The 55,481-nt window shown below is 60.7% G+C and carries 57 protein-coding genes and 1 pseudogene (1 of these 58 running past the window's edge); 18 read left to right on the top strand and 40 right to left on the bottom strand.

Annotated features, from left to right (window positions below):
• The 3 genes from AC3WJU_RS04225 to AC3WJU_RS04215 all read left to right on the top strand — a co-directional run.
• Positions 1-768, top strand: partial view of a DUF2182 domain-containing protein gene (locus AC3WJU_RS04225; RefSeq protein WP_441438248.1) — the 3' portion only. Its footprint begins 63 nt before the window's first position; only the last 768 of its 831 coding nucleotides appear in the window; its start codon lies beyond the left edge, outside the window; it ends in the stop codon at positions 766-768.
• 46 nt (positions 769-814) lie between these two features.
• Complete coding sequence (locus AC3WJU_RS04220; RefSeq protein ID WP_059388081.1) at positions 815-1,231, top strand: ester cyclase; 417 nt, start codon at positions 815-817, stop codon at positions 1,229-1,231.
• A 117-nt stretch (positions 1,232-1,348) separates the two neighbouring features.
• On the top strand, positions 1,349-2,740 hold the full coding sequence (locus AC3WJU_RS04215) for an APC family permease (protein ID WP_492259217.1): 1,392 nt from the start codon (positions 1,349-1,351) through the stop codon (positions 2,738-2,740).
• A gap of 13 nt (positions 2,741-2,753) precedes the next feature.
• Here AC3WJU_RS04215 and AC3WJU_RS04210 read toward each other — a convergent pair whose 3' ends face one another.
• Positions 2,754-4,097, bottom strand: a complete 1,344-nt coding sequence (locus AC3WJU_RS04210; protein ID WP_492259216.1) for a DUF2254 domain-containing protein — start codon at positions 4,095-4,097, stop codon at positions 2,754-2,756.
• A 108-nt stretch (positions 4,098-4,205) separates the two neighbouring features.
• Between AC3WJU_RS04210 and AC3WJU_RS04205 the strand changes: the two genes are divergently transcribed.
• Positions 4,206-4,745, top strand: a complete 540-nt coding sequence (locus tag AC3WJU_RS04205; protein ID WP_492259215.1) for a flavodoxin domain-containing protein — start codon at positions 4,206-4,208, stop codon at positions 4,743-4,745.
• A 103-nt stretch (positions 4,746-4,848) separates the two neighbouring features.
• A complete protein-coding gene (locus AC3WJU_RS04200) occupies positions 4,849-5,412 on the top strand; it encodes a YceI family protein (protein ID WP_492259214.1) in 564 nt (187 codons plus the stop codon).
• A gap of 37 nt (positions 5,413-5,449) precedes the next feature.
• Here AC3WJU_RS04200 and AC3WJU_RS04195 read toward each other — a convergent pair whose 3' ends face one another.
• Positions 5,450-6,115, bottom strand: coding sequence for a response regulator (locus AC3WJU_RS04195; protein WP_492259213.1), 666 nt, complete (start codon positions 6,113-6,115; stop codon positions 5,450-5,452).
• 215 nt (positions 6,116-6,330) lie between these two features.
• Between AC3WJU_RS04195 and AC3WJU_RS04190 the strand changes: the two genes are divergently transcribed.
• From AC3WJU_RS04190 to AC3WJU_RS04180, 3 genes are all read left to right on the top strand, one after another.
• On the top strand, positions 6,331-7,188 hold the full coding sequence (locus AC3WJU_RS04190) for an ABC transporter ATP-binding protein (protein ID WP_306962292.1): 858 nt from the start codon (positions 6,331-6,333) through the stop codon (positions 7,186-7,188).
• A gap of 83 nt (positions 7,189-7,271) precedes the next feature.
• Complete coding sequence (locus tag AC3WJU_RS04185; RefSeq protein WP_492259212.1) at positions 7,272-8,069, top strand: ABC transporter permease; 798 nt, start codon at positions 7,272-7,274, stop codon at positions 8,067-8,069.
• A gap of 66 nt (positions 8,070-8,135) precedes the next feature.
• Positions 8,136-9,242, top strand: a complete 1,107-nt coding sequence (locus AC3WJU_RS04180) for an ABC transporter substrate-binding protein (RefSeq protein ID WP_345447790.1) — start codon at positions 8,136-8,138, stop codon at positions 9,240-9,242.
• Positions 9,243-9,329: 87 nt separating this feature from the next.
• Here the strand turns inward: AC3WJU_RS04180 and AC3WJU_RS04175 are convergent, their stop codons facing one another.
• Positions 9,330-10,304 (bottom strand): aldo/keto reductase, encoded by a 975-nt coding sequence (locus tag AC3WJU_RS04175; protein ID WP_492259211.1) that lies wholly within the window; start codon positions 10,302-10,304, stop codon positions 9,330-9,332.
• Positions 10,305-10,432: 128 nt separating this feature from the next.
• Positions 10,433-10,981, bottom strand: coding sequence for a hypothetical protein (locus AC3WJU_RS04170; protein WP_492259210.1), 549 nt, complete (start codon positions 10,979-10,981; stop codon positions 10,433-10,435).
• Positions 10,982-11,199: 218 nt separating this feature from the next.
• Here AC3WJU_RS04170 and AC3WJU_RS04165 point away from each other — a divergent pair, with 218 nt between their 5' ends.
• The 3 genes from AC3WJU_RS04165 to AC3WJU_RS04155 all read left to right on the top strand — a co-directional run bounded on the left by AC3WJU_RS04165 (position 11,200) and on the right by AC3WJU_RS04155 (position 14,259).
• The gene (locus tag AC3WJU_RS04165) at positions 11,200-12,135 is read left to right on the top strand and encodes a 2-hydroxyacid dehydrogenase (protein WP_492259209.1); all 936 of its coding nucleotides are present in this window, start codon (positions 11,200-11,202) and stop codon (positions 12,133-12,135) included.
• A 250-nt stretch (positions 12,136-12,385) separates the two neighbouring features.
• The gene (locus AC3WJU_RS04160) at positions 12,386-13,624 is read left to right on the top strand and encodes a DNA cytosine methyltransferase (RefSeq protein WP_492259208.1); all 1,239 of its coding nucleotides are present in this window, start codon (positions 12,386-12,388) and stop codon (positions 13,622-13,624) included.
• Positions 13,621-14,259, top strand: coding sequence for an Eco29kI family restriction endonuclease (locus AC3WJU_RS04155; protein WP_492259207.1), 639 nt, complete (start codon positions 13,621-13,623; stop codon positions 14,257-14,259). The genes AC3WJU_RS04160 and AC3WJU_RS04155 overlap by 4 nt, the downstream gene beginning before the upstream one ends.
• Positions 14,260-14,301: 42 nt before the next feature.
• Here AC3WJU_RS04155 and AC3WJU_RS04150 read toward each other — a convergent pair whose 3' ends face one another.
• The gene (locus tag AC3WJU_RS04150) at positions 14,302-14,706 is read right to left on the bottom strand and encodes a very short patch repair endonuclease (protein WP_492259206.1); all 405 of its coding nucleotides are present in this window, start codon (positions 14,704-14,706) and stop codon (positions 14,302-14,304) included.
• A gap of 371 nt (positions 14,707-15,077) precedes the next feature.
• On the opposite strand from AC3WJU_RS04150, the gene AC3WJU_RS04145 reads away from it, so the two are divergent.
• A complete protein-coding gene (locus AC3WJU_RS04145; protein WP_492259205.1) occupies positions 15,078-15,731 on the top strand; it encodes a helicase associated domain-containing protein in 654 nt (217 codons plus the stop codon).
• 267 nt (positions 15,732-15,998) lie between these two features.
• Here AC3WJU_RS04145 and AC3WJU_RS04140 read toward each other — a convergent pair whose 3' ends face one another.
• The 10 genes from AC3WJU_RS04140 to AC3WJU_RS04095 all read right to left on the bottom strand — a co-directional run bounded on the left by AC3WJU_RS04140 (position 15,999) and on the right by AC3WJU_RS04095 (position 28,569).
• Positions 15,999-17,318, bottom strand: coding sequence for a sigma factor-like helix-turn-helix DNA-binding protein (locus AC3WJU_RS04140; protein ID WP_492259204.1), 1,320 nt, complete (start codon positions 17,316-17,318; stop codon positions 15,999-16,001).
• Entirely contained in the window at positions 17,318-17,908 is a 591-nt protein-coding gene (locus tag AC3WJU_RS04135; RefSeq protein WP_492259203.1) for a hypothetical protein, read from the bottom strand. The genes AC3WJU_RS04140 and AC3WJU_RS04135 overlap by 1 nt, the downstream gene beginning before the upstream one ends.
• 3 nt (positions 17,909-17,911) lie before the next feature.
• Positions 17,912-19,573 (bottom strand): DEAD/DEAH box helicase family protein, encoded by a 1,662-nt coding sequence (locus AC3WJU_RS04130; RefSeq protein WP_492259202.1) that lies wholly within the window; start codon positions 19,571-19,573, stop codon positions 17,912-17,914.
• A complete protein-coding gene (locus AC3WJU_RS04125; protein ID WP_492259201.1) occupies positions 19,573-21,882 on the bottom strand; it encodes an ATP-binding protein in 2,310 nt (769 codons plus the stop codon). The genes AC3WJU_RS04130 and AC3WJU_RS04125 overlap by 1 nt, the downstream gene beginning before the upstream one ends.
• Before the next feature lie 343 nt (positions 21,883-22,225).
• The gene (locus tag AC3WJU_RS04120; protein ID WP_492259200.1) at positions 22,226-22,987 is read right to left on the bottom strand and encodes an AlbA family DNA-binding domain-containing protein; all 762 of its coding nucleotides are present in this window, start codon (positions 22,985-22,987) and stop codon (positions 22,226-22,228) included.
• 4 nt (positions 22,988-22,991) lie between these two features.
• The gene (locus AC3WJU_RS04115) at positions 22,992-24,986 is read right to left on the bottom strand and encodes a DUF262 domain-containing protein (RefSeq protein ID WP_492259199.1); all 1,995 of its coding nucleotides are present in this window, start codon (positions 24,984-24,986) and stop codon (positions 22,992-22,994) included.
• Positions 24,987-25,834: 848 nt separating this feature from the next.
• On the bottom strand, positions 25,835-26,788 hold the full coding sequence (locus AC3WJU_RS04110; protein WP_492259198.1) for a sporulation-delaying protein SdpB family protein: 954 nt from the start codon (positions 26,786-26,788) through the stop codon (positions 25,835-25,837).
• A complete protein-coding gene (locus AC3WJU_RS04105; protein WP_492259197.1) occupies positions 26,779-27,207 on the bottom strand; it encodes an SdpA family antimicrobial peptide system protein in 429 nt (142 codons plus the stop codon). The genes AC3WJU_RS04110 and AC3WJU_RS04105 overlap by 10 nt, the downstream gene beginning before the upstream one ends.
• A gap of 175 nt (positions 27,208-27,382) precedes the next feature.
• Positions 27,383-28,081, bottom strand: coding sequence for a sporulation delaying protein family toxin (locus AC3WJU_RS04100; RefSeq protein WP_492259196.1), 699 nt, complete (start codon positions 28,079-28,081; stop codon positions 27,383-27,385).
• Positions 28,082-28,119: 38 nt separating this feature from the next.
• Complete coding sequence (locus AC3WJU_RS04095; RefSeq protein ID WP_492259195.1) at positions 28,120-28,569, bottom strand: hypothetical protein; 450 nt, start codon at positions 28,567-28,569, stop codon at positions 28,120-28,122.
• 674 nt (positions 28,570-29,243) lie between these two features.
• Between AC3WJU_RS04095 and AC3WJU_RS04090 the strand changes: the two genes are divergently transcribed.
• Positions 29,244-29,951, top strand: a complete 708-nt coding sequence (locus tag AC3WJU_RS04090; protein WP_492259194.1) for an ABC transporter ATP-binding protein — start codon at positions 29,244-29,246, stop codon at positions 29,949-29,951.
• Between the two features lie 6 nt (positions 29,952-29,957).
• Positions 29,958-30,701 carry an ABC transporter permease gene (locus AC3WJU_RS04085; protein WP_492259193.1) on the top strand — a complete coding sequence of 248 codons (744 nt, stop codon included), beginning with the start codon at positions 29,958-29,960 and terminating at the stop codon, positions 30,699-30,701.
• 209 nt (positions 30,702-30,910) lie between these two features.
• On the opposite strand, the gene AC3WJU_RS04080 is transcribed toward AC3WJU_RS04085, so the two are convergent.
• The 8 genes from AC3WJU_RS04080 to AC3WJU_RS04045 form a co-directional block, all read right to left on the bottom strand.
• A complete protein-coding gene (locus AC3WJU_RS04080; RefSeq protein WP_492259192.1) occupies positions 30,911-31,036 on the bottom strand; it encodes a hypothetical protein in 126 nt (41 codons plus the stop codon).
• Positions 31,037-32,016: 980 nt separating this feature from the next.
• Complete coding sequence (locus AC3WJU_RS04075; protein ID WP_492259191.1) at positions 32,017-33,216, bottom strand: hypothetical protein; 1,200 nt, start codon at positions 33,214-33,216, stop codon at positions 32,017-32,019.
• A gap of 331 nt (positions 33,217-33,547) precedes the next feature.
• On the bottom strand, positions 33,548-33,880 hold the full coding sequence (locus AC3WJU_RS04070) for a hypothetical protein (RefSeq protein ID WP_492259190.1): 333 nt from the start codon (positions 33,878-33,880) through the stop codon (positions 33,548-33,550).
• Between the two features lie 9 nt (positions 33,881-33,889).
• Positions 33,890-34,609, bottom strand: a complete 720-nt coding sequence (locus AC3WJU_RS04065) for a GAF domain-containing protein (RefSeq protein WP_492259189.1) — start codon at positions 34,607-34,609, stop codon at positions 33,890-33,892.
• 116 nt (positions 34,610-34,725) lie between these two features.
• Positions 34,726-35,505 carry a GAF and ANTAR domain-containing protein gene (locus tag AC3WJU_RS04060; RefSeq protein ID WP_492259188.1) on the bottom strand — a complete coding sequence of 260 codons (780 nt, stop codon included), beginning with the start codon at positions 35,503-35,505 and terminating at the stop codon, positions 34,726-34,728.
• Positions 35,502-35,759 carry a hypothetical protein gene (locus tag AC3WJU_RS04055; RefSeq protein ID WP_492259187.1) on the bottom strand — a complete coding sequence of 86 codons (258 nt, stop codon included), beginning with the start codon at positions 35,757-35,759 and terminating at the stop codon, positions 35,502-35,504. The genes AC3WJU_RS04060 and AC3WJU_RS04055 overlap by 4 nt, the downstream gene beginning before the upstream one ends.
• 16 nt (positions 35,760-35,775) lie before the next feature.
• Positions 35,776-36,510 (bottom strand): GAF and ANTAR domain-containing protein, encoded by a 735-nt coding sequence (locus tag AC3WJU_RS04050; RefSeq protein ID WP_059388067.1) that lies wholly within the window; start codon positions 36,508-36,510, stop codon positions 35,776-35,778.
• Positions 36,511-36,696: 186 nt separating this feature from the next.
• On the bottom strand, positions 36,697-37,602 hold the full coding sequence (locus tag AC3WJU_RS04045; protein ID WP_492259186.1) for a helix-turn-helix transcriptional regulator: 906 nt from the start codon (positions 37,600-37,602) through the stop codon (positions 36,697-36,699).
• 94 nt (positions 37,603-37,696) lie between these two features.
• Here AC3WJU_RS04045 and AC3WJU_RS04040 point away from each other — a divergent pair, with 94 nt between their 5' ends.
• Positions 37,697-39,016, top strand: a complete 1,320-nt coding sequence (locus tag AC3WJU_RS04040) for a multidrug effflux MFS transporter (protein WP_492259185.1) — start codon at positions 37,697-37,699, stop codon at positions 39,014-39,016.
• Between the two features lie 669 nt (positions 39,017-39,685).
• Here the strand turns inward: AC3WJU_RS04040 and AC3WJU_RS04035 are convergent.
• Positions 39,686-40,051, bottom strand: coding sequence for a TfoX/Sxy family protein (locus tag AC3WJU_RS04035; protein WP_284991767.1), 366 nt, complete (start codon positions 40,049-40,051; stop codon positions 39,686-39,688).
• Positions 40,052-40,173: 122 nt separating this feature from the next.
• Between AC3WJU_RS04035 and AC3WJU_RS04030 the strand changes: the two genes are divergently transcribed.
• Positions 40,174-40,923 carry a GAF and ANTAR domain-containing protein gene (locus tag AC3WJU_RS04030; protein ID WP_059388063.1) on the top strand — a complete coding sequence of 250 codons (750 nt, stop codon included), beginning with the start codon at positions 40,174-40,176 and terminating at the stop codon, positions 40,921-40,923.
• 62 nt (positions 40,924-40,985) lie between these two features.
• Here the strand turns inward: AC3WJU_RS04030 and AC3WJU_RS04025 are convergent, their stop codons facing one another.
• Both AC3WJU_RS04025 and AC3WJU_RS04020 read right to left on the bottom strand, forming a co-directional pair.
• Positions 40,986-42,173: a LysM peptidoglycan-binding domain-containing protein gene (locus AC3WJU_RS04025; RefSeq protein WP_307054084.1), complete on the bottom strand. Its 1,188-nt coding sequence runs from the start codon at positions 42,171-42,173 to the stop codon at positions 40,986-40,988.
• Positions 42,170-42,691: an RNA polymerase sigma factor gene (locus tag AC3WJU_RS04020; RefSeq protein WP_492259184.1), complete on the bottom strand. Its 522-nt coding sequence runs from the start codon at positions 42,689-42,691 to the stop codon at positions 42,170-42,172. Before AC3WJU_RS04020 ends, AC3WJU_RS04025 begins: the two co-directional genes overlap by 4 nt.
• Before the next feature lie 143 nt (positions 42,692-42,834).
• Between AC3WJU_RS04020 and AC3WJU_RS04015 the strand changes: the two genes are divergently transcribed.
• On the top strand, positions 42,835-43,107 hold the full coding sequence (locus AC3WJU_RS04015; RefSeq protein WP_307054086.1) for a DNA gyrase subunit A: 273 nt from the start codon (positions 42,835-42,837) through the stop codon (positions 43,105-43,107).
• A gap of 38 nt (positions 43,108-43,145) precedes the next feature.
• On the opposite strand, the gene AC3WJU_RS04010 is transcribed toward AC3WJU_RS04015, so the two are convergent.
• The 8 genes from AC3WJU_RS04010 to AC3WJU_RS03975 form a co-directional block, all read right to left on the bottom strand.
• The gene (locus AC3WJU_RS04010; protein ID WP_307054087.1) at positions 43,146-43,811 is read right to left on the bottom strand and encodes a hypothetical protein; all 666 of its coding nucleotides are present in this window, start codon (positions 43,809-43,811) and stop codon (positions 43,146-43,148) included.
• A gap of 272 nt (positions 43,812-44,083) precedes the next feature.
• Positions 44,084-44,560, bottom strand: a complete 477-nt coding sequence (locus AC3WJU_RS04005) for a MepB family protein (protein ID WP_492259183.1) — start codon at positions 44,558-44,560, stop codon at positions 44,084-44,086.
• Between the two features lie 36 nt (positions 44,561-44,596).
• On the bottom strand, positions 44,597-44,887 hold the full coding sequence (locus AC3WJU_RS04000; protein WP_492259182.1) for an antibiotic biosynthesis monooxygenase family protein: 291 nt from the start codon (positions 44,885-44,887) through the stop codon (positions 44,597-44,599).
• Between the two features lie 83 nt (positions 44,888-44,970).
• Entirely contained in the window at positions 44,971-46,113 is a 1,143-nt protein-coding gene (locus AC3WJU_RS03995) for an FAD-dependent oxidoreductase (protein WP_492259181.1), read from the bottom strand.
• A 67-nt stretch (positions 46,114-46,180) separates the two neighbouring features.
• Complete coding sequence (locus AC3WJU_RS03990; protein WP_492259180.1) at positions 46,181-47,434, bottom strand: RNA polymerase sigma factor; 1,254 nt, start codon at positions 47,432-47,434, stop codon at positions 46,181-46,183.
• A 7-nt stretch (positions 47,435-47,441) separates the two neighbouring features.
• Complete coding sequence (locus AC3WJU_RS03985) at positions 47,442-47,861, bottom strand: YciI family protein (protein WP_492259179.1); 420 nt, start codon at positions 47,859-47,861, stop codon at positions 47,442-47,444.
• A 232-nt stretch (positions 47,862-48,093) separates the two neighbouring features.
• Positions 48,094-49,503, bottom strand: a complete 1,410-nt coding sequence (locus AC3WJU_RS03980) for an MFS transporter (protein WP_307054093.1) — start codon at positions 49,501-49,503, stop codon at positions 48,094-48,096.
• 1,710 nt (positions 49,504-51,213) lie between these two features.
• The gene (locus AC3WJU_RS03975) at positions 51,214-51,777 is read right to left on the bottom strand and encodes a hypothetical protein (RefSeq protein ID WP_059388055.1); all 564 of its coding nucleotides are present in this window, start codon (positions 51,775-51,777) and stop codon (positions 51,214-51,216) included.
• 295 nt (positions 51,778-52,072) lie between these two features.
• On the opposite strand from AC3WJU_RS03975, the gene AC3WJU_RS03970 reads away from it, so the two are divergent.
• The gene (locus AC3WJU_RS03970) at positions 52,073-52,432 is read left to right on the top strand and encodes a hypothetical protein (RefSeq protein ID WP_332601595.1); all 360 of its coding nucleotides are present in this window, start codon (positions 52,073-52,075) and stop codon (positions 52,430-52,432) included.
• 137 nt (positions 52,433-52,569) lie between these two features.
• On the opposite strand, the gene AC3WJU_RS03965 is transcribed toward AC3WJU_RS03970, so the two are convergent.
• The 6 genes and pseudogenes from AC3WJU_RS03965 to AC3WJU_RS03940 all read right to left on the bottom strand — a co-directional run.
• On the bottom strand, positions 52,570-52,980 hold the full coding sequence (locus AC3WJU_RS03965; protein WP_492259178.1) for a tRNA (adenosine(37)-N6)-threonylcarbamoyltransferase complex ATPase subunit type 1 TsaE: 411 nt from the start codon (positions 52,978-52,980) through the stop codon (positions 52,570-52,572).
• Positions 52,981-53,050: 70 nt separating this feature from the next.
• The gene (locus AC3WJU_RS03960; RefSeq protein ID WP_492259177.1) at positions 53,051-53,317 is read right to left on the bottom strand and encodes a hypothetical protein; all 267 of its coding nucleotides are present in this window, start codon (positions 53,315-53,317) and stop codon (positions 53,051-53,053) included.
• A gap of 99 nt (positions 53,318-53,416) precedes the next feature.
• Complete coding sequence (locus tag AC3WJU_RS03955) at positions 53,417-53,782, bottom strand: GNAT family N-acetyltransferase (RefSeq protein WP_332601592.1); 366 nt, start codon at positions 53,780-53,782, stop codon at positions 53,417-53,419.
• Positions 53,783-53,909: 127 nt separating this feature from the next.
• On the bottom strand, positions 53,910-54,434 hold the full coding sequence (locus tag AC3WJU_RS03950) for an adenylyl-sulfate kinase (RefSeq protein WP_332601591.1): 525 nt from the start codon (positions 54,432-54,434) through the stop codon (positions 53,910-53,912).
• A gap of 314 nt (positions 54,435-54,748) precedes the next feature.
• A complete protein-coding gene (locus AC3WJU_RS03945; RefSeq protein WP_492259176.1) occupies positions 54,749-55,072 on the bottom strand; it encodes a hypothetical protein in 324 nt (107 codons plus the stop codon).
• 122 nt (positions 55,073-55,194) lie between these two features.
• Positions 55,195-55,407: pseudogene (locus AC3WJU_RS03940) on the bottom strand (IS3 family transposase); the annotation flags it as partial.
• Positions 55,408-55,481 lie beyond the last annotated feature (74 nt).

The raw sequence follows: 55,481 nt of genomic DNA, 5'->3' as shown, positions 1-55,481 counted from the left end.
CGTGCCACAGCCTTCAACTTGGATCCTCGCGAGGCCGGCCTGGTTGCTGTTTTGCTGATTCTTGCGGCCGTGAGCTGGATCGTTTCTGCGGTGCAAACATCCGGGATGGACATGGGGCGCTGGACAGATCCGGGACCGCTCGGCTTCTTCCTCACCACCTGGGTGGTCATGTTGGCGGCCATGATGTTTCCGTCGGTGGCGCCCATGGTGGTTGCTTACGCCCGGATCACCCACCACCGTCGGGAGACCGGACGCTATGCCCCGGCAGGCTCCACGGCAGTCTTCGTGGCCGGCTACCTGATCTCCTGGACGATCTTCGGCCTCGCCGCGTACGCGCTCTACGCGATGGTCGCGTCCCTCATCCCCGGATTGTTTTCCTCCGATCCGGGCGGTCGCTACTTGGCGGCCGGAGTGATTTTTGTGGCGGCCGTCTACCAACTCACGCCAGCCAAGAACGTCTCCCTGATGAAATGCCGGACGCCGATGGACTTCATCCTGCGCCGCATCCGCTATGGACGGTTTGGCGCGCTGCGCCTTGGACTCGAGCACGGTGCATGGTGCGTTGCCTGCTGCTGGGCGCTGATGGTGGCACTCTTCGCGCTCGGCGTGATGAGTGTCGGCTGGATGGCTGTGGTGGGGGCATTCATTGCCTTGGAGAAGATGCTTCCGTGGAGACGGATCGCCAACCGATTGGTCGCCGTCGCCCTGGCCCTGATCGCGGTGGCGATCGCCGTTGCACCGGGGATGGTGCCCGGCGTCGGGATGTAAGTGCGGGGGAAAAAATGGGACGGTCTCGTTCATTAAGGAGACGGAAATGACTGATGGCACTGGACTGATCGGGCGTTTTTACAAGGAAATCATCGAGGGTGGAAACCTCGATCTCATTGATGAACTGGCGACGGACAACCTGGTGGACCACGAAGAGGCTCTCCCCGGGCAACCGCCCGGGAAGGAAGGCGTCCGGTTCTTCGTCACCGCCATCCGGGCGGCGTTCCCGGACATCAAGGTCAAGACGATAGAGCCGTGGCTGACTGACGGACGATTGGAGGCGTGCCACGTGGTGATGACGGGTACGCACCGCGGGGACATGGCGGGCGTTCCAGCGTCGGGCAACACCGTCGAATTCGGCGGGACCGACATCATCCGCGTCGAGGACGGCAAGGTTGCCGAGCACTGGGGATCTACTGACACCCTCAGCCTCATGCAGCAGATCGGCGCTATTCCCCAGTAGCGATTCCGCGATAGCGTCTCCCGCCCGCGCTCCTAGCTGTGGGCGGGAGGCATTCGGAGGTGAGCCGGGAAGTCTGGTCGGCAGCTCGATAAGGCTGTCATGGAACCGGAGGTCCCAGTGAAAATTCCGAGCGGAACGTCCCCAGGAGGTGGACTGGGAAGAGGCCTGCGTTCCCGCACCGCACTGCTCTTGGCGTTTGCCTTCGCGGTGATGGCCGACCCCGTCTCCTCCGTCGCGTACGCCATAGAAGCGGCCCTGCGCGCCCTGGACGGGGATTTGGCGTTGCTGGTCCCGGCGATGGTCCTGGTGGTAGCCATCGTCGCCTTGGTGATCGTGAACTACCGGCAACTCGTCGCGCGCTACCCGAGAGGTGGCGGGGCGCCGGCCGCGGTGGGTGAGGCCTTCGGAGACGGCTGGTCCTTCATCCCGATCGGCGCGCTGGTGGTGGATTTCCTGCTCACTATCGCGATCAGCGTCTCGGCGGGGTCCTCGGCGGTGATCGCCTATTTCCCCGCCCTTGCTCCCTGGCGTTTGTTGCTCGGACTCGGCTTGGTGGTCCTCGTCGGTGCGGCGACCTGGTTCGGTCACCTTGGCAGGTTGGTCTTCGCGGCGATGACAATGGCCTTTATCGTCGTTTCCGTTGTCGTCCTTCTCTACGGCCTGGGCGCAGCACCTAAACCGCTCAGTACGATCGCTGGCGCTCCCGGGCATCCACCGGTCCTTGCCGTGGTGCTTGCGTTCCCGGTCGCCATGGCCATGGCCACCGGTGTGGAAGCGGCGACCTCGGCGGTTGCCCAGCTCGGGCAGCTCGACACTGACGGGAAGCGACGCTTCGGGCAGCTCACTCTCTGGCTGACCCTCGGCATCGTCGGCTCGATCACGCTGGGCCTCGCCGTGGAGGCCGCGCAGCTGCACATCGGCATTCCGCCGAAGGACAGCACTCAGATCGCCGAACTCGCCCGCCTCGCTGCCCCGGCGCCCGTGTTCGCCGCCTTCCAACTCGTCACTGCCCTGCTGCTCCTCGCGGCCGCTTCCTCGGGTTTCCAGGCGGGACCGGGCTTGCTCAAAGCCCTGGCACGCCACATCAACCCCCACGGTGAGACCGTCGGCGTCCTTCCGCTCTCCCTAGGCCGTACCAACCACCACCACACGCCCTATTGGGGCGTGGCGGTGTTCATCGTCCTGGCCGGTGCAGTGACAGCCATCGCCGGCGGCGACGACCAGGAGCTTGTCCTGTTCTACGCCGTCGCGGTCTTCCTCAGCTTCCTCGGCGGGCTGGTTTCGATGGCACTCTTGGCCCGGAGGGACCGCCAGCCGGGAGCCGTCATCCTCAACACCGTCGGAGCCTTCGCTGTGGCCTTCACCCTGGTCGCCAATCTCTCCCGCGGCTTCCCGATCGTCAGCCTCGCCGCCGCCCTCGCCGTCGCAGGCCTCCTCTACCGGCTCTGGACCAAAGCAGGACGGCCCCGCGGCATCCGCAATGTAGCCGCGGAAGCAGAAATCGAGTGATGCCCGCACCGAGCTAGCTGCCCACGTCGCCCGCGTCGCTCGTGCCGTCCGCGACGTCGAACGCTTGGAGCAGCGCCGCGCCCTCCGCGAGGAGGGGTTCGCGATCGGCGGGCTGGGCCACGAGCCGGGTCACGTCGCTCATGAGGGTCTCGACGTAGCGCCGCACGACGGCGTGGTGGGTCGCGTCGCCGAACCACACGAGCTCACGGCACACGCGCAACAGGGCCCTGACGACGCGAGGCTCGTTCGCGCCGTACCGTCGCACCTGTCCGAGGGCCAGATCCACGAGATAGGCGAAATCGCGGCCAGGGACGTGCAGCCTGACCGTGCCTTGCGCGTCCGCCACGGCCTGCGGCCCGTGCTGCCGGAGTGAGAGGGCGGCGAGGATCGAGCCGAGGTGGTCCACCGCTTGGTTCGCGGTGTAGGGATCGTTGATGGCGGGCGAGAGCGCCTTGGACGCGACGTCGGCGAGTTGCCGGATCCCGAAGGCGACGTCCTGCTCGAGGGTCCGCTCGTAACCGATCCGCACGCTCTGGGCAAGCGCCCGGCGCAGTTCAGTGCCGCCGTCGGGGGCTAGGGGACGCACGCGCTCGCCGGTGGTCTCCCACACCCAGGCGAGCGGGGAACCCGCGACGACGTGCCGGCCGATCATGGGCACCATCAGGGCCGTGAGGCCCCGGCTCGCGAGCACTTCGACGAACGCCTCGGCATGGAATGCCTGGACATATCCGGACTGCGGCACCAGCAAAGCGGTGGCGCCGGGCGGCGGGTCTGGCATGCGGATTCCGGGATTACCAGGGACGAACGACCGCGCGATCACCTTCAGCGTGGCCTTCTCAACGCCCTTCATGACTTGGTCCACCTGGATCGAGTGGGACAGATGGTGGGCGAAGAAGACAAGCATCACCATGCTCACGAACAGCAGCAGGAGTGCGCCGCTCACGGCGAGGCGAGGGTAGTCCTGGGTGCGCTGTCCGGCGGCGATGCCTACCGTGTAGAGGCCCGCCGTGCTGTAAGCGAATGTGGCCACGAAGGCGCTGAGGGTTACCTGGTTGGGTATGTCGCGCAGGAAGTTCCGCAGCAGCCGCGGGCTGAACTGCGTGGACGCGAGCTGCAGTGCCACCACAGTGAGGCCGAGCACGACGGCGATGACCGTCACCATGGTGCTCGCGATCCCGATGAGCAGGTTCCGCGCGTCGTCGGATGTCCCTTGGAAGAGGAGGACGGCGAAAGGTGACGTAGTGTCGAGCTGCACCGCGGAAAGGCCCGCGCCCGCGATGATCGCGACGACGACGGCGCAGGTCGGCATCGCCCACAGGGCACTCGCCAGATACTCCCGAACGGCATCACGCCTCACATGTGACACTCTCTGCCGACGGTGCTCGCCAGTCAAGGGGAGGCATGTTGAATATCCGGAGGACCTTGGACCCTATAACGGCCGCCCGGAGCCGGGACAGACTGGCATATGGCCAACATCTACATTGCTTACGGGACCGTTGAAGGACAGACGGCCCAGATTGCTGAATATATTGCCGACGTCGCTCGTGGCCATGGCCACGAGGTGCTGACGGCGGACATCAAGAAGTCCGGGGATACCTTGCCGGACGGTTACGACGCCGTCCTGGTGGGGGCGTCCGTCCATGTGGGCAAGCACGAGGGCTATGTCCGGGACTTTGTCCGGAAGAACACGGCCGCGCTTCAGCGCCTTCCCTCCGCCTTCTTCTCGGTCAGCCTTGCCGCCCAGGGCGATGAAGTGAACGCCGAGGGTTATGTGGAGAAGTTCGAGGCTGAGACGGGGTGGCGTCCGGCCCACGTGGGCCTCTTCAGCGGCGCCCTCCTCTACACCCATTACGTTTTCCTCAAACGCGCCATGATGAAGAAGATCGCCCGCGACAAGGGCAGCCTGGACACGGATACCTCGCGCGACTACGTCTACACCGAGTGGGACGGGGTGAGGCGGTTCACCGAGGACTTCCTGGCTGGATTGGCTACACACGTGGCTTAGGCAACGGCCGGATCGCACCAGAATCCTTGACTTCATGCCGAGGCTCAACAAGGGTGGAAGGGATCGATCCACGCGAAATTCTTTCGAATCAGGAGATCCAAAAATGACTCTTCCCGCAGGTTTGACTTCAGGCACCTGGTTGCTGGACATGTCCCACAGCGAGATCGGCTTCAGTGTCCGGCACGCGGGCATCAGCAAGGTCCGCGGCCGCTTCACGGAAGCGAGCGCCGAGGCTCGCGTGCGCGAGTCCCTGGCCGACGCGTCCCTCCACGCAACCGTCAAGACCGCGAGTTTCGACTCCGGCGATGCCAACCGTGACGGCCACGTCCGCGGCGCCGACTTCTTCGACGTCGAGAAGTTCCCGGAGATGACCTTCCGGGCCACCAGCGTAGAGGGCGACGGCGAGGACTACACCCTCACGGGCGACCTCACCATCCGGGGGATCACCAAGCCGGTGGAGCTGGAAGTTGAGTTCACCGGCGTCGCCGTTGATCCTTTCGGCGCGACCCGCGCCGGGTTCTCCGCCGAAACCGAGATCAGCCGCAAGGACTTCGGGCTGACGTGGAACGCAGCGTTGGAGACCGGCGGTTTCCTGGTGAGCGACAAGGTGAAGATCAACCTCGAGGCTGCCCTCGTGAAGCAGGCCGAGCCCGCCGCGGCCGAGTAGTCAGCACCAAGTAGTCACAAGGTAGCCGGCCGTCCGCTCAACTCACCGTGTACGAGTTGAGCGGGCGGCCGGTGCCGCCATACGTGAGGTCCAAAACGAGAAGGCCTCTCTGTTCCAGGACACTGAGGTAGCGCTGCGCTGTCGGGCGGCTGACACCGAGCTGTCCGGCGATTTCAGCGGCGCTGATGGGACCCCCCGCGGCGCGGACGGCGTCGAACGCTTTTTGCATGGTGGGTTGCAGGCGAGGCGCCGGGGCCGCGGGCCTGACCCCGGCAGAGCGCGCGTTGTAGAGGCTATCAATGGTTGCCTGGTCGGCAGTTGAAGCGGAATCCAGCTCCTGCCGCCAATTCCGATAAGCCTCCAACTGAGTTCGGAGCCGGTCAAAGCTGAACGGCTTGACCATGTAGTAGACCGCGCCGCTTGTCATCGCTGACTTGACGGTGGCCAGGTCCTGGGCCGCGGTGATGACGATGCAATCTACCTCGGTACCGGCGGCCTGCAGGGATCGCAGCATCGCGATCCCGTCCTCGTCCGGCAGGTGTACATCCAGCAAGAGCAGGTCCGGGTTGAGGCGCTCGATCGCCTCCCGCGCGGCCGCAGCGGTGTACACCTGACCGACGCATTCGAAACCGTCAACCCTGGCCACCCGGGCGGCGTGGATTCCGGCAACCCGGAAATCGTCGTCAACCACCAATGTCCTCATCAACGTTGTGGGCTCCTTTCGCGGGCATTTCCTCAGTAGTGAGGCGACAGCAGAAAACGCACAAAACGTGCACTTTTGCGGCTAAGGCGCACAACTTACTGAAGACTTCTGGGCCTGATGATCGCTTCCTAAGCTTTACATAGTTTCAGTGATCCACATCACGAATTCGTCGGACTCCCAAGGACGGGATCCGTAAGACAGAGAGGTCTTAGCAAATGAATGCCATCCACCCCAACCGGCCGCCCGGGGCCCCCGAGAGGGCTGAGGACGCCGCGGGCATCGACATTGTCGGGTTGACCAAGCGTTACCTCACTCCCAAGAACGAGACATTCACTGCCATCCGCGATGTGACGCTGAGGGTCGAACCCGGCGAGTTCTGCGCGATCGTCGGGCCCACGGGCTGCGGCAAGTCGACCACCCTGGCCCAAGTTTCCGGACTCGAACGGCCAAGCGCCGGCTCGGTGAAGGTCCACGACCAGATCGTTGACGGCATCACCAACGGCGTCAGCTACATGTTCCAAGCGGACGCGCTCTTTCCCTGGAAGACCGTTCTCGGAAACGTGTTGATCGGCCCGGTCCTGCTCGGGACCCCCAAGAAGGAAGCCACGCTGCTCGCAAGGGATTGGCTGCGCCGCGTGGGCCTGGCCGGCTTCGAGGACCGTTACCCGCACCAGTTGTCCGGCGGTATGCGCAAGCGCGTCGCCATGGCGGCGGCGCTGATCAACAACCCGCGGATCCTCTTGATGGATGAGCCGTTCGGCGCACTCGACGTGCAGACCAAGGCCATCATGCAGAACGAACTGCTGCAGCTCTGGGAGGAACTGCGCCCCTCTGTCCTCTTCATCACGCACGACCTCGACGAGGCAGTGGCGCTCGCGGACAAGGTGGTCATCATGACCAGCAGCCCCGGCACCATCAAGGATGTTTTCGAGATCGATCTGCCCAGGCCGCGTGGAGATGTCCAGAAGATCCGGCACGAGGAGCGGTTCCTGGAGTTGCAGGGCCAAATCTGGGAGTCCTTGAAGGACGAAGTTACCCGCGCCTACAAGCAATCGGCGGGTGTAGCAGCATGACAACCACAATCAGTAGGGGTGCTCCCGTGCAAGAGCAAGAAAAAGCACAAGCGAGTGAGCTTAAGAATTCCGCCCGGCGTGCCATGAACCGCCGCACCACGTGGGTTTGGGCCGGCCGCGCCATCCTCGCGGTCATCGTGATCGGCGGCTGGCAGTGGTTCACCACGGCCGGCTGGGTGGACAAGTTCTTCTTCGGCCAGCCGTCCGAAATCTGGAACAGCCTGGTGGATCTCTTCACCAAGGGCACGGCATTCGGCACCATCTGGGAGAACCTCTGGGTCACCATGCAGGAAGCCATCTACGGCTTCGCGCTCGGAACGCTGGTCGGCGTCGTGCTCGGAATCCTCCTCGGCTCGAACAAGTACCTGTCCGAAGTTGTGGGCCCGTACATCCGGATTGTGAACTCGATCCCCAGAATCGTGCTCGGCTCGATCTTCATCGTGGCATTCGGCCTCGGCGTCTTCCCGAAGGTGCTCCTCGCAGCGGTCCTGGTGTTCTTCGTGGTCTTCTTCAACGCCTTCCAGGGCGTCCGCGAAGTGGACCAGAACCTGGTCGGGAACGTCCGCGTTCTGGGCGCATCCCCGCTTCAGGTTGCGATCCACGTGACCATTCCCTCGGCCATGACCTGGATTATCGCCAGCTTGCACACGGCGTTCGGTTTCGCGATCATCGGCGCCCTTGTTGCTGAAGTGCTCGGTGCCCAGCAGGGAATCGGCCTCATCATCAGCCAGGCACAGGGAACTTTCGATCCCAACACGGTCTTCGCCTGCATGGTGATCATCGCAGTCATCACGCTCGGCGCGGAGTACCTCATCGCCTTGCTAGAACACACGCTCCTCAAGTGGCGTCCACCAAACCGTTCTGAAGCACAGGCGATCTGACGCTCGCCGTCTTCCATTCAACTTACCCAACGCTCGAATCCTCACAATAGAAGGAAAAGCACAACCATGATGAAGAACAAGATCTACGCCGTCGGCGCTGCCGGAGTGATCGCCCTGAGCCTCGCAGCTTGCGGCACCAGCACCGCAAGCAGCAACAGCACGGCAAGCGGCAGTGCTGCCGCGGACACCGCCTCGATGCCCACCGTGAAACTCATGGTCGGCGGCATCGACAAGCAGATCTACCTGCCGTACCAGCTCGCAGAGCAGCTCGGCTTCTACCAGAAGTACGGCGTCAAGATGGAGCTTTCCACCGAGTCCCAGGGTGGCGTGGGCGCCGAAGACGCCATGGCATCCGGGCAGGTGGACATGGCCGGTGCGTGGTACGTCCACACTGTCGACTTCCAGTCCAAGGGCAAGAACGTCATCAACCTCGTGCAGCTCTCGAGCGCACCGGGCGAACGCATCATGTGCAACCCCAAGGCAAACGTGAAGACGGGCGCAGACCTCAAGGGCAAGACCGTCGGCGTTACCGACCTCGGCTCGGGAACCGATGAGCTGACCCAGTTCATCGCTGCGAAGGCCGGCCTCGCGAAGAGCGATTACCACACGATCGCCGTCGGCGCCGGAGCAACCGCAATCGCGGCGATCCAGCGCGGGTCCGCTGACTGCGTCATGACCACCCAGCCGACCGTGGGCGCCCTCGAGAACAAGAACCTCGCCGTTTCCGCGATCGACCTCGCCACCTCCGACGGAGCCAAGGCAGCGCTTGGCGGCACCTTGCCGTCGGCCGGCCTTCTCGCCCAGTCTGACTGGGTCAAGACCCACGAGGATGCAGCCCAGAAGGTAGTCAACGCCCTGGTGGACACGATGCACTGGATCAGCACCCACTCCGCCCAGGAGATCGCGGACAAGCTGCCCCAGTCCTACGTCCAGAACAGCACCATCTCCAAGGACCAGTACGTCGCCGCGCTGAACCAGGACAAGGGTCAGTTCCTCCCGGACGGCATCATGCCTGCAGGTGGCCCCAAGACGATCTTCGACGAGGAGAAGACCATCGGCGTTGACACCTCCAAGGTCAACATCGCCGACACCTTCACCCAGAAGTACGCCCAGGCCGCTCTCAAGCTGGAGGGCTACACCGCCACCAGCACCCCTGCCGGCAACGACGGCTAATCTCATCTAGCTCCCAGACGATCGGCCTGCGTGGTAATCCACGCAGGCCGATTGTTTTGTTTCTGGCTGCTTTGAGGACGCTCGGGCTTAGGTGTCGATGCTCGCCATGTTGGGGTAGCGGGATCCCGCGGCGGACCCTGCCGGGGCCAGCTGGTCGAGGCGCTTCAGGTCTTCTTCTGAGAGTACGACGGCGGTGGCCCCCAGGTTTTCTGCCAGGCGTTCGCGCTTCTTGGTGCCGGGGATCGGGACGATGTGCTCGCCCTGTGCCAGCAGCCATGCGAGGGCCAGTTGCCCCGGGGTGCATTGCTTTTGGTCAGCGAGTTCCTTCACCCGGTCCACGAGCTCGAGGTTGCGCGTGAAGTTCTCGCCTTGGAACCTGGGGGAGTGCCGGCGGTAGTCGTTCTCGGCGAAGTCCGCCTCGCTGCGCAATTGGCCCGTCAGGAACCCGCGGCCGAGGGGACTGTACGGAACGAATCCGATGCCCAGCTCGGCCAACACAGGGAAGACCTTTGTTTCGGGTTCCCGTTCCCAGAGGGAGTACTCAGTCTGCAACGCGGTGATGGGATGGACTGCGTGGGCGCGGCGGATGGTGTCCGGTGCTGCCTCCGAGAGTCCCAGATGCCGGACCTTTCCGGCCTGGACAAGTTCGGCCATGGCGCCGACGGTGTCTTCGATGGGTACGGTCTTGTCCACGCGGTGCTGGTAGTACAGGTCGATGTAGTCGACGCCGAGGCGTTGCAGGCTGGCGTCGCAGGCGGAGTGGACGTATTCGGGCCTGCCGTTGACGCGCAGGAAGGATCCGTCCTCGCGGCGTTCGTTTCCGAATTTCGTGGCCACAACGGCGTCGTCACGGCGGCCGGCGATGGCCTTTCCCACGAGCTTTTCGTTGGTGAAGGGCCCGTACATGTCGGCGGTGTCCAAGAGGCTGCCGCCGGCGTCGAGGAAGGCGTTGATGGTGGCGAGGGATTCGCGGTCGTCCCCTTCGCCGTAGAACTCGCTCATGCCCATGCAGCCGAGGCCGAGGGCAGAAACGGTCAGTGAACCAAGCGTGCGGTTTTCCATGGGGTTCTCTCCTGTAGGTGGCAGAACGTGCTGGACGGCAGGACGGTGCTCAGGGAGGGGTGCGGGTAGGCCCACTATAGGCACGTCAGTAGAGGAGGGACAACGTTGGGGTAGGGACAGCGGAGAAGCTACCGACTGGCAACGTCGGATTGGCCGAACAGTTCAGCATCGAGTATGTCGAGAGCTTCGGGATACCCGGCGACATCGATGGGTCCGCGTGTGGTCTGGAGTGAAACCACTCGGAAACCAGGGCCGAAGTTGACCGCCGCGAAATCCCACACCTCCAGGTGCCTGCGGTTCGCCGGGATTCGGCCATTCACGAGGAAAGTAGCAGGATTCACCCAGGATCCTTCCCGAGACTCATCTGTCACGAAGTCAACAAACGGTGCGCGGACGGAGAGCAGGCCCCGCACCCAGCCGTCGGCCAGGCCGCCGGGCAACGGTTCTGGCGAACGAACCCAAACTTCGGTCCACCCGCGCCGTCGCCACAGTTTGAACCTGAGCCGGTTGACTACGCGGGCTACCACTAGCGAAACGATCCAAGTGGCCACAAAAGTGATAGCGAATGTGGGAATCGAGCTGGGCTTTGCGCCCTCGAACACAAGGAGGACGATCGAGCCCGAAACTACGAGGCCGATCGTCAGCAGACGCTTGATCCTCGCTTGCTTCCCGGTCATGCCACACTATAGGCCCGGGTCCCACCCGTTGTCCCAGATATGGACCCATGGGTGCCGATGTCCGAAACGGGCCGCGGACCGCGGACCGCGGCGGAAAGTAAATTGGTGTTGGAACCCGACATGTCGTCCGGCCAAATCGACCGGCAAAAGTGAAGCAGGAAACGACAAATGAGCGAAACCGCGCTGCGTGCTGCGAAGGTCAATCTGATGGTGGCGCGGTGAAGGCCCGGCTCCGGGTGTGCCTGCCCGACCAGAAACTCCTGGACGCCATGGAACCTTCCGCCGACGTCGAGTTCGTGATGTGGGACTTGACTGGTCCCGCCCCGACGGACGGCTTCGATCTCCTCGTGCCGCCCTACATGGGCCGGCCAGACGCGCTCGCGGCGCTGGATGGCGTGACGGTCAATCTCGTGCAGAGCCAATCGATAGGGTACGACGGCGTCGCCGACGTCTTGCCGTCGGGTTGCGTTTTCGCCAACGCGGCAGGGGTCCATGAGACGTCGACGGCGGAACTCGCCATGGGGATGATGATCGCCAGTCAGCGGGGGATTCCGGACTTTGTCAGAAACCAGGCGTCCGGAACATGGGCCAACGGCATGCGCCCAAGTTTGGCGGACCGTACGGTTCTCCTGCTTGGCTACGGGGGAGTGGGGAAGGCCATTGAAGCCAGGCTCTTGCCGTTCGAAACGCACGTGACGCGGATGGCAAGCCGAGAACGCGAGGATGACCACGGACGGATCCTCGGCATCGATGCCCTGTATGAACAGTTGCCGCTGCACGAAATTGTGGTGGTCAGCGTACCTCTCTCCGAGCACACCCGCCGGCTGGTGGATGCTCGGTTCCTCGCGGCTATGCCGGACGGCGCGTTGTTGGTGAACGTGGCGCGGGGTCCGGTGGTGGACACGGAAGCCTTGCTGCGGGAGACGTCTTCTGGACGGCTTCGGGCCGCCTTGGATGTGACAGACCCGGAGCCGCTGCCGGCCGACCATCCTTTGTGGACGGTGCCTGGTGTGCTGATCACGCCCCATGTGGGCGGGGCAAGCTCCGCAATGTTCCCTCGGATGGTCCGGCTGATCCAGAAGCAGATTTCGTTGCTGCTGGCTGGGGAGGCGCCGGTGAACGTGGTGCTGGGTACGGAGTCAGTGACTGGATAGCTGACGGCGGGGCAGGCGCGGGTATGGCTGGGCGAAGTAGCCCTCGGACTTAAGCGTCGATGCTGGAAATGTTGGGGTAGCGAGTTCGGGCGGTCGATCCGGGAGCCGACGACGTTCTCAAACGCGACGATCTTGTCAACCCAGTGTCGGTAGTAGATCAGGTCTCATCGCAGTGGCCCAGCCTCAATCCTGTGCCCAACATCGCCCCAGATGCACGAGCCTCTTCTCGCCAACGGCTAGCATTGAGGGCATGCGATCTGTGGAATTGTTTGCCGGGGCTGGGGGGCTAGCACTTGGCTGCGAGTTGTCCGGCTTCAAATCCGTCCGGACCGTCGAATGGGATCGATGGGCTTGTGACACTATGCGTGAAAACCAGTCGAGCGGGTACCCTCTGGTGCAGGATTGGGATGTCGTAGAGAGTGACGTTCGCTCGGTCGACTGGTCGGACATCACGGCGCCCATCGACCTCGTTGCTGGGGGGCCACCTTGTCAACCGTTCAGCATGGGGGGCAAAGCAAGAGCCGCTGACGATCACCGAGATATGTTCCCTGCAGCCATAGATGTCATCCGACAGCTTCGACCCCGTGCCCTCGTTCTGGAGAACGTCCGAGGACTCACACGGGCGGCTTTTCAGAACTACTTCTCGTATATCCAACTCCAACTCACATACCCTGAGCTCGGGAGTCGAGGCGGCGAGACTTGGGTGGACCACCATGAGCGCCTTCAGGCAGCTCACACTTCAGGGCATGGAGATGCCCTCCAGTACAACGTCGTTCCGACCCTAGTGAACGCCGCCGATTACGGTGTACCTCAGCAGCGCCATCGCGTATTCATAGTCGGCTTCAGATCCGATCAGGAAGCCGAATGGTCCTTCCCCACCCCTACCCACTCATTCGATGCTCTCCTCCATGCCCAGTGGGTCACTGGATCGTACTGGGATCGCCACAAGGTGGCTAAAAAGCAGAGGGGAGAGCTGTCTGACTCACTCAAAAAGAGGGTTCTCAAACTCAAAGACTTGAGTACCGAAGAGATCGGAGCACGCCCGTGGCGCACTGTTCGAGACGCTCTTGTCGATCTTCCAGCGCCGCGAGGAGTCCGCAGCGGGACTCACCTGAATCACCTCCAACAGCCCGGAGCAAGAATTTATCCTGGTCATACAGGTAGCTACATAGACTTGCCTGCCAAAGCCCTCAAAGCAGGCGGGCACGGCGTTCCTGGCGGAGAGAATATGCTCCGCAAAGTGGATGGGAGTGTTCGCTACTTCTCCATCCGCGAAGCTGCTCGCATTCAAACATTCCCTGATCGCTACGAACTGCACGGCGCTTGGAGCGAGGCCATGCGTCAACTAGGCAATGCCGTACCAGTGCTTCTCGCCCAGAAGGTGGCCGGAAGCGTAGCGGAACATCTCGCCCTCGCAGCTTTCCGTGCGGAAGCGAAGACACGCGTCGAAGCACGAGGCTTGAGGAATGAGGCTCGGTACAGCGCATGACAATTGAACCTTTTAACCCCTTGGATGTCACCAACCTAGGGGAGACAGTCCTTCGCGCCATGCTCGAAGCGGACCCTGTTCCGCTCGGCTCGGTCCGAGAATTCGTCGGTGCAGGTATATATGCGATCTACTACACAGGAAGCTTCGACGCCTACGACCGCATTTCAGCTCTGAACGCGAACTCCGAATTCAAGCAGCCAATATACGTTGGGAAAGCTGTCCCTGCTGGCGGACGCAAAGGTGTAGCTGTCGCTAAATCCATACAGACAAAGCAACTCAGTGTCCGGCTCAGAGAACACGCAAGGAGCGTTGAATCTGCCGGAAACCTAGAAATCACCGATTTCGTCGCGCGCTGGCTTGTCGTCGAGCCTATTTGGATTCCGCTTGGTGAGAGTCTTCTCATTGCGCGCTCGGTGCCCATATGGAATACCCTTGTTGACGGCTTCGGCAACCACGATCCAGGAGCCGGCAGGTCACGGGGAAAGCGCTCGCGCTGGGATACCCTCCACCCTGGACGACCCTGGGCAGAGAAGTACCCGGAGCGTGAAGAGAGCGCGGATGACATTCGACGGGATGCACAGACTTACCAGCGCCAGCGTCACGACATCGAGGATGTTGAAATCAGAGAAAGCTGAGAGTGGTCCATGCGGAACAACACTCTGCGGTGGCTAGCTTTGCTAGCCAAGAAACGCTTTGACTTCTTCCAACATGTCCGGCGTGGTGGTCTGACATTCCCAGACGACCATGACTTCCCACCCCATCGTTTCCAGCTGCTGGAGCTGGATAGCGTCACGCTCCTGAGTCCGGCGGCGCTTTTCGTCCCAGAATTCGGTGTTGGATTTCGGCAGGCGTAACCCGGCTGGGCATGCATGAGCATGCCAGAAGCATCCATTTACAAAGATGACTTTCTTCCGTCCCGGAAAAACGAGATCGGGTTGTCCGGGGAGTTTCCGTTCATGAAGCCGGTACCGGTATCCTTCGGCGTGAAGCATCGTCCTGAGCCGAAGTTCAGGTTTCGTGTTCTTGGAGCGAATTTTAGACATTTGTGCGCTCCGTTGCTCAGCGCTCATGAAGTCTGTCATGGTTCATCCTAGGCTCGCAGTGGTGGCGTGAAACAGGTCGCTGGGGTACCAACGTCGGGTACCCAAAGTCGGTAGCCCTCGAGAAAAGTGCCTTTTGCAAAGCAAATTGGGTGACGTCATCCGCAGCCAACAGAGTCGATGAATTGATAGCGTGACCTCATGAATGACAAAACCACGCCTGGAAAGCGCCTCCTTACTTTGGGGCGGGTCGCTCAGGAGCCCGCGACGGGTGCTGTTCCCCTCCGCAGTGTATTCAAGTCCGCCCAGTTGAGAACGTTCCAGGTCGGAGCCAGGGGTGTGTGCTGGATCGAGCGTAGTGACCTGGAGACGCACATCCACAACGTCTGCTGCCCGGCCTTCGCAGCCAAATAATGAACGAGTCTTCCTACGCGAGCAGCGACGAGTGGGAGCTTATGTACCGAAAGGGACTAAGCACGACGAAGATTGCCGAGCTCTGCAACGTGATGGAGGCGTTGGTCGATGCGACTGTCCGAAGAAGATTTCGTTCCGACCCGTCCCTGAAAGCTGAACATCTCCGTAACGCTCCGGCCAAGTCTGAGGAGAGCACACTTACACCTCAGTGGCTCGCCAGATTTCAAGAATTTGTCCAGTTTCTAGAAACAAATGATGCCGCTCCCCGCTCAAGCCGGGCCAATACCGCCGAGCGTAATCTGGCCAGATGGGTCAGGTCCCAGCGCAGCGCGTCGGCTGCCGGACGGTTGAGCGCTGAGAGAACAGCAGCCCTTGACAGAGTCGGGTCTTGGCGAAAGCCTATGCGTTCCATCCATGACGACGTCGTCTGGCAGCAAAACCTTCAAGCGCTTGCAGAAATAGTTGCAACTGAAGACCGCCTGCCGAACTTTAAGAGGCCCGGGAATGAATCCGAACGAAGGCTCGGGGTCTGGCTTCATATGCAACGGCAGAAGCAGATCAACGGCCAGCTCTCCTCTGATCGTCGCAAGCTCCTCGACGAGCACGTACCGGGGTGGAATACATGGCGGCCTCGCGCCCCTCGACGATGCTGAATGCAGGACAAACGGTGCCGGTAGCAATTGGTTGCGGACGCGTCGTGCCGCGGGGGAGGGCAACCGCCCGATCGCCAGGGCGCTGACCCCGTGCTCCGCCCTTGGATGTCAGCCAGCACGATCAAATTGATTGGACCGCGACCCTATACTGGCGCGGCGTGTCCGGATAGACCGACAGCGCGAGATCCCGGGGTGAGGGGTCATAGGTCGTACCGGCAGGCGCTGGTGGGGTCAGCTCGGGGGGGATTGACTTAGAAGACCGGTGACCTAAGGAAGGCCGTTGGGACAGCCGGCCGCACACCCATGTCGAAGTTTGACGACCATCATGTTGGTGTCGAGGATGACGAATAGGGCGCATCCCTCCAGCAGCCCGAATTCATGGGCAAAAGTCCGCAAGCTCGAAATGCTCGGTCCGCCCGAGAGGCGGCGAACCGTGACAGGGATAACTCCATCGAACTCCAGGTAAGAAGGATAATGATGAAGGCCCAGCTTCCAGGTGAGCCAGAGGTTGACGCCAATTCCGCTGCCGCGCAACAACTCGGCGTTGACAGAAAGTTTCACCGCTATCGTATTTCCCGACTCAGCCATGTAGCTGGGCTTGACAGGCTCCTGCGGGATAATCGGCGTGGCGCCGCGATTGATGAGATCATACCGACCGTCTTCTGTCTTCCCCACGTCTGAGCTGAATGTGCACTGGTTTACCCGCCAAGGTGTGACGGGATACCGGCGGATTGTCTCTGCCGTTAGTTGCTGAATGGTTAATGGACCCAACTCCTCGAGGATGTCGATAACGGCTTCCGTAGCGTCTCTGTAGGTTGTGCCAGTGAGGTGGTTCCATTCTCGGAGGGCCCATGTTCCCTCTGGCCGGATCTGCGTGAAACGGGCATCATTTCTGCGCATTACTTCCGACAGAGCCCTGGGGGAAACAGCGCCGATGGCGGCGGCGATTTCTTCCGCCTCGGCCGGCTCCACCCGTCCCGATAACCAGAGATAAGCTGAGTCCGCGCTCTTGCTAGAACGGCGGATCCACCCGCCGCTCTTGTCTTGAAGAATGCCGGATCCGGGTGCAAGCAGGGCCTCTTCAATAGGAAAGCCTGTTGGTATCATCGCCGATGAGCAACGGTCAGCGAGCTCGTCGCCCTTGAACGGGGCACCCTGAATGAGCGCCCTAAGAGAACTGAAAATGACACTGGGGTCCTTCACCCACCACTCCGGAAGTCGTCGGCCCCACACTTGGCATTGCTGATACCCGATGGCCTGCAAAAAGACAGCAATGCCGGGTGAGCACTCCGTTTCAGCCGCATCTTGCGCTCTGAGGATATCCATGGCGCCTACATCGTCGGCCAATCGGTCCAGCTCGGTCGCGAGGGCTGGAAGAACCAGTGAAATCGCCGATTTCAACAGGTTCTTGCCTTTCTTTTCTAGCTGACGCACACGTTCGCGCGTAACGCTCAGATCCTGTCCTATTTCGTCGAGCGTGAAGCCGAGCAACCGAAGGTCCAGGATCTTGCGGGTACGGGTGTCTAGGCCATGCCATATCGCGCCGACGAGGTCGACGTTCTCCTGTGAAGTTTCGTCGCTGCCCATTACCCCTCCGCCAGGGAGAGATGTATTACTTTCAGTCCGCAGCGCTGAGCCACCCGCATGTTGTGCGCCTGCACGTTCCTTGGGGTGGGATTAACGAACGAAGCCGTGAGGCACAATGCCCAGCTCCGGGTCTCGCCTTCCGCAAGCGCGGACACTGCGGCCCAGACGAGATGCTTGAAGTCGCGTACGGGACCCCACGCAAATATAATCTCCTCGTCGTCACTGTATGCAGCGACCCGCAACGGTTTTATTTTCTGACTTCCCCTGATTACACGCCATTCGTCTCCGAGGGCCTTCCGAACGATGAGTTCCGGCGACGGTGCGTGTCCGGCTAAGAGATGTGCGTACTTCCCCTGGCCATGGACGGCTCGCGCAAACTCCTTCATGGGGCCGTCTTTGATCCATACCCGGGCTTCCTCTCTGGCCATAAATCGGCCAAGAGTCCCTCCGATGCGTGGGTCTTGCAACCATTCCTTATACTGTCTCGACCGTTCAGTGAGGGTCAAGTACGTCCACTTCAGGCGCTCAGCGTCAGCAAATAAGTAGGTCACAACCTCGAGTTCGATCTTTTCTGGAAGTAATCCCGCCATGGTTCAGTCAAGCCCTATCGGAGAAGGGAAGTTCAGCTGAACCTCATCGGAAGCGGTCTCCAGGCTTGCGGCATCCTCTATCCAGTAACTCAACAGAGACCCAGCAGTCGTGTCATTGAAAGTTACAGAAGAGGAACCCGGTAAGGCCAGTTCCTCCGTTTCTTGGGTTTCTAGTGAACGCTTCAGATTCAGGGTCGCGGCCACACGGCGGATATCTGTGACAAAGTCCAGAACCCGGAGGGAGTCTTTGCCGTCGCGCAGGCGGAGACCCCTCCCCAGTTGTTGAACAAAAATGCGTCGGCTGTGGGTCACTCGCAGAAATCCTATGAGATTGACATCCGGGACGTCTACGCCCTCGTTGAACACATCAACGCAGGTAATAATCGGCACGCGACCCATCCGGAACGCGTTCAGCAGGATTTGGCGCTTTTGTCGATGAAGTCCGCTGTGAAGGTAGGCGGCATTTTGCCAAGCCGGGTCAGCCGTCTTGAGAAGCTGGGAGATGCGCTCAGCATGATCGATCGTTTGGCAGAACAGGATCGCCCTCGGCTGCCTGGTCTGATGCCATGCGGTGCGCAGCTCATCAATTATCTGTTCGTCCCGTTGGGGAAGGAACAACGCGCGGTTCAGCTCGCGCAGCGAATACCCGTGCTCGCTGGCGGATTTCACGAAGTCCCAGTCGAGGTTGTCGACATACATCCGATAGTCGACTTTCGCCAAGTAGCCCTGGACCATGCCTTCGGCGATGCCAAGGCTATAGGATGACGGACCAAATCTGTCCGTTATGTCGAACTTGTCACCCCGCCATGGCGTTGCCGTAACGCCGAATTGCAAGGAGTCAGGGCAGAGGTCTAGCAGCTCCGAAAACATGCCCTCCTCACCCACGTGATGTGTCTCGTCGACCATGATCAGACTGGGCCTGTATCCAGACTTCAGAGCTGTAAGGGCGGAGTCCACGGTGGCGATGGTTACCCCGCCTAGGGTGCGGGCCCTGCTGTCACTGTGGAGAGCCTGAGTGGGCGTGTTCTTGTCCAGGTGTGCCCAGATGGCCTTCTCCAGTTGATCGACCAGTTCCTTCATATGCGCAACGACCAGAACTCTGGCGCTGGGATCTGCCTCGAGGTGACGGCGGATCACCTCGCCTCCTACGACTGTCTTGCCCAGGCCGGTTGCGAGGATTAAGAGCGCGCGACCCGCGCGTACCAGGTCACGTTCGATGGCTTCGACGGCGCCCTCCTGGTAGGGGCGGAGCGCATAGCGTTGGGGAACTCGGTCAGGCATTTCAGACCAAATCTTGCTTAGGGTCGCACCGTGCCAGACGAAGGTTCGTATACCGACTCCCGCGAGGGCCGCAAGGCGCTCAAGAGCCGGCCTGTTGAGGCTTGTATTGGTGGCGATGACGGCCTGATCGGCCCCGTATCGTGTCCGGGCGCGTTCGATATCATCAACGCCCGCTCGGTCAACAGGCCCCCGACTAGACCATTTGCATTGCACAACCCACTGCGCCCGGTCCCTTACGGCAAGGATGTCAGCTCCGTGATCGTTCGCACCGTCAATTACCCGGACGTCCGAAAACCCCAAATGCCACAACGCGCGTTCCACCGCAAGGGTCAATCCAGCCGGTCCCCGGGCCAGAAGCGCTTCGGGGCTAAGGAAGCCGGCCATTATCCGGAAAGTTCATTGGAGAGCAGGTCGCAACTCCACCGGATGCGCTGGAGCTGCGCCACCGAAGGCGTCGTCTGTGCGGTCAAGACAGTGGCGAGATCGTTGAGATAGCCAACAACCTTAGCAACGCTCAACCGCTGGGTCGCGGGTGACGCCAGGGAAGAGTACGGCCCACGGAACACCTTGCCGTCCATGAAGGCTTCAGGCCACGACTCCAGGAGCTTAACGAGGTAGAGCGGTGGCGCGTACAGGAGGAACGTTCCGTCCTTCCACACGTCGGACGTGTATTGACCGCCCTCGCTCACGATGCCGTTTTCGATAGTCGTGCGCTCGTCGGGGGTGAGATACTGAACCGCGCGCTGGGGTTCGTCCTCAACCTGTTTTGAGACCAGCATCCGGATCTCAAGGACGAGGTCATACGCCTGGCCCTTGATAGTGGCAAAGTCGATCGCCGTATCTATCAGACAAGCGGCGCGGAGTTCAGCGATGATCTGGGTCTGGCTTAGCGTACTCCCAGCGCGGACCTTCATCAAAGGGGCCACCTCCATGAGTAGTGCGTCAGCATACGTGGCACCAAAACGGGCAAAAAGCGGGTGTTTGGGATCGAGAAACGCCCTGGCTGCCCGTCCGGCACCGAGTTTGAGCCAAACCGGGGTGTGGTTTCCCAAGTCGTCAAGCAAGGGAGTGGCCTTGGAGATGAAGGTTTCAACGTCCAAGGATCCCAGTTCGGGTAGCCCAAACGTGCGGGATAGCTCAGGAACGTTTACGGAATTTACGGTGAGGCGATCTAGTCGCTCCTGCACGGTTTCATCCGGCGGGACAACAGGTTTTGCAGCCTCCGCCGCCTCTGGCGCGGTGGCCGCTATCCCGCCGAGAGCCGCCAAAACTGCGTCCTCGTCGGCTTGATCTGGTGATCCTTCGGTGGCGGTTGCCACCTTGTCAGAGTTCTTCCGACTCTCGTGGCTCTCGACGGCCTCCCACCACTTCTCGTCTGTTTGATACTCAGGCACGCCAGCCCAAAAATACCGCGCCCATTCGCGCGTCTGGGCGTGGATGGGACCTTTGCCGTCGCCGGGTACGAGATTCCGCCTACCCGCATCGACGCGCCGGTAGCCTTCCACGAGCCGGGCGAGCGGGCTCGTATTCCTTGGATAGCCGAGACGTTCGGCAGATTTGGGCAGAAGCGGTCCTTGTCCCCTTAGGTACTCCATTGCTCCCCGCCAGCTTTTTTCGCTGTACTCGAACGCATCTTTGCTGTAAGTAACAGGAACGTGGTCGAGATGGATCTCACCCACGATCCGGCCACCTAGATGCGCCAGCTCCACGGGGTATTCGGTGGTGGTTCCGGCGACGGGATCATTGGGGTCAGTCCAGTCGAATATCTTTTTATCGAACTGAAGTATCTTTCGGCCGTTCCGAAGGAAGTCGACCCCGAAATCACGCTTATCCAGATGACGCTGAATCCCGAGCCAACCGTGTATACGCCGTTCGCGTGTCTGCAGAATGGGAGAGGCACACTCCTGGCATCTGTCATAGCCGCTCTCTTGCCAGTTTCCGCACTGACCGCACGCATCTGCGGCGTTGTACGTCTGATCTATGTTGATGACAGCCGGGATCTGCTCGGAATTTTTCCCGGCACCATAGGAAACGTGACGGTCTTCTCCCCAGACACAGGCACGGCGCGGACGAACCTGTACGCCGCCTACCCAGAGTTCGATGGGGGAGGACTCAAGAATCCAGCTGTATGTGCGGCCGAGGACCTCGCGGAGTTGATTTGCGTTACGTTGGAGCCATTGAGCATGCCGCGCTTTAAGTTGTCCGATGATGATCTTCGTTCCGTGTTCACTGAGATCAGTTTTAGCCTCACTCAGATCCTTGGCCTGAAAATCCTCCTTGATCTTTCCGAGATCTATTTCTACACCAGACCATTCCGGATCCCCTGCTTGGGTGGTTAGAACCTGCGTACGGCCACCGAGCCGTGCAGTGCTTACGTTGAACCCCATGCCGAAAAGCCCCAATTTGTCCCAACGGTCATTGCTCGACCACCCCGCACGAACGGCATTTTCGAGGGAAGCTCGGCTCATCCCACGCCCGGAATCCTGAATCATGACTTCCGCATCCTCCAACCGGCCCTTGACATCCGGGAGGGCGACACTCACTCTGAAACCGCCTGGCCAAGCCATACCTGATTTGAGGATTTCAGTGAAATCATCGAAGGCATTGTCAATGAGTTCCGCTATGCACTGCCACTCTGCGAACTCGATTTCCCCGAGCATGCGCAGAATCCGGGGTGAAGGTGTAATGTCCACGAGCCACTTCTTTCGTAGGCAGTCGCAGTGGAGTCCGCTTTCCCCAAAGCAACATTTTGATCTCCAGCATAGTGGCTGGATCGGTCAAGTTTCCTCGCTTCGGTACTTCGACCCACGTGATGGTCCGAAGCGAACAGCTCCTTGTTGATCAGCAGGCCCAGGCCGCCCCGGTCCCGACAATCACTACGCCGCCGTTGGCAGTTGTATCCGTATTGCGAATTATCGAATTCTTGGAATCCGGCCGACCGGACCAACTCAGGTCCGTCATCCAGGTGCGGCATTCATCGACAGCTCCGTAGAGGATGAAGAATCGCCTCTTCCGAGATATTCTCAGCATGCCAAACTACTTTTTGGACGCCAAGACCATATGAGAATAAAACGAGGGTAGATCTAGAGAGTCAGTTCGTGGCCCGTTACGCATAAAGAATTCGTAAGGCTGGTTCTTCTCACGCCTAACGAAACTCCGGGTCTGGCGAGGCATGACTGCGACATGAAACACATTCTCCGAATCGAGCTCCAACATAGTCGTCCGTATGTACGAATGGATCTGAGCGCCGTCGTGAAAACGACCATCGATGAGAGTGCGAAAATGAAGCTGCCACTTATCCAGATTCCACTTCTTGAGTTCGAGATCTAGGCGCAAGCCGTCGCAGGTCACTCCGTCGTCGTCGACGCCAACTAGAAGATCACCTCCTTCGCTGTTGAGGAATGCGCACACCGTCTTGAGGATCTCACCAGGAAGTGATGGGAATTCAACCAGTTTCCCATCCCTATTCCAGTCCCGGACCGAGCAGAGCATTGAACTCTTGAACTCTATTGACGGTCCCTCCCCACAGTTAATTAGGTCGCGAACACGACCCGCAGGATCTTCTGAGAAGCTTGCCGAACGTAAAACGCGCGTGGTACCAAACTCGCCTTCGAGATGATTCGGTACAAGTTCGAGCTTTAACTGATCTACAAAGTTCGCGACTCCACGTGCCGCAACGAGCTTGCTTGTTTCGTCCAGGCCGAGTAATTCGGAAAGTGCCTGAATTGAAGTCTCGACGCCGGAAACGAATGCCTTTGCGATGGTCTCGGCCAACGAGGAGGAAATTTCAACGGCCATGGGATTACAACGAGACGCTGCATCTGGAAAGGAGATCCGAGGCAATCAATGTAGCCCTATTTTCCCAGAAGCTCTTGGGGTCGGGTTCAGCCCCGGTCAGAATTGCAAAGCCATCTTGAGATATGAAATGCGAGTCAAGACGGTCCTTCGCCACCTCGTATGCAATTCCTTCCTCGAAAAGCGCTTGGCCGGGAGTCTTTGCCTTCCAGGAATTATTACTTTCTCTGGTCAAAGGTGTTAGGTTCGCAACCGACCGAACGTAATCAAATTCGGCCTTATGAGGGTCGAGAACTTCGCCCAAGGCTCCGTGCTGGTTGTTATTGCACCAAGCCCTTGGATAGATGTGATGCAATTCTACCGGCTTCGTGCTCGGGAATGTAATTTTCGTTTCGGGGTTGAGCAAGTCAGTCGTGGGGCTGGTGCGAACGGGAAGGGTCAGAGCACGCCCCAGCGCGCCGGCCGGCTTAGCGTGGAGGAGTTTCTGATAAATATCATCAAACTCGGGCGGCAGCCCGACATTCTTCGATAAATATTCGTTCGCCTCGGCAGCCCACACATTGGCGCTACTCGCCTTTTGCCGGCGGAAAAGTATTTCCTTCAACGACTTCAGATCGGCTGCACTCTGACTTAGGAACCCTTGGTCATAACGACCGTTAAGCGAGTTTCTCCAGAAGAAGGCACTGAATAGGCCGTCTAGTTCATGTTGTGTCCACTGAAGATTGAATCGACTATCGTGGCTCATGTACCAACGGAGAGATGAATACATTGCCATGGTAACGGGATATGGGCATTCACTCAAAGGGAAATAGGCGCCGCTGACGGATCGTTGAAAGTCGCCGATGTACTCTGACAGGCTGGCGCTGGATGAGACCACCTGCGCCCAGAACTCGGTGGGCGTTGCCAGGAGGTCGCCAGCCTTTAGGGCCGTGATTCGCGCCTGGCCTTTCGATCCTCCAACCGACCGGGGGTCCGGCTTGTCTGGGTCGTCCAGTACGAGGTAACAGGCGGTGGCGGTCTGGGCAATGATCTCCGGGCGGTCTGACTTTGAGGCCCAACCAACGGCGCCCTCAAGTTGTCCGAGATCGTCGATCCATTCTCTGAGAAGGATCGGCTGCGGGGTGTCAGAAGTGTCGCTGTTGAGCCAGCTGTGGAGGAGATCAACTGTTGAAACTTTGGTGCCCGTCGTATTCAGCGTCTCAAAAATTTCACAAATCTCACCGAGAGTGTAATTCGGGGGCACAATATAAACAGCAAGTACCGTTTCGTTTATTCCTTCGAATGCTTGCTTTAGTATCGAATTTCGTCGTTCAAGTTCATGGGCATCTGGCAGGGCTCCATCGGGGTAATTGGATGGGTTCTTGATCTCCTGGAGGTAACTCATCCATTGGCCCATAAGACCATCATGCTGATCGTTGGCCAACGGAAAGAGGCCAGCTCCAACGCACACGCTCAACTGGTCATACTTGTTAGCCTTGACCTGCGGCTCCTTAATATATCGGATTCGCTCGGAAACGTCCGGCTGGGTGACATCCAAGAAATACCGGCCCGAAAACTTGCGCCTGGCATCCGTAGCTCTGAGTCCGCCAAACGCCATGGCAAGCGCTGTGGACCGCTGCCGACCATCGAGTACCGCGTAGAACTTGTTCGGACGGGATTCTTCATCGTTTGCGAGGGTTACATTTTTTGAAGCGCCGTTCTGGCTGTCGCCTATGGAGGCCGGAACCAGCTTAAGCGCTGCATCTTGTGGTTGCTCCCAGAGCGTAGCCATGCCAATGGGGCGCGCTTCAATCACAGACAGCACGAGATTGATCACATCCGCCTCGGACCAAACAAAGTCGCGTTGAAACGAAGGTATCAGCCAAGTATTTGTGCGCAACCGTGTCAGGAGGTCCGCAATCCCGATCGATTCCACTACCAGTTTTCCCACGGTTTCCTCCAGAGATTCCTGCATTTTAAGGGCAACAATACTCAGAGTAACGCGGTCGTGGGCCGTCGACACGGTCGCTTTTTGAGGCCGAACAGGTTGGCGTCGTCCTTCGCCCCCCCCGGGGACGTCTCATGGCGGACCGACAGGTTGATCGGGTCTGTCACACTCGCTGGTGGACATGGGTGCCATCTCGCGGACAGCGGAGGTCAGCTGCCGTTCGGGTCGCGGTCCGGTCCGAGTATGTCCCCGTCCATAATGTCGTGGGGCCCACCGGTGTCCTCCCCAAAGATGGCCCATCTCCCATCGCGATCGAAGAGTGCTTGCTGGCAAAAATAGGGTAACAGGCAAAGGCGACGTTGGTTCTGACACTAATCACGCTTCCCACACCGCGTGCCACTACCTCGTCGAGAGCAATCACCCCGGACTGGCCGTTCTTCGTTACGAAGTTGGGGTCAATGAATTTGTTGAGGGGCTTAAAGGATGACGCAGGGATTTCGGCCAGGATTCGGCAGTCCAAATGAGGCACGGTCTGCGACGCCAGCCGGCGGATGGCCTGATCGGTACCTTTCGGGAGCAGAACGGACTGAACCAAATCCCCTGAGCATTCAAGTTCGCAGAGAGGAATTTCGTTTGCTTCGGCGACTGCGAACTCTTTTCGTTGGAACTGCAGGTCCCTGCTGCCCGCAATCGCGCACGTCTAACCTTTTTCGATTGAGGACCCCGTACCCACTGTCGGTCCGACGTGAGGGCCTCCTACCGATGGCCTGCGATCCGCAGACGAACCGGGTTCGACTTCCCGATCACAATGCCCACAGACCGTTCCGCGACTCTCGGAAGATAGCGTACAGGGTCGGCAATTTCACGAAACAACCGTGAGCGAAAGACAAAGAACGACGGAATCGGAAGAAGCATTATGACTTTTAGACTGTGCAGTCTTCGGTCGGCCGCTTCGTTCGACTGGTCCCTGACGCTAATCCGCGTCCCCTCAGTGAGAATCCTGGACCGAAGGCAACGCTTGTGAGGGGGAGTGTCAGAATGAGGTCCGCCGCGATCATAGCCAGGGCGAAACTCCATAGTCCCATGAAGAACGCAATTCCGGCATGGAAAAGTACAGCCAAGAGAAAGAGATAGGGGCGCCAGACAACCGGAGTCAGCAACGTCACCGCAAGGGTGAACTCGAGCACCAAGACGGACCACGTTAGGAAGCTCACCATGGCCTCGTTTTCAAGAAGTGGTGCAAATAGGACTCTGACGGGATCGGAGAGGCCGAACACGCCCGAGGCGGTGTAATAGAGGTTGTTCCCGGTTGCCCACTCGGTTTCCGCAGTCTTCTCGATGCAAGACTGCAGATACACGATTGATACCTGGATCTTGACGCCGATCAAACCTGCGACGGCGTTGCTGCGTCGCCAGCCCGTCAAGCGCATGGCGTCTGGCGAGGGCGACCAATGATTCCGGCGCAGGTCAGTCATGCAAATAGGTATTAGTAGGAGGGTCAACACGACAGTGATTTGATCGCCTCCGTCGGGAATAGCAATCCCGTTGAAGACCGAAAACGAGACCCAGTAGTGCAAGAAGCAAGTGACCTGGGGGAAGTACCCCAGCACGACCAAGAGCAGCAGGCCGATCGCGACCCACTTCGATAGATCGAGGTTGTTGGTTCCAAAGGCACAGAAGAGATTGACTGCGTTGATTCCCTCACACGCCGGTTGGGCTCCGATTCCCCAAAGAGGCTGGAATAGGCTGGCGGTCGGCGTTGCGCTGAGCGTCAGTAGGCTTGCGAAGGCCAAGATAGATCGAAGCACCCCGATGACCGGTGACCAAGCAACAGTCTTGACGCGCTCGATTCCAGGCTGAAACATCCTCAGCGGCATTTGGCCTCCAAGCTGACTACTTTTTGTGCCTGGAATCGAGCATCGGTCAGGTGCCTGTAGGCCCACGGGACGGGAACTACCTCGACGACTTTGATAGAACCACAAAGACTCGGGTCGGGCTTCTCGTTGTGCACCGCGACTTCTCCCATGGTGCCGTCTAGACACGACTTGGTGGCGGGGCCACACTTGCTCCAGCTCTGGGGAGCCACTCGGTTCACGATGTTTGCGAGCTCAACAGGCTGCCCACGGCCGAACCGGCTGATGCCGAAGTAGTTCTCGGCTTTGGCGGTCGGCAGTTGAAGTAGCTCTCGATACGCGCCGGCGTCGCCTTTCGCGAAGACGAGCAGGAAGGGATCCCTGGGCGATTTTGTGAAGAAGGCCCAGCCTTGAGGTACCGCTCTTGACAGGCTTTCCTTCAATGCGCCTGTTCCAGGGGGATGAAAGGTGGAGTGAGGCGAAACAGCGAAGATGGAATATACCAGGACAGCGCAAACGAAGAGGATCGGTATTCCCGTGTACCACTTCGCGATGCGCCGTGAATGGGCTCGTATTCGGCAGGGGAGAGGCAGCATGTGTTTGAGACGTGGAAGATCTTTACTTTGCGAGTGCGACAGTCAACGCTGCCACGGTGTCTTCGGTGACGGCGCGATGTTCGTCCGTCGCAGCCACGGTCTCGAGGCTTGAAGCACGGTTAACATTCACCGACACTGAAGCGTTGAACCAGCCAACTGCGTTTACTGCGCCAGCGACATTGACAATGCCTGCGTAATTGACCACGACCGCTCCGCTCCAGACCGCTACGGCGGCAACAGCAAACACCCACAGGCAATTGCCGGACGCGCCTCCGTCTTTGTCCGCTGAGGCTACTTCTGCGGCATACTTTTGGCGAATAGTCTGAAGGACATCTGTGCTTGTTGCGGCTAGAGAGGACTCGACCTGATAGACGTCGCCGGAGGTGAGATTCTTGTGCAGCTTTTCTAGGTACCCCGGTTGTGAGTTTTCAAGATGGTCGGCCACCTCGTTTGCCATCTGCTGGATGTCCACTTCCTGGCTTGCGTGTTGGTTCAGATACGTTCGGAAGCCCTGGCTTCGGACCTTTTCGCTGAGCTTGGGCACCTGATCTCCAGTGGCGAACCAGATAGCTTGAAACAGGGAACGGGCGGCTGCATCATCGTTCTTCTTGAAGACCTCAACCGAGTCGGACGGACTGGTCGCTGCGACAGGCGGTGTACCAGCTGGCAATCCGGTGAAAAGCAATGCAGAAACGACGCCACTGCTGAGTACTTTGTTCATGGTTCCTCCGTTAGTTCTTGTTCGAATAGTGCATTTGTTTACTTAGTCGCAATTTGATTCAGAATTGTTGATGCAACCTCTTCGGGATGGGCAGTCGAGACGATCCATCGGCGGTGCTTCGTCTCCAAAGCGACCGCGGGCCCTCCTACCAGCAAGCCTCGGGTGTTCTTGGCGATTACCCGGAAGCCATATCCATCAGGGACAGATGTATTCTGGGCAACGGTTACGGTCAAAACGTCTGAGATCGATATTTCGGTTGAATAGAACGGCGCGCATCGGAGGACGATTTTGTCTTCGGCTATTGCGACGGAGATGGTCATCCGAACAATCGTCCAGGTAACGGCGACGATGCCGGCCGTAATGATGAGTCCGGGCAATAGAATGCCCGAGACCAGGGCGGAAACGACTATGACAATGACTGAGGCGCCAACAATTCCCCAGATCAAACCTTTGGAACGACTTTCCAGCCGGGCCTCTGATATCACCATGTCTTCCCCCAACGCCGTACATTCACTTCGATCGGACTTTGAAGCAACCAGGTTGCTGGAGATGCCGTCGACGCCGCTTCCATCAACAGCAAGATAAGCCCGGCTGAGGGCGTCTCCGTGTGCGAAGTACTGAATCTCAGTGTGATTTCGCCAAAAATCAGTGTGAAAAAGGCCAATCTCAGTGTTCGCAGGCGGACATCTCCGTGTTCGCCAGCGCGAGCATCTCCGTGTATGGAGTCCGCCGTCGCACCCTTTCAACCGCCCGCATACCTGACCCACGACACCCTGCTAGCCGGCAGGGATCCCGGCCTGGCGGCGCACGGGTATGCCCTGGGCGCTCTCGCATCCAGTGGAAGTGTCCGATGTCGAACTGCTCACGCGGGATACCGATTCACTACGCAATTTGCTCCGTTTCACCACTCATTTTTCCCAGTTCCACCACTCATTTTCGGTGGACGACTCCAGAATGATGTTTTGCGCGAGCTAGGCTCCCTCAGGAGATCCGATTCCGAGTTGTCGGTGCGAATCGGACCGACACCGCCCTTGGGCTGGTTCACCGGAAGTGAACCGTCGCGAACGGCTTCGTTGCTTCCCCAGGAAGCCATACACATTGTGTGTGCCGACTCCATAAGTCCCGATGAACTAGCAGAGCTGATAGAGGTTGAGGCGCGAAAATGATCCTTATCGAAGCGCGAGGCATTTCAAAGCAATACCCTGGCAGGACCGCCAAGGCCGTCAACAATGCCTCGATCAAAATTTCCCGAGGCGAGATCATCGCAGTCGTAGGTCACAACGGCGCCGGAAAATCCACACTGTTCGACATCCTGGGTGGCTTAACCAGGCCGGACCAGGGCAAGCTCGAACTCCACGTGCCCTCGAATGAAATCGGATGGTGCCCGCAGCGGGAGATCATTGACTGGTCACTGACGGTTCGGCAGAACATTTCCATTGGCTTGGAACTCCGCCAGCGGTCCACACGCGCTAAGCGCCGTGAAACTATCGAAGAGTTGGCGGCCGCCATGGGCCTTGCAGACTACTTGGAAAGAACTGCGGAAACCCTGTCCGGCGGGGAACTTCGGCGCACACAAATAGCCAGGGCCATGGCGGGAGATCCTCCGCTGATGATCTTGGACGAACCGACTACCGGTCTTGATCCCTCCGGAATCTCGAAAGTCTTCGCATATCTCGACTGCAGAATGGAGCAGGGCGCGGCGGCGCTCATCAGCACGCATGAAACCTCCAGATTCGCAACACGCTGCACAAGGGTTGTTGCCGTGCACAAGGGAGAACTCATAGCCGACCTTCCCGTTGACGAATTCATGCTGGCTGCACCCTTGTCTGAAGACCTCTGGGACGGGTACCTGGCCCGGGCAGGAGTCTGATCATCCATGCGCAGCCTGGTTCTGACCAAATTTCACTTCCTGTCTATGTTGAACTGGCGTTCTGTTTACTTGGGTCGGTTCATCGAACCCATTGCCTTTCTTATCCTTCTTGGCGGGGGGCTCAGCGGCTCGGTCGCTACGGAGGAGGGAAGTTACCCGGCCTTCATCCTTGTCGGTCTGATATGTCTCGTCGCATTCAGGGCGGGAACCGCGACAGTGAGCGATGTAGCGAATGACAGGAAATGGGGAATATTTGCAATCTACGTCATGCAGGGCGGCGGCATTGCCGGCTACGTTGGAAGTCTCGTCTTATTTGCCGTTTCCGTTTTCCTGGCCCAAGTCATAACTCTCGCCGGAGTCGCGATTGTCCTTTTCGGAGCCGACGTCATGCAACCGGACCAACTGTTCCAACTCATTGCGCTAGGCGCTGTGATTGTTGTGGGTTGGGTAGGATTCGGGGCCGCAGCTGGTGCCAGGATTCAGTCATACTCCAAGCGTGATTTGGTTATTACTCTTACATCACTTCCGGTGGTTTTAGCGGCTCCGCTGTTTTATCCTCTGGACTCTGCACCCCAGTACATCAAATGGCTATCAGCAGCCAACCCGCTTACATATCAAGTGTCTTGGCTTAGGGCCGAAGGCTCGGGAATTATGCTCGGCTATGGACTTGCCCCCGCATGGTGTCTCACGGGACTGTTACTGGCGTTCTTCCTCCTTCGCACTGCCGACCGGGTCTCAAACGAAAGATAGTCCGCCCGAAGGATCCACCAGTAACGTCCGCGCAGGACGAAGACCCGAAAACCTGCCGACCTTGCCGAATCGCGAATAGCGAGCGAATGACTCTGGCGTTGCCAGCCGATACCCCTAAAGAGAGCGGCTCTGTCCCGCTTTTCTTGACCGGTAACGGGGAATCGCCGGGACACCAAGGAAGTGCGTCAATAATCATGGGGGCCGATGCTCTAGTAGCTGAGTCCGAAGTGCAGCGCGAACGTTCCGAGTGCGGCACCGATGCGGCTGACGGCGGTGGTGATGCCGACCGCGCAGCGCGAACGTGGGTGGGGAACATTTCGCTCGGGTAGGCCCACTCCAGGATGCTGGGTCCCCGGGAGAAGAGGGCGTAAGTCTGTTGGGCTCACCACGACCGACAGGTTCATGTATACCGCTTTCTTCAGAAGTTACAGTTATTACTCTCGCGAGGATTTGATGTGGCTTGGAACCACCTGTTCCGACGAGGAGCGGGACAAGTTTCGGACCAAACGGTCGTTCCCGGCAACGATCAAGAGCATTGCGGCCGCGGAGAGAGTTAGAAGTTTCATCTACAGCAAAATAAGCCCCGCCGAGGGCGTCTCCGTGTGCGATCTACCGAATCTCAGTGTGATTTCACCAAAAATCCGTGTGAAAAGAGCCAGTCTCAGTGTTCGCAGGCGACCATCTCCGTGCAGCCGAGTCCGCCGTCGCATCGTCCAGTCCGAAGCGCTCGGGGTCCAGGAATTCGTCGGCAAGGAACCTGCGGCGTGGTTGGAGGCCGAAGACTTCGACCCGAATATGGTCAGGGTCCCACCGCTGGCACCGGCTCCCTGAAACGAATTATCGTAGACGCAATAGACTTTGGGAATTTGGGGCATTCTGAACTCGCCAGGGACGGGGGAACGTTGAACAGACCAGTAAGCAGGGGATTATTCTTTGGGGCTGGGTTCGGATGCGCCTATGCGCTAGTGGTTCTTCTCTTGGGCGGGCCCGGCGGCCCGGGATTGGCGATACTCTCGGGCCTCGGCGGCGCGATGGTAGGTGCCATCTTGGGTTGCATCATTGCCGTATTGATCTTTTGGGCGTGTCGCCTGATCGTGATTCGACGTGATCTTGAAAAGGCCATCGCCGCCGTAATTACCGGGGCTTCAACGTTGCTGATCCTCATGGCCTTGGCTTCGACATCAGATTCAAAGTGGCCGTGGTGGACGAATCTTGTTTCGGCCGGTGCGGCAGCTCTTGTAGGCGGACTGGCGTGGCCGCGCACGAAAACTGTCGTTGGGGAGTCTCGCTAGACTCCCCAACGACAGATCCTTAGTTAGTAGGGTGGGTAGAGAGCAGGCCAGTTGCAGGCTGAAGCATTCGTCCTCCAAAGCCCCATGCACATGTTGCTTGCAAATTGGTACCACTGCCCACGTGCGGCGTACTGGTTCCCGGCGTTCAGTACTCCGCGGTCAATGACGATGGCCGCGTTGACGTTTAAAGCCCTCTCGCCGTTTGGCTTGGGTATCGAGGCGAAATTGATAATCGATCCCTCGCCGTCGAAGTGCCCTGCCAGTGCCGTGAATTGGAAATAAAAGTTTCCGGCATAACCAATTTGCACTGGCGCCGGAACCTGAATCGCCCCGGCAACGAGGATTTTCAGATCCAAGACCTGCCCTACGTAGGGGTACGTCGACGTCGCCCCGTTGATCGGGAAGTAGCAGTTGAAGCAGGTTCGAAGGAGATTGAACGGCTCCACGTGATTGCCGTAGCCCAGTGAGAACTCGTAGTTGTAGGTCCACGAAGGGGCCGCCATCACGAGCGGATACGCAGTCGCAGTGGTGGGCTGTACCTTCTGCGTGATCGTGGCTGCGCTAATTTCCAATGTTGTGGGGACTGCGTTGCCCGCAGAGTCCTTGGCGCTGCCCTGCTTCACCGAACCCAAATAGTTGCCTTGAGCCGAGTAGAAGTTCTTGGAACCAGGGATTCCGTCCGAGACAGTAAACCCGGGCGGAAGGTCGTAGTCAAAGGCCGCCGTCCGATCCGCCTTGGGACTGCCGAGGGCAACAAACACATCGGCACCACTCGGCGTGGAACGCACATACAACCTTCTGTCGACACCAGAAGTTGAATACACCGCAGTGTTCCCGGATACCTTGGCTTTCCCATGGGCGAACGAGGCAGTGATCTTCCTGTCCGGCTTCTTCTGATCATTCCCCGACGAAACGAGAATCTCGGCCGTGCCCGAAGCTGAGAGTTCGACTTTGCTGGGAACGTGAGCCTTTTGACCAGTATCGGTTGGTCGCCCAGGTGCAACAACGCCAGCGTCATTTGTAGGGTCAACCAAGTTCGACGTGACCTGCATTCTCGTCGATGTCTTGGCCAGGATCTGGTTAGCATCTTCCAGCGTGGGTGGCGCTGCAAATGCCGAGGTGGGCTGGGCGACAAACAACCCAAGCGCGATAATTCCGGCTGCGACTGCTCGACTGGCTTTTGTCTTTCCTCGCAGAACGCAGCCAATTTGGTGCCAATTCATAATCCCCCCAAGGGTTAGGTTGACATTGTTTGGTTAGGAGGGTTTGTCAGCTCTTGAGCTGCTGACGGCCCCATCCTGAGAGAAAGATAAACCCGCGAAAGCCCGTCTCCGTGTGGAATCGGTCCAATCTCCGTGCGTTTTGGGCGAATCTCCGTGTGAAAATTGCAAAATTCAGTGTGGAAGAGCCGGGGTCTACGTGTTTGGCCTACGTGTGGTTACGTACCACGCACCCCGCCCCGCGCTCCGCAACTGAACCACGCAGGGACTGAACGCCACCGCCCAGCTGCCGCCCGCCGTCGTACGCCTCAACCCCCAGCGACGCAACCGCCGCCTACTCTCCGGAATCAGCCCCCGGCAGCTCCTGCGTCCCGGACCCAGGTTCCTTCCTCGGAAACTCACCATCCGGGCTGCCGAGTTCATCAGAATAGGGTGCGCGACCGTGGGGGGATGTGTCGATCAGTTCGTTGGCGGCCATGGCCAGGAGGTCGCGTTGTAGGACGGGCAGGGAGAGGAGGCCTTGGAGATAGGCTTCCACCTCGTACTCGCCAACTTCGCCGCCCAGGCTGAAGTACTTGAGCCAGAGATCGCCGACGTTGATGCGTGCTGACTTCATGGCAGCGGCCAGCATGCGCTGCTGTTGTGGTTCGTGCGGATCGAAGCCCACGGGCCGGCCTTAGTCCAGGGCCGCCGGAATCCCGGCGACGAGATCGGCACTGATCTGGCCCAGCGTGCTGTTCTGCTGCCGGGCCCGGCGCATCAGTTCGGCAAGGGCCATGTCAACGGTCAAAGAGTGGCGCTGCATCAGTATGCCGCAGGCGCGGTTGACGAGGTCTCGACTGTGGAGGGACTCCGCCAGGGCCTCGCTGATGCGGTGTGGCGCTTCGCTGGCCTGGATATTCGCCAGCAGCGTCGCTGCCGGGGCGGCGAATAGTTCCAGCAGTCGGGCCTCGTCCTCGTCGAAAGCGCCGGCACGGTCCGAGTAGATCTTCAAGGCGCCGATGCATTCTTGCTCGGCGATCAACGGGGTGCTGACCGCCGCATGGATGGGCATGCCCTTCACGGCGTCGGTCCAGTCCGGCCACCGTGGATCAGTTTCGACGTTCCGGACGATCACCGTTTCCTCCATCGCCCAGGCCGTCAGGCACGGCCCCTGGCCCAATTCATATTGAAGGGCGTCCGCGCGGGTGACCACGTGGTCCGTGGAGGCACTGCTGGTCAGCCTGCCCCTCGAATCCAGGATGGAGACCCCCGCGCCGCTCGCTCCGGACACAGAGTCCTTGATGGCACGGGCAAGCAACCGCACGGCGCGTTCCACTTTCTCTTCCGTCAGCAGCAGGCCCTGGATTCGCGCGATAACGGTCGACAGTTCATCCAGCGGTAGTTTCCGCGCCATAGTCCTCATTCATCTAGGTCCAGTGCATCGAGCCGCAGCGTTCCTGTGAAAGAGAATTCAACACGGCAGTTGGTGCGCTGTTCCTAGCTTAGTCCGCACCATTCCCAGCGCTTTGGCTATTCGTCGAAGTAAGCTTCTGGATCCGTCTCGCCCGAAACGGAGGCAATGACATGGGCGGCAATGTCCCGGAGTTTGACGTTCCGGCTGTTCGACGCCCTGGTCAAAACGTTGAAGGCGGTATCGCGGCCGCATCGGTTCTGCGCCATGACAATCCCGACGGCGGTATCGATCGTCGAGCGGGACTGCATGGCTGCAGTGAGATCGTCCTTGGCGTTACGCAACTGGGAGATCTTCAAAGCCAGGCGAAGGGACGTTGCTGCACCCTCGGCGAATTCCTCCGCGGCCGTAATGTCCGGTCCTGTAAACCCGTGCGGGGTGGTCGAATAGAGGTTCATGACGGCCTCGGTTTCACCGTCCAGATCAAGCGGCACTGCCAGGATGGCTCCAACGCCGTTCCGCCAAACAGCCTCCATGTAGTCGCTCCAACGGCTTTCGTGGCGGCTATCGACGACAAGAACCACCGAATTGTGCCGAAGCGCCGTGAGGCACGGCCCGTCGCCGAACTCAATCTGCAGTTCATCGAGAGCGCCCACTCTTTCATCGCTGCTGCCCGTGGTGACGCCCTTTTTCCTTGTCACAACGGTGACGCCGCACGAGACGGCGTTGGAGGCAGTTGTCAGCGCGGCCGCTGCAAGGGTCGCTAGCTCAGCAAGGAATTCGTCCAGGTCGACGCTCTCCAAAACAAGATCCTGGAGGGTCACGCCAAGATCCTGGTTCGGGTGGGCAGCCAAGCCGGCCGACGCAGTGCGGGTAGGCCCCCGCTCCGCACTATTCATGTGTCCGCCATCCTTTCCGAATCCAGTTCCCGCATCGCGTCTGTGTCCAGTTCCCGCATTGCCAAGGCCAGAAGGTTCATTTGCGATGGGGGGAGCTCGCCGAGCTCATGAAGGTACGCGTCCACAGCCATTTCATCCACATCGCCCCCAATTCCGTAAAAGTAGGCCCACACCCCGGCCAAGGCCGTGCGGCCGTCACGGTACCATTCGGCGGCGCTTCTCCGTTGCGCGGATGCCCACTCAGGATGACGCATTCCCGACCCCTCACGATTATTCATGGGACGCACCAGTGGAAGTCCAATCCTGGGGGACTGATCCGTTCAGGATATCGGTGGCGATCTCATGAAGACGCCGGTTGTTGTTCCGAGCAGCAAGCTGAAGGAGCTCCATGGCGCGGTCCCGCCCACAACGGTTCTGGAGCATGATCAAGGACAGCGCCGCGTCCACCACGGCCCGTGATTGCAGGGCCGAGCGCAAATGTTCAGGGTACGGCTCCGGGACGTGAAGCCTCAGCGCCAACCTCAGCGTCTTCGAAATTGTCTCCGCATGCTCCAATACGCGGGCGACGATGGCCGGGTTGAAAGTGCCGGGTGCGTAGGCGTAGCAATTCAAAGCTGCGCGTGAGGAAGAGTCCGTCTGGATAGGCACTGCGAGGACAGAGCGAATACCTTCGCCATCCACCTGGTGGGCGTACTGTGCCCAACGGTCGTCGGCCTGCAGGTCGTCAATCAGCACGCGATGTTGGTGACGCAAGGCCGTAAGGCAAGGGCCGTCGTCGAACGCGTATTGCTTCTCGTCCAAGCGCTGCGCCGCAGCGGTACTGCTCGCCACCGTCGAAGGGCCGGCATCCCGTTCGACGGTAATGGCGCACAAGAGAGGTTCCCTGCCGTCCAACAACGACGCTGAGATGGTAGCCAAACCTAGGAGAAATTCGGTGAAGCCCGGGCTTTCAAGCAGTAGATCCTGCAATTGTTCCGTGGTGGGTACTGCGTTGTTGTTGGCCATGCGGCCTCGATTCCAAGGGGCGCCCGGGATCTTCGACCCAGGCCTGCAGCCGTGGCCGCTCGCGCGTCGCACAGCCCTGATATTCAATCCCCGGACCCGAACGACCATCCCGAAATCTCCTAATTCGACACTACGCCCTCGTGGGAACTTAAGACACGAGAGCGCGTGGGCGCGGGCGGAGAAGGCTCAGACCTCACCTTTGGTGCTGGCTCTAAGGTCCAGCGAGGGCTTGGGGGACTGGGCGAAGTTTTCGGTTGCCGCCCAGGAGGCGAGGAGTTTGAGGGCTTCTTCCGAGGGGCTGCCGGGAACCGCGGGGTAAACCGTGAGGGTGTGGCCTGGGTCGTCTTCGAGTTCCATGGCCTGGTAGGTCAGTTCCAGGAGCCCGACCACGGGGTGGTTGAAGAACTTGGTGCCTGAATAGTGGCGGCGGACGTTGTGTGCTGCCCAGCGCGCGCGGAATTCGTCGCTGCGCATGGAGAGTTCGCCAACGAGTGCTGCGATGTCCTTGTCGTGGGGGTTGCGGCCCGCGTCGCGGCGCAGAATCGCGACGTTGACGTTCGCTGCACGGTCCCAGTCGGGGTAGAAGTTGTGGGCGCGGGGGTCCAGGAAGATGAAGCGCGAGTGGTTCGCGGGGCGTGCCGGGCCACGATACATCTCGGAGTAGAGGGCGTAGCCGAGGGCGTTGGCGGCAACGATGTCCATGCGGTTGTTGCCGATAAAGGCCGGGGCGCCGGTGATGGCGTCGAGCAGATACTGCATCACGGGCCGCACGGCCGACGCCGGTGGGCTCGCGGGTTTCCGCGCAGCGGGACCGGCCGCACGTGCCAGGTCATAGAGGTGGTCGTGTTCGGCGCGGTCAAGCTCCAGAGCCCGAGCGATTGAGTCGAGGACGCTGTCCGAGACTCCTGTGAGATTTCCACGCTCAAGGCGGGTGTAGTAGTCGATGCTGACCCCGGCGAGACGGGCGACTTCTTCCCTTCGGAGACCCGCCACTCGGCGCCGGCCGCCGATGGGCTCGATGCCCGCCTGCTCGGGGGTGATGCGTCCTCGGCGGGAGACCAGAAACTCTCGTACCTCGGCTCGGTTATCCATAAGGAAACGGTACGACGTAACCACGAACGGTTGGGAGGTTCTGCCATAACCCGTTTCGGCAGGGCCCTCGCTACGCCTGCGCATGGCGGGTTTCATGGAAATCGAAGGTCAAGCATTCGATGAAATGGAGCACCAGCGTATGCCCGTGAGCACGACGCCGACAACCACACGGGCTGCGACGGCAGGGACTGTCCCGGCAGCACTAGTCGCCACTGTCATCTTCTTGACTGCAGTCGCACCCCTTGCCACCGACATGTATGTCCCGGCGTTCCCACGCGTGTCAGAAGAGTTCGGCACCTCGGCGTCGTCGGTGCAGCTGACGCTGACGACGTTCTTTGCCGGGATGGGGCTCGGGCAACTGGTCGGGGGTCCGTTCAGCGACCAACGCGGCCGACGCCTGCCGCTTGTGGCGGGCACGATCCTCATGACCATCGCGACGGTTGGCTGCGCCCTGGCCCCGAGCATCGGATTCATGATGGTTGCCCGGTTCCTGCAGGGCTTTGGCGGGGGATGGGCGATGGTGATCGGCCGCGCCGTCATCGTAGACTTGGCCCACGGCCCGCAGCTGGTCCGGGTGCTCAACGTCGTGATGGGGATTGGGGGCGTGGCACCGATCATCAGCCCTCTGCTGGGCGCGGTGATCCTGCAGCTGACCGGGTGGCGGATGACCTTCTGGACGCTGGCGGCACTTGGTGTCCTGATGACCCTTTGTGCGCTGTTCGTCGTGCCGGAATCCCTGCCGCCCGGGAAACGTCACGCGGGTGGACTGCGTGAATTCGGGCACGCGGCGCGCACTGTCCTGGCGAACCGCCGGTTCGTTGGATACGTCATGGTGGCATCTTCGGCATTCATCGCCTTGTTCGCCTACGTCGCCACGTCCGCGTTCATCCTGCAGAACATGAACGGACTCTCCCCGGTGGCGTACTCCATCGTCTTCGCCTCGAACGCCGGCGGGATGACCATCGCCGCCCTCGTCTCGGCACGGCTGGCGGGCCGGGTACCCACCCGACGAGTCATCCTCGTAGGACAGGCCATCGCGCTCGCCGCCGGCATCGTCATGCTTGCCGGGGCCCTCTGGTGGGGCACTCCTCTACTCGTGGCAATGGGCAGCTTCTTCGCGCTCATGGTGGCCCAGGGACTGATCAATACCAACGGCGGTGCCCTTGCCTCGGCCGAAGTACCGGCGCACCCGGGCACGAGTTCCGCCGTCCTTGGCCTGGTGCAATGGACCACAGCCGGCATCATCGCGCCGATCGCAGGGTTGGGCGGCACGGACACAGCCGTCCCGATGGCAGCCATCATGATCGTCGGGGCCCTGCTGTCCCTCGTCGGCCTCCTCATCGTGGCCCGGCCCAGCACGCCCGCGGGGCGTCCACCAGCCCCACGCGATTCCAAGCAAGCCGAAATTGGTTGATATGACCTGGGTCACTTATGCTGGTAGGGGTCAAGCAGCTGGCTTTCTCGATTTAGTACGAGGAGGTCAGTCATGGCACCTATTCAACCCAGTCACCCCCATGTTCCCGCTGCACGGCGCCGGGGATCCTGGACGCGAGACACCTCCGATGAATCTTGGCGGAACCACCTACCCAGGCACAGTGCCCTTCAACAACTCTTTCGGCAATGGCCATCCGTGCCCTCGCGCGAATTGGAACGCATCCGTCTTGTGCTTCTTCACTGCGACGAAATAGCCCACACGGCGGCAACCCACAAGCTCTCCGAACCAGCGCAGGCGTTGCTTGACCTCGTGACGGGCGAACTGGAGCGGCGACGCGAATCGGGACATCATCAACCGCTTAACAGCAGCCCGGCTTCCCGGCATCCCGGACTGCCCAAGCTTGCTCCTGTACGCCGTCGGGGAGAACTTCTCTGATGGCGGGACACTTTGAAGTGTTCACTGACAACGGGGGCAGCTGCAGGGTCAGGCTGGTTGACGAGTTTGGGAAAGAGCTTGCGGTCTCGTCACCATTCCGGGACACGGCCGCCGCAGTCCGGGGGATCTATACCTTCCGTGAGATTGCGGCAAGCGGACTGATCGAAGACCACACGTCCCGGTTCTGAGCTTTGAGCGCCGCCTCCGCGGCAGTTACTTCTTCGCCGAACGCGGCTTCGCGGCTTTCGGCGGGAGAGTCGCAACGTAAGCGAACGCCTTTTCGACCCACTCCGCCGTTTGCTCATCGTCGCCGGCCAAGGCTTCGGGGAGCCCGACGTAGCCACCCATGGCGCGGCCTTCCGGGCCGAACGGGAGCGTTTGGTGGCTGGCCTCCAGTGCCTCGCGGTCGGCGTCGGAAAGCTTGACGCCGATCATCGGACCGAACAGTCCGGCGAACATATTGCCGTTCACGAAGGCGCCCAGGTTCCCGAACATCGGCTTGACCACGACGTCAGGGTTCTCCGGCACCACCGCGCGGAAGCGGTCTTTGTCGGCGTCGGACGGTTTGGGGATCTGCATGTGGGTACTCCGCGGTAGGGGATCGAAAGCCTAGGACTGCATGCAGCATACGACGGCGGGATGCGGGCTTCCAGCGTCGGCGCACCGTTCTCCTTGGCAAACGATGAAAGTAGGATGGGCGAATGTCGAGTTCACCGGAAAACGAAGCAGCGGACCTGCTTCAAGGCATTCTGGACCTTCAGTCTGTTCTGGTCGGCGCAGGGAATGCATCTGATTTCCTGAGCGGGCTCACTAAGCTCGCCGCTGCCTCGATTTCCGAAGCTTCCGGCGACGAGATTGAATGCGCCATCACTGTCAAAGTCAGACGCCGTCCCCTCACTGCAGCGGGCAGCTCCCCACGCGCCGTGCAGATTGACCGGTTTGAGCAGGCTATCGGTGACGGCCCCTGCATCGCGGCACTCCGCGAGATGTCTCCCGTGATCATCGACGACGGTTCGACAGATCTCCGCTGGCCGGCGCTCACCAAGAAATTCGCCGAGATCGGCGTTCATAGCTCGTTGGGGATTCCCATGGAAATCAGCGAGGACGCTAGTGCGGCGCTGAACTTTTTCGCATCCAAGCCAGGCGCGTTCACCCCCGATGTCTTCAACAAGGCCGTGGGCTTCGCCGCTGCCGCCCGCAACATCCTGCACCTGTCCGTGCGCATCGACTCAGCCCACCACCGGGCAGAGGACCTGGAATCAGCAATGCAAAGCAGGACCGCCATCGACCTGGCCTGTGGTGTCATCATGGCGCAAAACCGATGCTCGCAGGCAGAAGCGATGGAAATCCTCACCAAGGTCTCCAGCAACCGCAACCGCAAACTACGGGACATAGCCACCGAACTGATCGAACAGGTCTCGGGGAGCGGGATCGAAACCCACTTCGAGTAGGGGCACGCTTTGGGTGCCGCGGTAGGCGGGATAGCCCCGGCAGTTTTGGATGGCTCCCGCAGCTACTTGTGGATGGGTTTGTTCAGGGCGAGGCTGATGGTCTGGCCGGGGGCGAGCTCCCCGGTGGGTAGGTCGGTGAAGGCGTACCAGACCGCTTCGGTGCCGGTAAGCGGGCGGTTGGCCCATCTCAGGTCCGTCACGCTGAAACGGAACGAGATCTGGCGCTCGGTGTCCCCGGGGGCGGTGGTGTAGGTGAGCGGGACGCCGTCGGGGTCTGATGTGAAGGTGCCCTGCGCTCCGTCGATCTTGAATTCCCCGGGCATGAGCCTCACCCTGGTGCCCGCGGGGATGGGCTTGTCAGCGCTGAGGGACGGGTTGTACTGCAGCAGTTGGGCCGTGGTGGATCGGAATTTGTAGCCAAGGCTGTCGAAGGAGTCGCCGTCCACGGTTGTGTAGAAGATGGTCTGGCCGAATGAGTTGTTGATGGCCGTTCCTGTGCCGGATCTGCTGTCGACAGGATTCTTCTGCAGTTGGATACGGTTCCCGGCCCGGACAAAGTAGGTGTTGCCCTTCTCGTATGCGTACGGGACCTTGTTCGCTTCCGCCAGTTGCTCACCCGTGATTCCGAACCGGTAGGTGATCCCGTCTAGGGTGTCCTCGGGTTCGATGACGTAGCTCGTGGGGATGCCATTATCGTCGACGGTAGCCGTCCCCTTCGCGCCCTTGATCGGACCCGGAGCCGGGATCAGTCGAAGCTTCGTATTCGCTGCCAATGCGCTCCCGCGCTCGATCCCGTTGAATTCAGCGAGCTTCTCTTGGGAGATGCGGAAGGCTGCGGCCACTCCGGCAGACGTGTCACCGGAGACGGTGGTGTAGTAATCCACGTTGCCAAACGAATCCTTAACCGTTGGCCCCGTTAGGGAAGACTTCCCGACATCGGACGGTGTCGCCTTAGCGGTGACGGTCGGAACCGCAGCGGTGTTGACCGGACCGGTTACTAAACCCGAGACTACGAGTACGCAGGCCGCGACCGCGGCTGCCGCAAGCCCGGCAGCTGCGAAACGCTTCCAATGACGTTTGGCCGGCGAGCGGTGGAAGTCCTGGACGGATCCGCCGACCGCGATGTGGGTGACGTCGGAATTCACGAACGACAGGGACCGATCGCGGCTGCGCTCCAATTCCTCGTGGGTGATCATATGCGCAGGATCGGCGGCTGCGAGCAGATCGGCGAGGGACGGGTCCTTGCTCATTCTGGTGTTCCTTCTGACACTGACTGCTCCTGGAGTATTCGGCCTAGTTCCTTGCGCGCCCGGTGCAGCCGCATTCGCACGGCAGTCGCCGTCGTGTTGAGGAGATGGGACACTTCGACGGCGGTGAGTCCGTCCCAATACGTCAGCAGCAACACTTCGCGTTCCTTCGGGCCCAGGTTGTCGATGGCATCCCGCACGGTGGATTCCTCCGTGGGTGTTGCGGGTATGCGCTCCGACCGCAAAGCACCGATAAGCCCCGCAGACCGGGACAGGGATCTGTCATGGTTACGGAGCACGTTCTTGGCTATTCCGAAAATGACGAGCACCGGGAGCTCAGCGTCCTGTCCGGACTTCTCCCAGGCAATCCTGAAGACCTCCGCGCACAGATCCTCCGCGGTGGTGCCGTCCGTCCTGCGCCGAAAAAAGCGGTAGATACGGTCGTGGGACCCCGTGTGGGCGGCAAGGAACCGTTTTTCCCTCTCCAGATCCACCCGTTCCCCCATTGTTTGCAAGCTCATGCCCCGTTAATGTCCGGCAGCCAACAAACTGTAACGAGAACCCCGAAAGAATCTGGCCAATTCAGACGGTTCGCGGCGAGTCACGAAATGAGGGCCAGCGATTGCCAATCGGTTGACACAACCATTCGTGCAAGAATCGCGGCATGGATGAGGATGAGCGGCGAACAAGGGAACAATTGATGCTCCACGAGGCCCTGGTGAAGGCGATGGATCGGCGGGACGAGGTCTTCCAGGTGGTTGAGGATTCAGAGAACCTGGACGAAGCAATCCAGCGGGTGGGTCAGCTGTTGGGCCTGGGAGAACTGGGCAGCCGGGTAGTCCTCGACATGCAAGTCAGAAGGTTCACCCGCGACGAGCGCCAGGCCATCGCTTCCTATGCAGAAGAACTCAGATCAAGGCTGCCCGATGGGCGCTGAACAGGTCGCGTGCGGTTGATCGTCCTCGCCTCGGCGACCTAGACCTGCTGGGCTGCTGTGACCGTGCGGTACATCAGCCCGGAATTCTCGCAGGCACGGCTGAACCCGAGGCACTGCAACGCCTGTACCTGTACATCTGTGGTCGTAAACAATATGTATGCCCAACCGGGGCCGAGGTCCGGTACTAGGGTCCGCAATGCGGCTTCGAGCTCGTCGGCGGTGGCTTCCGGGTCGTGGGCCAGGGCGGTGACGATCCACAGCTGCCTCACACCATGGCTTCTTTTCCACGTCGGCCCATTCAGCCTGAGGCCACGCGAGCGGTGGAACCTTATCGACGGCAAGATGGCCACTATCCAGCCGATGCCGATCAACCCGAGCGTCGCCGGCCCCCACAAGCTGTACGTTGTGGGAACGGTCGTCGCCATGAGAGTTCCCAGCGCGACGCCGATCGCCGCCCCGATGAGAATTCTGAAACCGGTTAGCACCTGGTACGCGCGGTCCGTTCCTGCTACTGCCGCGACCGAGCCGCGGCCGATGACCATGCCGACGAGGGATGCCGTTGTCAGTGAGATCACGCCGGAAATCACGGTGCTGGCCCTTTGCACGCGGCTCCGGTCTCCCAAGGCCGCATAGCGTTGTGCGGCTTTCCACGCCTGCGTCGGGGCGAGTTCGCCCCAATCGGTGTCTGTTGAATTCCGGCTCACGCCGCCCCCTGTTAGCGTCTACATTTTGTGATCCTTCTCCAAGGACTCGATGAGCCCCCTGAAGTGTATAGCTCACGTTTGGTTCCATCGATCTCGGCGCGCGGCGGCTCGAAAGGCCAGATCTGCCCGTGGGTCGGTGAGCCGCATCCAACGAGGGATCCGCTCACGGGGTTCTTTCTCAGCCGTCGACGGCTGACATCGGCAGGGCCGCCCTCCGCGCACGTCAGGGGCGATGTTGTCTTGCTGTCAGCTGTCCCCGGATGACCGGAACGTCAGTTGGGGTCCGGGGATGAGCTACTCGGAGCGAGCTCGGAGAACGCAGGCCCCTGCGCGCGCTGCGTGCGTGACGCTTGAGGATTCAGGTCGTTGCACCATGCGGGATAGACGCGGAAACCGCGTTTGCCGGGATGAACGTCGGAACTGACGTATCCGAGCGAGACCAGGTTGGCTTTGGTGAATTGGAAGACCCCGAACCGTTCTTGCTCCTCTACGAAGACGAGCAGTCCGGACATCGACTCGTCAGCCGTGAAGGGCCTGGTAGATCCGCCTTCTCCGCGCTTCCAGACCGCGACGAAGGCTCCTGGTTTCGTCGGTGTGATCCGGGCGGTGCGGATTCGCCATTGCTCATTCCCGATGCGGGCGACCCCGGATTCGTAGTCGCTGTCCTGTTCTTCAACCTCGATGACAGGCTGTGCAGCGGCAAGAGCAGGCGCAAGATCGAAGAAACGCTTGAACGCGTGGAAATTCACTCTCAAACTGTATCCACATGCCGGGTAAGGGGCTGGCTACCGCACCGTCGTGAAGTGCTCAACCACCGGGAATGGATCGTAGAAATGGTGCAGCAGCTCCTTCCACCGCTCATAGTCGGCGGACCCACGGAAGCCTTCGGAATGGGCTTCCACCGAATCCCACTCAACGAGTAGAAGGTACAGGTTTGGGGACTCGATCGAGCGTGAAATTGAAAGACTCCGGAAGCCCCGCTGCCGGCTGATCAGAGGTCGCGCCATCCGGAATGCCTCTTCAAAATCGGACTCGCTGCCGGGACGGACGGGGAGGATTGCGTGCTCCAGAATCATTCCCTCAGCTTCTCACGGTGGTCCAGATGAGGGCCGGCTAACGGTCACCGGGTGACAAAATAGCGTTGGGAAAAGTTCGTCGCTTATCGCCGCGAATCCGGGGCTTGTCGGTTGTTCCGAAAGGGGAGCGCGTTCAACACAGCATTGCGGATCGTGATGCCCGATTGCGTTTTGGGTACGAGGAGGCGCGATGCGATGCCGGCGCCCCGTTGTAGCGAGTGCACGTGTTTGCGGTGGCTGCGTTCATAGACGGCGAAAGCGGCGGTGTGGTCATCCGGGTAGGCGGCAATCGCGTCGGCGAGGGTCTTGGCTCCAACGATCGCGCTGCTGGATCCTTCACCGAACAGCGAGATGCAACTCGCCGCGTCACCGAGCAGCACCACGCGGCCGGCAGACCACTGCGGTACGTCCATGCGGGTGACTGCGTCGAAGTACCTTTCGTCGGCCGCGCCCCATTCCTCGAGCGCGAGCGGGGTGAGCCATCCGCCGTCGGCGTAGGTGGACTCGACGAGGCGTCTGCCTTGGTCCGCGTCGCGGTAGTCGAAATCGTGCTGCCCCCGGAAGATGAATGCGAACCCGGGCTTCCCACCTGCCGGATGGATGGTCAGGGAGGTTCCCGGTTCGTTGTACATCAGCACGGTGCGCGGATCTTGGATCGGTGCAGCGGCGCGCACGGTGCCCACGAACATGCCGAATGGGCGGGAAAAACGTTCTTCGGGGCCGAATACCAAGCGCCGAACTGTGGAATGGAGTCCGTCGGACCCGACGACCAGGTCGAAGCGACGGGAAGGAGTCCGCCGAAACTCGACGTCGATTCCGCCGTCGTCCTGGTGCAAGGCGGTGATCGAGTCGTCCCGGATGATGCGGCTTGTCTCCCGGGCCTTCTCAAGCAACAGGCCGACGAGGTCGGTGCGTGCGATCTCGACCTCGACCTCTCCGTCGCGGTCGGCGCGTTGCCGGGTGGGGATGGTGGCCTGCGGCCGCCCGTCGGCATCGACGAAGACCAGGCGTTCGACACCAGTGGCGGCCTCCTCCAGGCGCGACCAGATGCCCATTTGCCGTGCTATAGGGACTGCTCCTCCGCGTACGTCGATAGGGTTGCCGCTAGATCGTGCGCCGGCCGCTCGTTCCACAATCGTGACTGACCAACCGGCCTTCGCCAGCCAGTACGCGGCGGTCAAGCCGGCAATGCCGCCACCGGAGACCAGTACGCTTCGATCCACCATGCCCTCATTCAAGCACTCAACACCAGGGGTGGTCTTCGGGCGTTGCCGCGGTCGATGGCGGCCCCCTTTATGGTTGGCTGACGCCGTCGATCTTGCGCTCGAGCGCAGCTCGTTCGGCGGCGTTCCTGCACAGCTCAACGGCCTGCAGGAGAGCGGACCGCGCTTCGTCGCGACGACCGAGCCGGGTGAGCATCTCGCCGCGGATCGCGGGGAGCAGGTGCGAACCCGTCAGTTCGCCCCGTGACGAGATCGCGTCTACCAGCTCGAGACCCTCCGCGGGGCCGGTGGCCATCGCGACCGCGACCGCTCGGTTGAGTTCGATAACGGGCGAAGGCGTCAGCCGTCCGAGGGCTTCATAGAGGATTACGATCCGCTGCCAGTCCGTTTCGGCAACCGAGCGAGCCACCGCGTGACACTCGGCGATGGCGGCTTGGAGGCCATATGCGCCCAGTCCACGTCCGGCCCCCACAGCCTGTGCCAGCGCCGCACGCCCGCGCCGGATCGCCGCCTGGTCCCACAGCCTCCGGTCCTGGTCCTCCAGAAGGACCGGGCGGCCGGACGCATCAAGTCGGGCCGGGAACCGGGCTGCCGTGAGTTCCAGCAGCGCGAGAAGCCCGAATACCTCCGGCTCGGGCGCGAGCCGCACCAGGACGCGGGCCAGCCGGCGGGCCTCGCTGGCCAGATCGGTGCGGATCCACTCCTCGCCGCCCGATGCAAACGAGCCCTCCGTGAAGATGAGATAGACGACCTGAAGCACCGAACCGAGCCGTTCGTTCAACTCCTGCCGGTCGGGCACAGCGAAGGGCACCTGTGCGGCGGCCAGCGTCGTCTTGGCCCGCGTGATGCGTGCCTGGATCGTCGTCACCGGAACCAGGAACGCCGTGGCGATCTCGTCGCTGCCCAGTCCGCCGACCACCCGCAGCGTCAAGGCGATCCGGGCCTCCTTCGACAGCACGGGGTGGCACGAGATAAACATCAACGCGAGCACGTCGTCATCAATCGCGTCAGGGTCGAACAGCGCGTCCGCCCCGGGCGTCGAGTCGTCCAGGCCCCGGGCGAGAAGAGCGTACCGTTCGTCGCGCCCGGCGCGCCGCCGGAAAGCATCGATGGCACGACGGCGGCCCGTAGTGAGCAGCCACCCTGCCGGTTGGGCCGGCACCCCGTTTACGGACCAGGACACCAGCGCCTCGGCGAGGGCTTCCTGGGCGAGATCTTCGGCCAGCAAGAAGTCCCCCGTATAGCGGGCGAGGGCGCCGACGATGCGGGCGGACTCCATCCGCCACACAGCCTCGACGGCGCCCCGCGCCTCTGCGCTGCTCACTGTCGGCTCAGAGCTGCCCGGTCAGCTCGCGCCACGCCCGTTCCCTCTGGATCCACTGGTTGTCCTGCGGGAACTCATCGATCGTCGTCACGCGGCGGATCTCGGTCTTGCTACCCGCCGTGAGCGGCGCCCGCTTGGCCCACTCGACAGCCTCCTGCTTCGATGCGACATCAAGGATGTAGTAGCCGGCAAACAGCTCCTTGGTCTCTCCGTACGGGCCATCGGTGACAACCGGCGTCTCGCCGGTGAAGTCGACCACGACGCCCTCATTCGCGTCGTCCAGGCCCTCGGCCGCCAGCAGGACACCGGCACGAATCAACTCGTCGTTGAACTTTCCCATGGCATCCATGATTTCGGCGAAGTCCGTGTTCGCGAAGTTCGCGAAGGACTCGTCCGTGGGACGCATGATCAACATGTACTTGGCCATCGAATGCTCCTTGATTCCGGAAGGTCGCTTTTTTGACCTTCTCACCCACAGGTCGAACGGCGCGAGGCCGGATCGACACAGACCGGAGAATCTTTTTTTGTTTGCTTCCGCGGTGGACTGCTTGCCATCGTTCGACCAACGCTAGCTGACCAGCGGTGACTGACCATAGGTTCAAGGACGCGTAGGCCCCGCCCGTAAGGGGATCCTTGAACGGGACAGTCGGACGCCGGTGTCAGTGGGAGAAGTTTGCTGAGATCTCGGCGAGGGTGCGCCCCTTTGTCTCGGGCGCGAGCCATTGCGAGAGGGCTGCGCCGAGTAATGCGACGGCGGCGGCCACGACCATGCTTGGGCCCAGGCCGATGTTGCTGATCGCCCATGGCAGGGCAAAGGTGCCGAGTGCGGCTCCGATGCGGCTGAAGGCCGCGGCGAAGCCCATGCCGATGCCGCGCAGGTGGCCGGGGAATACCTCCGCCGGATAGACCTGGGTCATCGTGGTGTAGCCGGCATTGAAGAAGGAGAAGGCGAGAAACAGGACGAGCACGAGGATCGCTGGTGCGTTCGCCCAGACTCCGATGATCAGCAGGATGCCTGCGCAGAGCCACTGCCCGGGCACGGTGAGAATTCGACGGCCGAGCTTGTCAATCAGAAGCACGGTGGTGACAACACCCGCGGCCGCAAGTGCGGACAGGCCGACTCCGCCGGTCCAGCCGCCGAAGCCGAATTGGTTGAGCACGTCGTCGGCGAAGGTCGCGATCGCGAAGTACGGAGTGACCGCACAGAACCAAAAACCTGAGGTGAAGAGGGTGATGCGCCAGTACTGCCTCGAGAACAGCATTCCGAAGGAAGCGCCCTTGATTTTGGTCCTACTCTGCGCGGCTTGGGCCTCCTGAATCATCCTCAGATCCATCTCTCCAGTGATGCTGTCGTGCATCTGGGGCGATTCGACATATCGGCGTGCTATCGCGAGTGCTTCCTCATGCCGTCCCTTCGTAATGAGCCAGCTCGGCGATTCGGGGAGGCCCAAGCGGGCGAGGAACAGGACGAATGCGAGTATCGTGCTCGTCCCGATTACGAGGCGCCATGGGGTGCCGGCGTCGTGCAGGAGCGTGCCGATGATGAACGCCATCATGAAACCGACATACCAGGCGATCAGAGTCAGCCCGAGCAATCGCCCGCGGAGCTTTGGCGGGGAGAACTCTGATAGCAAAGGCCCACCGATCGAGTACTCGCCGCCGATCGCGACGCCCATGAAGAACCGGATGGCGGCCAGCTGGATCACGGCCCCTTCTCCGGAGGTCACGAAGAACTGGGCCCCTGAGGCGACCAGGAACAGGCCCATGTCCACCATGAACATGGGCTTTCGTCCGAACTTGTCAGTAGCCCAGCCGGCCAGCGGGGAGCCGACGAAGATACCAACCAGCGGGCCTGCAGCAATCATGCCCAGAGATAGTGCGTCGAGCTGGAGATCTGACCGCATGAGTCCGCTGACGGGGCCGATAATTCCGAGGATGTAACCATCGAGGAACATCCCGCCGATGAAGACAGCGACAAGCCGCACCATGAAGCGGCGCTTGAACTTGGAGCTGGTCTCTCTTGATATGGAGGTGTCGACGGAGGCCGTCGTCCCGGTCGGATAGATCATTGAGATTTGTTCCCTTCTGACGTCAGCGCAGACCGCTGACGCCGTTTCCTAGACGCACGGACAGCCGCAGCCCTTAGCGACCGGTGGACGATGCCGACTGGCTTGACGCCAGCCGATGTGGCCGCGCAGGACTCGCGAGATGATTTCGGCGTCGTCATGTATCACTGCTGCCCAATGTGACATATGACTCATATATCAGAGAACTCTATGGGTGCGATCCTCACCCGGTCAAGAGTTTGATGTGTAAATTGGTTGTATCCGTCGGCTCACGGGGTCTGTCTGAACCGGCGCAGGTTCCGTCAACGTGCATGCCAGGCGGACGCTCTGAGCCAACATTTAGTGCTGCCAGACTCGGCAGCGTAGGCCGGAGACTTTGGGCTTGCTGTCCGGAATCCAGGCTTCCGGGTTACGCTCGCGGAATGAGGCTCCGGGGGCTACTTCTGATCGTGCTTGGGATGCTGGCCGTTGTCCTGGCGCTGGCTGTGTTTATCCGTGGGGGTGTCAGCACCATTTGCCCCGCGGTGGGGCACGCCTACACAGGCGATGTGGAGTTGGTGTTTGCGCACGAGCCAACGTCGGTTTCGGCATGCTTCGGGGAGGGCTGCACTCCGGCCCGGGTAATCAGGACCCCCGACGGCAGGTGGCTGGTACCGCAGTCTGCGCCTTTCCTGATGCCGCCCGTCAGAGTCACGTCTGTGTTTGTCGACGCTGTGGACTCTTCAGGTGTCCGTGTGGCGCGCGTGCTCGCGATAGAAACGGAGCCCACAGGGGAGCACCCTGACGGCCCCGAATGCGGCGGACCAGTGCGGTTCAATCCAGTACAAGTGCCGTCTGGTTGAAAACAAATGGCCTCGCCCCCGCGACGACCTCACGACTTCGGACCTGCAACGCGTTCTTCAGCAGGCTCGTCCTGGGTCGAGACTGTGGACTTCACGCGCCCAGGGGGCCACCGTCCGTCCGGGTTAGGGATCCCGCACCGGAACGCCTAGGATCTCGGTTCTATTCGAAAGGCACCGTCGGCGAGTCGGACGATTTCCACAACGGCACGGACCGGCCGAATGGGGGACTGTCCGCAGAGAAAAACCAGGCCAACGACCAGGAAGGCGAAGACGAACACGCTCAACCCAGCGCGCCACAGCAGACGCCGGCGGAGACGCGAGCCCGACCATCTGGGCGCGGCCGCAAGAGGCAGGGCGGTCGCGGGCAGCAGCAGATCATCAGGCAGCTCAACGGTTTCCGGTTGCATCGTCCCCCAGATCATCGACTGGAATCAGTGTATGTTCAGCACCCGCGGACGCGACGGGAGAACATGCGGTGCTGAAACTACCGTCGCTTTGGATCCCACTGGCGTCCAAAGCTAAATCTTCCAACAAGGCTCCCGCGGGCGGGATGGCATTCACTGCTTTCGCCAGGTTTTCATTCAGCACCCAGAACACCGCGTACGCTGTGTAGTCAGTAGCCAATTGAGGCCGTAGAGGAGTTCTAGCGTGCTCAACAATGGAAGCGCAGGGGTCAGCATCGGAGCATTGGTTGCTGTGGCCGCTGCCTTGTACATCGTGCTGGTGGTACGCCGCACGAAGTGAATGCCCCTTCGCGAACGTCCTCGCGAGGGATCCTTGCCCGTGCATTCTGCGGATAGTCGGCTGATTGACGCGGCACCCGGAGGGCGTTGACTGCCCGGCCGACGAGTCAGTCGCTATCCAGGCCGGATCAGTCGATGGCGGCCATGATGGTGGCCAGGGCATCGTCGGCGGTGGCGCCGGGGACGTACGTCACCGACGCTGTGTAGATCTGGTCCGGGGTGCAGAGGATAGCCTCGCTGTAGGAGCTGTCGTGTGCCGCTATCCACGCAGACCAATGACGGTCCTGAGTCCAGTTAGCGATGATCTTGACGGTGCCGGGTCCCAGCTTTCCGCCATCGCATTGTTCGGTAAAGACGGCCCGGTCGTCGTCGTTTTTCAAAGTCAGCGCCTCCAAGGTGACACGCGGATGGTAGGGGTCACCGTCGACGGTGTACCAGCAGCTGAGAAAGCCCGTGGCCTCCTGCGTCTCCGGGTGTGGCCCGTACAGCGGGAGGTCGGGGAACTTGGACAGGTAGGTCCCGGCGTTCTCACAGAACTGAGCGGACGGCTGACCGGTGACGGGGATCTTGCCTGAAGGCCCTGACGAACTTGGGCTGGGTGCGGGACTGGGGTGGATCATCGGCAGCAAAGGCGCGCAGCCGGACAAACTGAGCGTTATGACGGCCAACCCAGCGGCGCCGCGTAGCTGCATGACATCCCCCTTGCGTCAGCGATGGTTCACGGTAGCAGGCGCATGGCCGGCGTCGGTAGGGGCCCGTCCGAAGTGACCGCAAGCCAGTGCCTCGCCGTATACCGCGGTGCCCGAATAGGGATCCCTCACCGTGCACCTGGACAGAACCAGTGGAGCGGCGCGGAGAGGGATCGGCGAGGTTAGACTCACGTGAAAGCATCAGGGCCTCGGCTATCGCGCTACGGCCTCGGTTGTGCAATAGATCCAACAGCGGACCAGGATCGGTCTGATTCATTTCGACAATGGGGCGGGGAAAATGAACATCGAGGCCTTGGCCGCAACGGGCAAATACAGCAACGCCACCCTGGAAGCCTACACACGGTTCCAAAAGGGCATGCTGATCAGGACCGGTCTCCTTCTCGGCGAGATGATCATCATCATGATTACGCTTGCTAGCCTTCGACCTGACGTGAGCAGCCCGTTCTTTTGGGTTCCTATTGGTGTGATGTGGCTGTCTGTTCTGACCTATGCCGTCTTGTGGGTTCCGGGATATTGGAGGATCGTTCGCTCATCCGCCGCCGATCGCAAACGGCGAAAGCAGGGCTTGCCCCCCGAGCCGCTCGAACCCGTTGTGGTCGTCAACCCATCGAACAATCGGGCGGGAGCCACAGGCTAGGAATAGCCCGCTTGAACTCTGAGGCGAGACCACCCGAAGCGAACAGTGTCCGGTGAGGATCGACTATCGGGCGTCCGCGCCGAGAATGCGCGCCACGATTCGGCTCGCCGATTCCGATGCATTGATGCGCTCTTCTTCTACGAAAGATAACGGCTGCCAGCCGTGGTACCAGGCCCGCAATCCTTCTTGCTGAAGTCTGTCGCTTGTGGCCGCATAGCGTGCCTGCGGACGTTTTCATCGAACGTAAGGTCGAAGGCAAAGAACCTCGCGTCGTTGCGCTGGGCGGCGACCCGTTGGAGCATCGCCGAATACCACTCCGCGTTGAATATGCCTTCGAGGATGACGTGATGCCCTGCACTGAGGCAGTGAGCTGCCGCGGCTTCGAGAAGGTCTGCGTGGGCGAGGCTCTCCTGTTCCCGCTCGCGGTACACGACCCGCCGGAAATGATCTTGACTGAGGATAGCAGTCGGCCATCCCAGCGCTTGTTGTAGCCCCGCTGCGATGGTGCTCTTACCGGAACCGGAGTTACCACGCAGGACAACGAGCATGTTTCGAACGTAACAGAGGGATGCCCGAAACGGATCCTTTACCGGGTATCACTGGCCTCGCACCGCCGGTTCAGGCAGCCAGGGTCGCCCAGATGAGACCGGCAGTGCATACAACCAGGCCGGCTGTCGCCACGACGAGGGCCCACGAGGCGGTGCGAATTCGTTCGGACATCCGCTGATCGAGTTTGGCGCGCTGCTCTATTACCCAGACGTCGAGGGATTGCTGTGCACCCCAAGCGACGTCTTGCCCCCCGACGTGCCGCAAAAGCTTGCCAATTCTTTCCAGGTCCTCCGCCGTTGGCTCGGGAATCTGGTGGTCGATCTGTGGTCGTCGCATGCTCAAGAATCGCATAAAGCCGACGAACTCATTTCGCATGACCATCCCCGACAGCGCCACGCAGCCGGCCGCACCCTTTCCGAGAGCTAAAGGGCCTTCTTATAGAAGGTTGCGGCGTCCTCGTATGCGAGGGCAAGATAGATATCGTCGGCCCTCCGGCTTGCTAGCGCCACATAAGACGACCCTTGCGCCTTGCGCCCACGACTCGACTTCAGTCATCAGAGCCTGTCCAACACCTTGCCGTCGTGCTCGCTTGGTCACCATGACCTCTTCGACCCAGGCAGCAGGACCGTTGGCAAGAAAGGTGGCCCGACAACGGGCTAAAAGATACCCAACGACGGACCCGTCATGCTGTTCGGCTATCAGAACGAGCGTCTCGGGCGCCTGGAGCGACGAACGGAAGGTTAGTTCAAGGCTTCCGGCTCTGGCACGAACGTTGTGGCGAAATCCTGAAGTAGAAGCCAAACGTTGTCCGCATCATTGATGACGGCGCGTCTGATCGTCATGGTGAGGTTTTGCATCTGGCACCTCACCGGGCGGAACTGTAGGCGAGGCCATCTGCAATGCGGTTCAGCGACCCACCTTTGATGACCTAGCTGGCCGGGACAGCTGTCCATCCGGTGAGGGACAGGAGATCACCAGCAATATCCTGGACGCTGCGGTTGTCAGTAGGGCATCGCTGGACCCACTGCGGCGTGAGGAGCTCAAGTTCCCTCGCCGCGGCACTGCTGCGGTCAAGATGATCCTGAAGGTCGCTCCCCTGAACGCGCCCGCGCAGCCGAGTTGAGGATGTTGCATCAGTAGCGGTCAGCAGAACGGCGGTAATTCTGGGTTCATCTCCCATGGCGGCCGCCAATTCCTGGGAAAATCGGACGCTGACCGTGTTTGTGTAGATCATCCTCCGATATCCAAGGTCTCGATAGTTTGCCCAGATCGCGGCTAGGTTCCGCTCGGCCAGCTGATGCTCCCATGGACGGGGGAAGGCCAGATCAAGATTGTCGCCTTCAATCACGCAGTGTTTGATGTTCAGAACGGCGAGCTGCGCGTGGAGCTCAAACGCCACGGAGCTCTTCCCAACGCCAGAGCGACCCCCGATAAAAAGAACCTCGCTACGCATGTACACCCCTCGAGTATTGCCTAGAAGCCGCCCGAAGCAGCAGAAACGGTCGCTTACAGGTACTAATGCAAGCACCCTAGGCAGACAGGTAGTTCTCGAAGCGCCATGTGGCTATGTGGAACGGTGCCCGTTAGCTGATCCTTCAGCGTGCACGTCGCCGAAGCCAGGAGGCGTCCGCTTCGATTATTTGGCAGGGGGTTCGCTGAATGGGAAGCGAGATGTGGTGTCCCAGGTGAAGGTGCCTCGTTTGGCATCCTGGTGGACGGCTATGAGATGCATTTCGTTGATGGTCAGGGGAGGAAGGGCGGGTGCCCTCAGCTGGTCGGACGCTTGTTGAATGAGGGCGGTACTGCCTTCGGCCAGGGCGTAGCCCAGGGTGAGATGGGGGTTGAAGGGGCTCCCGGCAGCGGTTGGCCCTTGTTGATGGTGTCAGCGGCCGCGTCGCGAACCGCCGCGGTCAGTTTCGCCCATGATGACGTACTGGTTCCTTTGACTCCAAGCGAGTAGTCATCCGCTTCCGGTTCGCCTAGCTCGATGCTGAACGGCTTGGTGTCGGCGGCGAGGCTCTTTAGCGTGGCCATGAAGGCATCCATATCTTCAGGGCTGACGTCGTCGGAGGTAACCGCGAACTGCTGCACCGTTGCATACAGGTAGTTTGCTGGCTGGATGGAGCAGTAGTCGAACGCCTCCAGGACGCGCTGACGTTCTTCCAGCGCCGATCGGAGGTCGGGACTGCCCCGGCTTTTGTTGACTCGGGGTCTTAGGCCGCTGTGAGCGCGGTCCGGTTGATTGTTTCATATTCGATTGGCGTGAGTTTTCCCAGCCGTCTTTGCCGTCGCCGGCGGTGGTAGGTCCTTTCGATCCAGGTCGTGATGGCGAGGCGCAGTTCCTTCCTGGTGTTCCACCGCTGACGGTCCAGAACGTTCTTTTGCAGCAGCGAGAAGAACGATTCCATTGCGGCGTTGTCCGCGCATTATCCGGCTAATAGCCCGGGATGCCGGGGATTAGCCGGTTAAGGATTAGTTGTTTCGGGAGGTCAGTTTCCGG

This window comes from Arthrobacter sp. FW306-1B-F12A (assembly GCF_058781865.1).
This window is presented reverse-complemented; position numbering and strand designations above follow the sequence as displayed.

Bases quoted from the DNA above. Each gene is read 5' to 3' on its own strand.
- AC3WJU_RS04160 (WP_492259208.1), top strand. From the start codon at position 12,386: ATGCGATCTGTGGAATTGTTTGCCGGGGCTGGGGGGCTAGCACTTGGC.
- AC3WJU_RS03980 (WP_307054093.1), bottom strand. From the start codon at position 49,503: ATGATCTATCCGACCGGGACGACGGCCTCCGTCGACACCTCCATATCA.
- AC3WJU_RS04075 (WP_492259191.1), bottom strand. From the start codon at position 33,216: ATGAATTGGCACCAAATTGGCTGCGTTCTGCGAGGAAAGACAAAAGCC.
- AC3WJU_RS04030 (WP_059388063.1), top strand. From the start codon at position 40,174: ATGTCGAGTTCACCGGAAAACGAAGCAGCGGACCTGCTTCAAGGCATT.
- AC3WJU_RS04175 (WP_492259211.1), bottom strand. From the start codon at position 10,304: ATGGAAAACCGCACGCTTGGTTCACTGACCGTTTCTGCCCTCGGCCTC.
- AC3WJU_RS04185 (WP_492259212.1), top strand. From the start codon at position 7,272: ATGAACCGCCGCACCACGTGGGTTTGGGCCGGCCGCGCCATCCTCGCG.
- AC3WJU_RS04045 (WP_492259186.1), bottom strand. From the start codon at position 37,602: ATGGATAACCGAGCCGAGGTACGAGAGTTTCTGGTCTCCCGCCGAGGA.
- AC3WJU_RS04130 (WP_492259202.1), bottom strand. From the start codon at position 19,573: ATGGCCGGCTTCCTTAGCCCCGAAGCGCTTCTGGCCCGGGGACCGGCT.
- AC3WJU_RS04135 (WP_492259203.1), bottom strand. From the start codon at position 17,908: ATGGCGGGATTACTTCCAGAAAAGATCGAACTCGAGGTTGTGACCTAC.
- AC3WJU_RS03965 (WP_492259178.1), bottom strand. From the start codon at position 52,980: ATGCTCGTTGTCCTGCGTGGTAACTCCGGTTCCGGTAAGAGCACCATC.
- AC3WJU_RS04220 (WP_059388081.1), top strand. From the start codon at position 815: ATGACTGATGGCACTGGACTGATCGGGCGTTTTTACAAGGAAATCATC.
- AC3WJU_RS04145 (WP_492259205.1), top strand. From the start codon at position 15,078: ATGAACGAGTCTTCCTACGCGAGCAGCGACGAGTGGGAGCTTATGTAC.
- AC3WJU_RS04065 (WP_492259189.1), bottom strand. From the start codon at position 34,609: ATGGCGCGGAAACTACCGCTGGATGAACTGTCGACCGTTATCGCGCGA.
- AC3WJU_RS04000 (WP_492259182.1), bottom strand. From the start codon at position 44,887: ATGATTCTGGAGCACGCAATCCTCCCCGTCCGTCCCGGCAGCGAGTCC.
- AC3WJU_RS04150 (WP_492259206.1), bottom strand. From the start codon at position 14,706: ATGACAGACTTCATGAGCGCTGAGCAACGGAGCGCACAAATGTCTAAA.
- AC3WJU_RS03970 (WP_332601595.1), top strand. From the start codon at position 52,073: ATGAACATCGAGGCCTTGGCCGCAACGGGCAAATACAGCAACGCCACC.
- AC3WJU_RS03985 (WP_492259179.1), bottom strand. From the start codon at position 47,861: ATGGCCAAGTACATGTTGATCATGCGTCCCACGGACGAGTCCTTCGCG.
- AC3WJU_RS03975 (WP_059388055.1), bottom strand. From the start codon at position 51,777: ATGCAGCTACGCGGCGCCGCTGGGTTGGCCGTCATAACGCTCAGTTTG.
- AC3WJU_RS04200 (WP_492259214.1), top strand. From the start codon at position 4,849: ATGACTCTTCCCGCAGGTTTGACTTCAGGCACCTGGTTGCTGGACATG.
- AC3WJU_RS04190 (WP_306962292.1), top strand. From the start codon at position 6,331: ATGAATGCCATCCACCCCAACCGGCCGCCCGGGGCCCCCGAGAGGGCT.
- AC3WJU_RS04205 (WP_492259215.1), top strand. From the start codon at position 4,206: ATGGCCAACATCTACATTGCTTACGGGACCGTTGAAGGACAGACGGCC.
- AC3WJU_RS04085 (WP_492259193.1), top strand. From the start codon at position 29,958: ATGCGCAGCCTGGTTCTGACCAAATTTCACTTCCTGTCTATGTTGAAC.
- AC3WJU_RS04140 (WP_492259204.1), bottom strand. From the start codon at position 17,318: ATGGGCAGCGACGAAACTTCACAGGAGAACGTCGACCTCGTCGGCGCG.
- AC3WJU_RS04040 (WP_492259185.1), top strand. From the start codon at position 37,697: ATGGAAATCGAAGGTCAAGCATTCGATGAAATGGAGCACCAGCGTATG.
- AC3WJU_RS04090 (WP_492259194.1), top strand. From the start codon at position 29,244: ATGATCCTTATCGAAGCGCGAGGCATTTCAAAGCAATACCCTGGCAGG.
- AC3WJU_RS04035 (WP_284991767.1), bottom strand. From the start codon at position 40,051: ATGCAGATCCCCAAACCGTCCGACGCCGACAAAGACCGCTTCCGCGCG.
- AC3WJU_RS03995 (WP_492259181.1), bottom strand. From the start codon at position 46,113: ATGGTGGATCGAAGCGTACTGGTCTCCGGTGGCGGCATTGCCGGCTTG.
- AC3WJU_RS04020 (WP_492259184.1), bottom strand. From the start codon at position 42,691: ATGAGCTTGCAAACAATGGGGGAACGGGTGGATCTGGAGAGGGAAAAA.
- AC3WJU_RS04195 (WP_492259213.1), bottom strand. From the start codon at position 6,115: ATGAGGACATTGGTGGTTGACGACGATTTCCGGGTTGCCGGAATCCAC.
- AC3WJU_RS03950 (WP_332601591.1), bottom strand. From the start codon at position 54,434: ATGCGTAGCGAGGTTCTTTTTATCGGGGGTCGCTCTGGCGTTGGGAAG.
- AC3WJU_RS04110 (WP_492259198.1), bottom strand. From the start codon at position 26,788: ATGCCGCTGAGGATGTTTCAGCCTGGAATCGAGCGCGTCAAGACTGTT.
- AC3WJU_RS04180 (WP_345447790.1), top strand. From the start codon at position 8,136: ATGATGAAGAACAAGATCTACGCCGTCGGCGCTGCCGGAGTGATCGCC.
- AC3WJU_RS04060 (WP_492259188.1), bottom strand. From the start codon at position 35,505: ATGAATAGTGCGGAGCGGGGGCCTACCCGCACTGCGTCGGCCGGCTTG.
- AC3WJU_RS04095 (WP_492259195.1), bottom strand. From the start codon at position 28,569: ATGGTGATATCAGAGGCCCGGCTGGAAAGTCGTTCCAAAGGTTTGATC.
- AC3WJU_RS04055 (WP_492259187.1), bottom strand. From the start codon at position 35,759: ATGCGTCATCCTGAGTGGGCATCCGCGCAACGGAGAAGCGCCGCCGAA.
- AC3WJU_RS04100 (WP_492259196.1), bottom strand. From the start codon at position 28,081: ATGAACAAAGTACTCAGCAGTGGCGTCGTTTCTGCATTGCTTTTCACC.
- AC3WJU_RS04050 (WP_059388067.1), bottom strand. From the start codon at position 36,510: ATGGCCAACAACAACGCAGTACCCACCACGGAACAATTGCAGGATCTA.
- AC3WJU_RS03960 (WP_492259177.1), bottom strand. From the start codon at position 53,317: ATGCGACGACCACAGATCGACCACCAGATTCCCGAGCCAACGGCGGAG.
- AC3WJU_RS04120 (WP_492259200.1), bottom strand. From the start codon at position 22,987: ATGGCCGTTGAAATTTCCTCCTCGTTGGCCGAGACCATCGCAAAGGCA.
- AC3WJU_RS04015 (WP_307054086.1), top strand. From the start codon at position 42,835: ATGGATGAGGATGAGCGGCGAACAAGGGAACAATTGATGCTCCACGAG.
- AC3WJU_RS04170 (WP_492259210.1), bottom strand. From the start codon at position 10,981: ATGACCGGGAAGCAAGCGAGGATCAAGCGTCTGCTGACGATCGGCCTC.
- AC3WJU_RS04025 (WP_307054084.1), bottom strand. From the start codon at position 42,173: ATGAGCAAGGACCCGTCCCTCGCCGATCTGCTCGCAGCCGCCGATCCT.
- AC3WJU_RS04155 (WP_492259207.1), top strand. From the start codon at position 13,621: ATGACAATTGAACCTTTTAACCCCTTGGATGTCACCAACCTAGGGGAG.